A 53,333-nucleotide genomic window follows, 5' to 3' on the forward strand; every position below is an offset into this window, starting at 1 on the left:
CCGCCTCCACAATAACCACATTGAACCAAAATCAGGATATTTTATCGGGGCAAAGTGAGAGATTCCGATGGCGTTGCAGCGTCCTCCATGAATTCACTGTTACCATCACCTTGCGGATCGTTCCCCACTGAAGCCTCCTCTCACCTCCACCCAAGCCTGAGCCGATTCCCTTTCAAGCTTGTGTCGGCTGTGGCTGAAGCTTCGACCTTTTCCTGCTCAAGCTTGTATCGTTAACGGTGCTAGCTTGTTCCGTTTACAGTGGAAGCTTCAACCGGATCCGACTGAAGCTTCAACCAGAACTCATTGAAGCTTCAACGGGAGCTCATTGAAGCTTCGACAAGAGTCCGTTGAAGCTTCAACTGAAAGCGCTCACTTTTTTCTAAGGGAAAGAGGGTGATTTATCACGTATTTAGGAAGTTGATTGTAATAAAATGCCTGTTTTCGTTATCATGAAATTATGCAAATATTGAAGGACAGCTTATGGTGACTTTAGAGCAGCTTTCGATGCATGACTTAAGATGGATGCAAAAATTCGGGTATGCAAATACAATCGATTGAAATGTAAAAAATGTGCTTTATTGAGATGTGTTTTAAACGACGAAACTCCAAAATGGTTTACCTTTATAAGGCGTTTCTTTATCAATTAGGATAAAAAAACTAAATGAGAAAAATAATAGAATTTTTTCCTAATAATTGGAGTGAGTAGGGGTATTTTGGCACTAATATTGAAAAGAGAATTACTGTACGAAATGAACTGAATATTCCCTCTCACAAAGCTTCGTTCAAGGCGCCAGACAGGTTTTCCAAAGTTGGTTTTTCGTCATAAGTACACCTTAAATCATTTATTCACATTTTAACAATTTTCAATCATGTCTATTTTGTATAAAACCATCCGCAAAGCCGAGCCGGGAGTGGCAGGCGGCGGTCAGTACAAGTTCTACGCAGGTATCGTAAGAGAGCGGGAAGCCACTCTCCGGGAAATGGTGAAGGAGATTTCTTCCAGAAGCACCGTTACCACCGCTGATGCCTTTGCTGTTATCGAAAACTTTTTGGAGCTGGTGCCCAAGTTTCTGCGCAACGGTCGCAATGTGAACCTTGGGCAGCTGGGTCGTTTCAAAGTGAATTTGAAAAGCAAAGGGCACGAGCTACCTGGTGAAGTAAGTAACTATAGCATTCTTGGTAGCAAGGTGTCTTTTACCCCTAGCCTGGAAATGAAGGAGGAGCTTATGACCATCAGGTACACCAAGGCGGCCGGCCATGAGCAGGACTTTGAAGAGGAGGCTGAATGATACGTGTCCTTGAGGCTAAGGTCCTAACCTAGAATCCCGCAGCGATCTGCGGGATTTTTTTATGTGGGTTGGTAGTGAAGGCTGCAGCTTCTGAAGCTGCCGTTAATTCTGAAAATAATTTACAAAGGAAATTTGCTAGGTTTTAATCGAATTGTTCTCTAAATTTTCACTGGCCAGCCATATTTTTTTAATTATTCCCTGTGAACCTTTCTAAGTGAAGTATTTTTTCTGCCGACAAATGGCAGAAACTTCTTATTGTATTTGAGAAATTTTAGGAATTGAGGTGAAAAAATGCCCAGCATTGTAAGGTGAGGCGGCTTAGATATTTTGTCCACAAGTTGTTGATTTCAAAAGGTGTTCATGAAACATCCAAAAAAAAGCGAGGTACTCCGAAGAGCCCCCGCTTTGAATGTTTTCACAACGGAATAATCCTTATTGTGATTTGCTTTCAGATAGTAAAACTAGAAATAATACCGAATAAGTAAAGACATATGAAAAAGATTTTAGGGCTAGATTTGGGGACAAACTCGATTGGATGGGCACTGATTGAAATTAACCATGAAAATGGCATAGTGAAAATCATAGGCCTAGGGTCTCGCATATTGCCGATGGATGCCGGAGAAATCGGCGATTTTGAAACAAGTGGAAAGATAAAAAGTGCAGCAGCAGCCCGAACCGAAAAAAGAGGTCCGAGGCGTTTGAATGAACGCTACTTACTCAGAAGAGATCGATTACATCTCGTACTTAATTTACTTGATACACTCCCCCGGCATTACAAACTAGAAATTGATTTCACAAACGGAAAGGGTGAAAAGTGTGGCCAGTTTAAAACAAACAGGGAGCCAAAAATCGCATACTCACCAAAAAAATACGGAAAAAAGGCCGAATTCCTTTTCATGGACGCTTACGAAGAAATGCTTGCAGATATTAATGATACGGGTGTTAGAAATGAAAAGAGGAAACGCATTCCTTATGATTGGACGCTTTATTATTTGCGCCAGAAAGCTTTATCCAAAGAAATTACTTTAGAAGAGTTGGCTTGGGTATTACTCAGCTACAACCAAAAACGGGGGTACGAAAAGTTGGATATTGAGGACAATTCAGAAAAAGACAATGAAATAATAGAAGAACTGGATCTAGCGGTAAAAGAGGTAAACCCAAAGATTGACAAGGAAGGCCATGACGTTTTCGAAATACAACTTGAAGGAAATGACTCATTCATTTACAGTGAAGATTCACATAAGAAAATGTCCTTCAAGGGCGATATAAAAGAGGTTCTGAAAATTTCCCAAGTTAATGAAACAGGGGAAACCGATGTAAAGAAAACAAAGTTTACCATCACTGACATATATGAACTGGAAATAGAAAACGTCCAGTACGAAAAGACCAATTATAAGAATCCACACAAATATTCTTTTCACTTTACTAATGGGTGGATCCACTCCACGGAAAAGAAGAATTATACCAGCCAATTTAACAAGGTAAAAGGAAGGGTATTTGACTACATCGTTACATCCGTCTTTGACTACCAGGGAAATTTCAAAGAGCGCTCATTCAAAACACCTGATTATAGTTCTGAAACGAGCAAAGACTGGACACTACTCAAAAAGAAAACCGAAAAAGAGGCTTTAAAATTCAATAGTGACCAGGGGTACAAGGACGAAGAAGGGAACACAAAAAACTACATTTCCCCCAAGATATACAGCATCTTGAAGAATGATGCCCGAATAGGATACCGTACCAAGATCATCGGAGGTATGTTCCAGGTGGTCGAGCGGAAGTTTTATCGTGAGGAACTGAAGCAAATTATAGCAACACAAAGAGAATTTCACAACAGCCTGAAAGATGCCGCACTCTTTGAAAAATGTGTAAGAACACTTTATCCAAAAAACGAATCCCACGCCAAAAACCTCCTAGGCAACAAGGATACGATTGAGCACCTATTGGTAGAAGACATCCTGCTGTATCAACGCCCTCTCAAAACCAAGAAATCAGAAATAGCAGACTGCAAGTATGAAATCAGGCATTGGAAGGAATTGCGTGACAAAAAAACAGGCAATCCGATTGAAGTAGTTGATAAGGAAACCGGGGAGATTACTATTAGCAAGGAAGCTGTTTATCACAAAGCTGTTTCAGCATCCCACCCCTACTTTCAAGAATTCAGGATTTGGGACAAACTCCACAATTTGAGATTAATTCAACTAGAGTGTGAAACTGATGGCAAACTTTCAACTAACGTGGATATGACTGGAAAGTATTTTGATATGGAAGCATATCAAGCACTTTTCTTCAAGATGAACAATCAGAAATCACTTGACCGAAAGCAGTTCCTTTCCTTCTGTAAGTCCAGATTTAAGATAAAAGACATTGAAAATTACGTCTGGAACTTCCCAGAGGGCGAAGAACTAAAGGGCAATGAAACAAGGGTGAGTTTCGCTACCAGATTTAAGAGATGTGGCTTTACCGAATATGTCGAGTTCCTGACCCGGGAAAAAGAAATTGAGCTATGGCATTACCTCTACTCGGTGAACTACAAAGAGCGTAAGGAAAATGACAATAAAAGTATCCAAACATTCTTCAACCGCTTTTTAAACGACAGTGGTATTTCTGACGAAATCAAGGGGCAGATTATCGATGACTTTACTAACTATCCAAAGTTCGCTTCGAGGTACTGTGCCTATTCTGAGAAGGCTTTGAAAAAGCTGCTTCCCTTCTTGAGAATGGGAGAAAATCGGTTTACAGGGAAGTTTGACCTTTCAACATACAAGGCCGATTTGGAAAGCATCAGCCATGATAAATCCAGGATTTCGTCCTTCATAGCCAGTTCAAAGAAAGTAGGAAAAGAAGCAGAAGATAAGAAACAAGGCCTTTATGATGCTCTGTGGAAACATTCTATCAACGAACGGATAGACGAGATACTCAACAGGCTAAGCAAGATTGATTTTGAAGCGGATGAAATTGATTACACCATAGCAATAACCAACCAAGGAGATTCCAAAAGGGGTACGCTACCTTATCCAAAAGGCTTGTTCAAGGCTTTCAGAGAGTTTAAGGAAGCTACAGACTTCACCTCTCTCGACCTGACAAAAACGTCTTACTTGGTTTATGGGCGTCATTCGGAATTGGCCCAGGCCATACAGTGGAAATCTCCCGAAGATATTAGAACGCAATTGCATCAGGAGCTAAAGCAACACTCCTTGAATAACCCGGTTGCAGAAAAAGTAATTCTGGAAATGATGCAGGTAGTGGCTGATATCTGGGAGCATAAAGAATTAGGAGATAGTCAGCCTAATTACTTTAGTGAAATCCATGTTGAGGTCGGACGAGAGCTAAAGAAATCTGTAAAAGAAAAAGAAGCTGAAACAAACAGACAAAAAGGGAACAAGACTCAAAATAGAAGAATCCGGCAAGTCTTGGAGGAGTTTTTAGCTAGCAGTCAGTACCGAGCAAATCCCAAGAACTCTGATCATTTTGAAAGGTTGAAGATTGTAGAAGATGCCGTCTTGAATCAACATCAGTACAAGAAAAAAGCCGAACGTGATGATATTGACAGCCTTCTAAAAGCACCGATCACAAAAGAAACTTTTGATAAGTACAAATTGTGGATAGAGCAAGGTTATAGATCACCCTACACTAATCTACCAATTAGGCTCACGGACTTATTTGATGGCGACAAATACAATATTGATCATGTATTCCCCCAAGCATCCATCACCAATGATTCACTCAGCAACAAGGTGGTCTGTGAAAGAGAAGTAAACAAATTGAAAAGCGACCAAACAGGACGTGAATTCGTCAATCACCCTAAAGAACGTGAACAATACTGTGTTGCACATGGCAAGAAGGTTAAAATAGTCGATGACCATACCTATGTGAGCATCGTAACGTCACAGTTTTCCGGCAGTAAGAGATACATCTTACTATCAAAAGAAATACCCAAAGGATTTACGAATAGCCAGCTAAACAACGCCCGCCATATTGCCCGGAAAGCAATGGAACTTTTAAGCCATATTGTTCGGGAGGAAGGAGAGGTTGAGTTCCTTTCTAAGAATGTATTACCCGTAACAGGCGCAGTAACAGGAAAACTGAAAGAAGCATGGAGATTGGACCAGGTCTGGAAAGAGGTTGTTGCGCCACGATTCATCAGGATGAATGATTTAACAAAATCAAGTCTATTCGGGCAGGAAAGAGTATCAAAATCCGGACATAAATATTTTGACTGCAATTTGGACAAAAGCATTCGTGAAAAAGACGAATCGTATGACATCAAGCGCATTGACCATCGACACCATGCACTGGATGCGCTGATAGTCGCTCTATGTACAAGAGATCACGTCAACTACATCAACAACATCAATGCAGGGGTCAAGTCTGTCGACTTTGGCAAACAACGACAAATAGAAAAATACAGACAGACACTGAAAAGAAAACTCATGTCTTCAAAAAAGGAAGACGGAAAGGATGACAAGGATTGGCACTATATGCTTCCTGGAGAAATCAGACAACAGGACGCTGAGAAGTTTACAAGAGATACAGTGATGGCCAAATCTTATTTCCACAAAGACTCGGATTCAAAAGGTGACTATAAAGCAATGGTATTAGATGCCCTACAGCATACGGTTGTAACCTTTAAACAAAGCCAACGGGTCATCAATAAAACTGTGAATCGATATAACAATACCCCCAACAAAAAGGAATTTGTTAAGCAAGAAGGGAAATATAACTGGGCAATCCGAAGGAGTTTGGGAAAAGACACCTTCTACGGAAAAATGTTAATAGATGGAGAAGAAAAAATAGTAATTCGAAAAAGTTTAGACACTTCTTTTAATAGTGATAAGATCAAGACTATTTCTGATGCAGTAGGGCAAACAAAAGCGATCTTGACGAACCATCTAAAGCAATTCGATACCGTCGAACTCCCATTCGAGGAAGCTATTTCTCATTACGATGCACTTTTAGAAAAAGAGGAATTCGAAGCAATCACAAAAAGTGAAGACAATTATATCAAAGATATGAATGAACTCATTGAGTACTTAAGGACCAATAAATACAGGTTTGACAAAACGGATTACTCCAAACTCAATGTCTTTGTTAATAAAGTGCCAGAAATAGATTTTACGAAAGAGATAACAGCAGAAGGAAAAAACAAGTACAAAGTTGAGGAGCATCCGGAAATAGCCTTTGCTCCTGAAATGATTGAAGAGATGAACAAGCCGGAAACTCTTAAAAAGCTAAATGGAGGCAAAAATCATACTCCGATCAGAAAGGTGCGAATTTCTAGAGGATTTGGAAATCAAAGAGCTTTAAATGAAGAAGACAAAGAGTCCGTCAAGTCAAAACAATATGTAGTAAATGATGCTGGTTCCAATCTCTACCTTGGTTTTTATGAAAGAGTTTACAGAGATGACGATGGAAATGAAGTGAAAGAAAGAAGGTTCAAAGACATTGGTTTAATGGATTTGATTAGGGTACTTAAAGAAGATAAAAATAATCGCCATAACCCTAATGATGAACGTTTATTTGACGATGGTAAGAACGTATTCGACAGAATTTTCACTCTTTCGCCACTGGATTTGGTTTATGTGCCTACTGAAGAGGAAATTAAAAATCCTTCAACAGTACGACTCAATAACCTTTCAACAGAACAATTGCAACGTGTTTACAAATATGTAGATGGAGGTGGTGGAATCGCAAACTTTATCCCTTATTCAGTTGCCAAACCAATATGGAGGTTCCATGACGATAAAAAGAAAAACGCCATTTATAAAGAACTTAGTGAGAAAGGAGTGCTTAATATCCCTGAAAAAGATATGATAAAAGATGAGTTCGGATTTGGAAGTCAACAAACGAAAAATCAGAATATGATTGATGGTGCAACTCAAATCAAAAAAATCTGCTGGAAAATTCGTGCGGATAGGTTGGGAAATGTTTCAAAGGCATAACCATGATCAAACGCACCCTCTACTTCGGTAACCCGGCCTACCTGAAAAAGCAGCAGGATCAGCTGGTGGTGGACTTCAAGGACGAAGTGAGGCCCTCTGCTTCGGTGCCTATTGAAGACATTGGCCTGGTGGTGCTCGACCATCAGCAGGTGAGCCTTACCCATGGCCTGGCCAATGCGCTGATCAGCAACAATGCCGCCCTGCTGTTTTGCGACGAACGCCACCTGCCCAACGGCCTCGTGCTGCCCATGAGCGCTAACAGCCTGTTTACAGAAAAGCTCAGGGCCCAGCTCGATGCCAGCGCTCCCCTGAAAAAACAGCTGTGGAAGCAAACAGCGCAGGCCAAAATCCGCAACCAGGCCGCCGTGCTCACTGAGCTGGGCTTGCCCACCGACAATATGCAGCGCTGGGCCGAGCAGGTGGGCAGTGGCGACCCTGTGAACCTCGAAGGCCGGGCAGCGGCATGGTACTGGAAAAATTTGTTTGAGCACGTAGACCATTTTACCCGCCATCGCTACGGAGAGCCGCCCAACAACATGCTCAACTATGGCTATGCCATTTTGAGGGCCGTAGTAGCCCGCAGCCTGGTAGGCAGTGGGTGCCTGCCGGCCATGGGCATCCACCACCGCAACAAGTACAATGCCTTTTGCCTGGCCGACGATATTATGGAGCCCTACCGCCCCTATGTGGACAGGCTGGTGCTAGACATGGTGCATACCATGGAAGACTTGCCCGAGGAGCTGGGCAAGGAAGAAAAGGCCAGGTTGCTGGCGGTGCCAACGCTCGACGTGCACCTCGACGGCATGAAAAGCCCCCTCATGGTGGCCATGCAACGCACCACGGCCAGCCTGATGGCTTGTTACGAAGGAGAAAGCCGAACACTTGCCTATCCGCAAATGTGAGTCGCTCGGCAGCCACCGAGCGACTCAACCAATACCGCATCATGTGGGTTTTTGTATTTTTCGACTTGCCGACCGACACCAAAAAGGACAGGTACCACTACACCCAGTTCAGAAAGAATTTACAAAAAGACGGCTTCAGCATGATGCAGTACTCCATTTATGTGCGCCACTGCAACAGCCGGGAAAACGCCGATGTGCACATCAAGCGGGTGAAGCGTTTTTTGCCACCCAAAGGGGAGGTGATTGTGTTTACCCTTACCGACAAGCAATTTGGTATGATGGAGTTTTTTATTGGACCGGAAATGAAAGACCGGCCCGACACCCCCCAGCAGCTTGAGCTGTTTTGAACGGTTTTTTAGTGACTGCCATTCATGATGGCGATTCTATTGATGCCATATTCGCCGGTTGTGAGCATACCTGTGAAGCACCTCCCCGCCATCCTCTACTGCTAACCTACTAGACGCCGTCATGCCTGCGCATGCCCCTGGCTCGAACAGGGGCAGGCAGGCATCTCTCAACAGCAAACTGGAGCCTGAAAACAAAAAATCCCAGCCCCATTCAGGAGCCAGGATTTGGAAAGTATCGGTAAACTGCCAGTCTACAGCACAAGTTGATCAGTTTTTTGATCCTGCATATCGGTGTAACACACTGAATACCAATCATTAACGGTAGGGTATACTGTTTCCGATACGTCAAAGATCATTGATTGAAAGCAAATCACAACCGATCTTCCCATGAAGCATGAGTGATGCGAACTGTTTCCGATACGTCAAAGATCATTGATTGAAAGCAAATCACAACTAGCATCTATATCAATCTTAATGAAGAAAGACTGTTTCCGATACGTCAAAGATCATTGATTGAAAGCAAATCACAACTACATCGCTCAATCAACCAACCATGGAAAGACTGTTTCCGATACGTCAAAGATCATTGATTGAAAGCAAATCACAACTGAGCGAGTCGCTCACAGGCACATGGGTGGACTGTTTCCGATACGTCAAAGATCATTGATTGAAAGCAAATCACAACCGAGATTGGAGAATACATTTCCATCAAAAGACTGTTTCCGATACGTCAAAGATCATTGATTGAAAGCAAATCACAACTGTTTTTTAAACGATTCCAATGAGGCACCTACTGTTTCCGATACGTCAAAGATCATTGATTGAAAGCAAATCACAACCAGAAGATGATTCCGAACAATCAGAGGAAGACTGTTTCCGATACGTCAAAGATCATTGATTGAAAGCAAATCACAACCCGCACAGATGCGGGTTTGCATTTTATCGCACTGTTTCCGATACGTCAAAGATCATTGATTGAAAGCAAATCACAACTTGGCCAGAGAGAGGTTCCCCTCTGGCCTCACTGTTTCCGATACGTCAAAGATCATTGATTGAAAGCAAATCACAACGTGGACAGCAACAACAAGCTGTACTTCGACACTGTTTCCGATACGTCAAAGATCATTGATTGAAAGCAAATCACAACCCAGGCTATTATTAACCGGTCGGTTTGTAAACTGTTTCCGATACGTCAAAGATCATTGATTGAAAGCAAATCACAACCAATGCTGCCGCTAAAGGCGGCCGCCGGTGACTGTTTCCGATACGTCAAAGATCATTGATTGAAAGCAAATCACAACGAAGTCTCACCCACAGTCTTACAACCTATTACTGTTTCCGATACGTCAAAGATCAAAGGCTGCCCGCCCGGGATTGAAAGCAAATCACAACTGTCTTTGTTTTCGAAGAAAAACGGGTAGGACTGTTTCCGATACGTCAAAGATCAAAGGCTGCCCGCCCGGGATGAAAGCAAATCACAACACTGTAGGTGATGAGTGGGAATTCTACACTACTGTTTCCGATACGTCAAAGATCAATAGGCTGCCCACCAGGGATGAAAGCAAATCACAACTGGTTGTAGGGAAGGCTAAAGTCATGTTTAATTACAAATACGGGTAGTTTTGCTTTGAAACCGGGATTAAATTTAGGTCTTTGTCTATTGATTAAACTACGCTCACCATGAAGAATTTTCTTGTCCCCTTTTTTTTGATGCTAAGCACCAGCCTAGTGTTCAGTCAGCCAGTGCAAAAACATCGGGTAGTTATCCTGTCCGATATTGAGGCAGAACCCGACGATATCGAATCTTTCGCTCGCCTGGTGTTGTACTCGAATGTGATAGACATCAAGGGAATGGTAGCCACCACCTCCATTTGGAAGAAAACGAGCGTAGCCCCGGAGTCAATTCGGAAAGTGATCAGGGCCTACGGCAAGGTTCAGCCTAACCTTTTGAAGCACGAAGCTGGGTTTCCGGAAGCCGAAGATTTGCTGGCGACAGTAAAGCAAGGGCCGCCGGTATATGGCATGTTGGGAGTGGGCGATGGAAAGGACTCAGAAGGGTCGGATTGGATTATCAAAGTGCTTGAAGAAAAGGACGACCGCCCTTTGTGGGTAACAGCCTGGGGAGGCGTGAACACGCTGGCCCAGGCCCTGCACAAGATTCAGAAAACCAAGTCGCCCGCAGAAGCAAAGCGACTCATCGCCAAGCTGCGGGTTTACACCATATCGGACCAGGATGACAGTGGCATTTGGATCAGGAATAACTTCCCCAGCCTGTTTTACATTGTTAGTCCCGGCGACCACTACGGCAGCGCCACATGGAGTGCCATCAACAACGTTATTAAAGGCATAGACAATGAAAAAATAAGCAACCCATGGATAGCTGAAAACATTCAGCAAGGCCATGGCCCCGTGGGCGTGGAATATCCGGACGTGGCCTGGGGCATGGAAGGCGACACACCGTCGTTCCTGGGTTTGATACCTAACGGGCTCAATGAGCCGGAGCATCCGGAATGGGGTGGCTGGGGTGGCCGCTACGAACTCTACAAGCCAGATATTGCTACGCTAAAAAAGGGGAGCTCAGGTGTTCCGTTTGAGCCTGAAACCAGGCCTATATGGACGGATACAAAGGATAGTTATACTCCGTACGTGCCCAGTCTGTACGGACGCACAGTTCGCAGAGATACGGTTTCTTTCAATAACAACAAGGCCACGTTGTTTCGCTGGAGAGACGACTTTCAGAATGACTTTGCTGCCCGAATGGACTGGTGCACTATGTCGTATGAAGAAGCTAACCACCCGCCAACGCCAGTGCTGGAGCATGCCGACCGGTTGACTGTGAAGTCAGGAGAAGGTTTTGGCCTGGATGCCTTCAGCTCTACCGACCCCGATGGAGACAATCTGAGCTTTCTGTGGTTTCACTACCCGGAGGCAGGCAGCTATAAGAAGCAAATAGATATCTCTGCTGAAAACGTGCATGGTGTGTATGTGAAGGCGCCGGTCGTCGACAAGGAAGAAACACTACATTTCATCCTAAAACTGTCAGACAAGGGGAGTCCGGTATTAACAAGATACAAAAGAGTGATTGTGACTGTTGTGCCAAAGTAGCGGAGGCTCCGGGGTCATCAGTTCCTTTGTGCTGCCGGCATGTTTGCGAGCCGGGCAAGATGCCTGAGATGGACATTTGAAGGATTCCTTTCGCTGTGAAGAAAAAACAAGTAGCTTAGCGAGCCCCCGAGGGATAGCAAGGGAAGGCGTGTTATATCCAACCAGTAGGCATATAAAGTGATCATCTCATGTTCAGGCATCAAGGTAAAAGCAGGACACTGAAGCATAACCTGCAAATTGCCACCGTACTTTCCTTTGTAGCTGGCATTGTGAACGTAACTGGTTTTTTGGCCCTCAAACAATTAACTACAAATGTAACCGGCCATTTCGCACTGTTTATCTATGATGTTTCAAATCTGGAGTTTTGGAGAGGGACGGTGTATTTCCTTTACATTTTCTCTTTCTTCTTTGGCTCCTTCTTGTCAAGCTTTCTTATTGAGCTCTTCCGGGAAAATAAAAGATGGAATGTTTATGTTTTGCCCACAACAATTGAGTCTCTGGTTTTGCTCTCGATAGGTCTGCTGAGCAATGTAGTAGACATCACTTATCCTGATGTCATCGCCTGTTTACTGCTTTTTGCCATGGGGCTCCAGAATTCTTATGTGACAAAAATTTCCAACACAATCGTGAGAACCACCCACCTTACAGGGCTTTTCACTGACCTGGGTATTGAAATTTCCCAGCTACTCTTCCCTAAATCGCATCCGAACAGGGAAAAACTCAAATCGACCATCAAACTGCGCATATACATTATTTCATTCTTTTTTGCCGGAGGACTTGCCGGCGGTTTTTTCTATTCTAAAATCGACCTGAAATTAAATACGCTGGTATTTGCTGCCGTAGTTTTATTGCTAAGCTTGCTATTCGACGATTTTCGATACAGTTTGATCAGGGCTAAGAGAAAATATCGCCAAAAATGAAAACGGCTACCGACTACATGGATGCAAGTTTGTATGCACTTGCCGGCCGACATAGCTTTTTAGGTGAAGAGACACAGTCATTATTGCTGTTATTTCCCCTCCAGGTACTCTCTCAAACTCCTTCCCACAATATCCGTCCATCCGGCGGCGAAGTTTTCTGGTGCCAAATCCGGATTACCGCTGTTGAAGCTTTCAATGTTCGCATGAGTGAGTCGCACCAAGGTGGAGTTCCCATGGTCAAACAGCTCCCAGGTCACGTAAGAGATACCTGGCTCTCCGTCGTAGCGCCAGCTGTGGGCTAGTTTTTTCTCCTTAATCACTTCCGTCACCTCGCAAATGTGCAGGTACTGTTTTTCCGGTGGGCCGCCTTTAAAACGGAACTCAAAACCCACCTCAGCTTTGAACTCAGCCAGATCAAAGTACCAAACCTTCATTTTGTCTTTGTCGGTGATGGCTTCCCATACTTTTTTAGTGGGTGCCTTGTATGTTTTTTCGATGGTAAATGGAGTCTCTTCCATATTATTGTTTGGTTATAGATGCTTATACAGTTCGGCGTACTGCGCCTTCAAGGCCTCTTGCCTGTCTGGTATGCTTGGTGTTGCTTCGTCGCCTGCCAGCGTTTTCTTTAGTGTATCGAGCATAAAATGCCAGCCTGCAGGAACTGACTTTGCCCATTGCCCATCCACTTTACTATGCGTAAGTGTAAGAAGGCACCGTTCGGAACTCAGCTCCTGAAGCTCCCAGGTAACAAGCTCCTCTTCCCAGTAGTACTCAAACAGCTTCCTCTGGATGATCCTGGTTATTTTTCCAAATGATTCAGAATTGTCGGGTTCAGGAAAGCGGATGACCATTTTGCCACCTGGTTTGAATTCCATTTCTGTTGCCATGAACCATGTCGCCAGCTTGTCGGGATTTGTAATTGCCTCCCAAACAGCTTCGGAACTAAATGGAAACTCTCGTTCGAATACCACTTTGTACCCGTCGGGTTCATTGGTGAGTTTTCCGGGGTTTAGCAGGTCACTCATAACTTTTGTCTTGTTTTGTATTTTGGTCATTCTCCAGAAACACCTCTAGCGCATCCAACTTCTGAGTCCAGAAGGCCCTCATCTTTGCTGTCCAGTCTGTTACCTCCTTCAATCCATCGAGCCTGGCGCTACAAAAGCTCTCCCTGCCTCTTTTTTCAATATCGATCAGCCCACACTCTTTCAGTAGCTTTAAATGCTTGGCCACCGCTGGCCTGCTGATGTCGAACTTGTCGGCCACGGTGTTAAGGTTCAGAGGCTGGCTGGCCAGCATCGTAATGATCTCTCGCCTTGTGGGGTCGGCAATGGCTGCGAATACGTCTCTTTGCATTAGGGAACCTTTTGGTTTCAAATATATAAAGGAAACCTTTTAGTTTCCTAATATGATCACCCATTTTTTTCAATAGATGCCTGAGGCTGGTTTTGGACGCTTCTGGCGGCAAATTATTGGGTTTCAGTGGTGTTAAAAATGCGAGGCCGCTGAATAATTGTAAATTCATTCATTGACTACCTTAATTTTTGACTATGAGACGTTACCTGATTATGATCCTCTTCTGCACCTCTGTACTTAGTGTTGCTGCTCAGGGTGTGCAAAAAGATGCCGATGGCTTTGAGTACTTTGAAATGCAGGAAGGAGATACAACGTATATCATGAAAAAGTATTTTTTTGTGATGCTCAATAGCGGGCCAACAAGGAGCCAGACGAAAGAAGAAGCGGCGGCCATTCAGGAAAAGCACCTGGCACATATCAACTGGATGGCGAGCAATGGCCATGTAAACCTGGCTGGGCCTGTTGAGTCCGAAGATGAATTCAGGGGGATTTTGGTCTTCAACGTAACCTCTTTGGAGGAGGTGGAAAAGCTGGTGGCGATGGATCCGGCGGTAAAAGCAGGCAGACTGGTCATGAAGATATATCCCTGGTGGTGCGTTAAAGGAGGTGTGTTGCGCTAACTGAAAATCAACGCTTTAGTAGTAATAATTGCGTCGGCGGCTTATCTTCGGGAGGACATTGCTTATAACCTTGAGATTTACTAGGCCAACCGCTGTTTTTTCAATCATTATCTTTTTTTTTCTCCCTGATTTTGTTTTTGCGCAAGCAAGTACCATTGATCAGCTGGAGGCTGAAAATGATGCCTATACCGCCTCGGATAGTGTGAAAGTTGACATGCTCAACAGGCTGGCTCTCGAAAATCAATTTGTTTCTATTCTTGAGGCTTTTGCTTACGGACGTGAGGCACTGGAACTAAGTGTGGAAATTGGCTACGTGAATGGCGAGGCTTATGCTTACCGAAACCTTGGCAGCAGCTATGCGATACGGCAGGATTTTGTCACTGCTGTGCAACTGTTGGAGAAAGCGCAGGCACTTTTCGAGGCAATTGGTTCTCAAAGGGGAGTGGCTGATTGCTATATTTCCATGGGGCATGTGTACAGATGGCAGCTTGACTACTTTAAGGCCATTGAATACCAAAGAAAGGCCGCCGATATCTATGCAAAGCTTGATATACCAGAGCGTTATGGCATCACTCTTCATAACCTTGGTGAGAACTACCTTTTTATCGGCGACCTGAAAACAGCGCAACAAGTTACCCAGCAGGCCACAAAGATTCTCAAAGCTGTTGGCAACAAACAAGTGCTGACTTCTTGCTACAAAGTGTTTGGGCAAATTGCTTTTGAAAGGAAGGATTTTGCAGGTGCCGAAAGTTACTTCAGGGAAGCGCTGACCATCTCCGAAGAGCTTGAGAAAAATTCTCAAAAAGCGGCGACGTTTGATGTTTACTTGATGCTGGCTAAAATTTATCACCAATGGGGGCGGAGGTCTGACGAGGAGTTAATGCTAAATAAGGCGCTTTTGCTGGCTGGCGACAATGTGCTGCTGTCGCAGGAACGGCACGCTTACACCCAACTTGTTAACCACTATTTTTTCTACAAGGAATATGAGTTGGCAGACAAAACTTTTGATGCTTTCAGCCTTATCAATGAAAAAATATACGACCAGCAAAAAATAGAAATGGCCAATATGATGGAGCAGGTGCTTCAAACCATAAAGGTGGCTAATGAGAATGAACTTCTAAGGCAGGAGAGCCAATTGCAGGAAGAAAGGATAACGCTGCAGCAATACCAGATTTACTTTTTTGTGTTTTCCATTGCCTTGCTCGGTATGTTAGCACTGCTTTTGGTACGCTCAGATAGGCTAAGAAGGAAACATGCTGAGGAACTGGCCACCAGAAACGAATTGATAGAAGAGAAATCGAAAAAGCTTGAAGAGTTGGTGCGGGTAAAGGATAAGTTCTTTTCTATTATTTCTCACGATCTTCGCAGCCCCATAAGCACCCTGGCCCAGTTTGTGTTGATGCTGAAAACTAGCTACAAAAATTTTTCGGATCAGGAAATGGAGGATGTGCTCGGAAAGTTTGACGCACAACTGACCTCGACACTTTCACTGGCTGATGACATCATTCTTTGGGCGAAGGCAGAGATTAATCAGGCTCCCGGAATAAATGATGCTTTTGAAGTTAATAAAGCTATAGAAGCTGTGGTCAAGTTGGCAGCTGAACAGCTGCGAATGAAAGGTATTGTTTTGCAGGCGGCAATTGGCAACCACCTGATGGTGTCTGCTAACAGGGATCAGGTGGAGTTTTGCATCAGGAATATTCTAAGCAACTCGATAAAGTTCACACCTACAGGGGGACACATTGGTATCGGAACCTTTTCCGAAGGAAACATGGTGGCTGTGAAAATAGAGGATAACGGAACCGGTATTTCGATTGAAAAGCAAAGTATTCTGTTCCAAAGCCCTTTGAAACAGAGTGAAGGAGAATTGGGCACTGACGGTGAAAAGGGTAAGGGGCTTGGGCTGTATCTGGTGAATGATTTTATGAAGAAAAACGGAGGCAGAGTGGAGGTGTCGAGTGAAGCAGGAAAGGGCTCCGTGTTCACCCTCTATATCCCCGTTGCCACGGCGTCATAGGATATCGTCAACCACCTCAATGGCGCTAAAGTTGGAAGAACAACAAGCCCTTAGCCCGAGATTAGCGCCTCATCATGTTGCCCAGCGCCGCTTTTGCTCCTCCCATTTTGTTCATGGTTTTCATCATCTTGCGCATTTGCTCAAACTGCTTCATCAGGTTGTTCACTTCCTGAATGCTGGTGCCACTTCCCCTGGCAATGCGCTGACGGCGGCTGCCGTTGATCAAATCTGGGTTTTCTCTCTCTTTAGGTGTCATTGACTTAATGATCGCCTCAATAGGTTTGAATGAATCATCATCGACATCCACATCCTTAAGGGCTTTTCCCATGCCGGGAATCATACCCATCAGGTCTTTGATGTTGCCCATCTTTTTGATCTGATCGATTTGAGAAAGGAAATCGTCAAAGCCAAATTGGTTCTTGCGGATCTTCTTGTTAATCCTGTCGGCTTCCTGCTGGTCAAAGGCCTCCTGTGCTTTTTCTACCAAAGACACCACGTCACCCATACCGAGGATTCGCTGGGCCATCCTGTCGGGGTGGAACAGGTCGATGGCGTCCATTTTCTCGCCTGTGGAAATAAACTTGATAGGCTTGTCAACCACGGCCCTGATAGAAAGTGCCGCACCACCACGGGTGTCACCATCCAGCTTGGTCAACACTACGCCGTCGAAGTTAAGCCTTTCATTGAAGGTTTTGGCCGTGTTCACAGCATCCTGACCTGTCATTGAGTCGACTACGAAAAGCGTTTCGGTAGGCTTCAGTGATTTTTTCAGACCTTCAATCTCTGCCATCATTTGGTCATCGACAGCCAAGCGACCGGCCGTATCGACAATCACTATTTTCTTGCCTGTCTTTTTCGCCTGGGCGATACCATTCTGGGCAATTTGAAGAGCGTTTTTGTTTTCAGGCTCAGCATATACATCTACTCCTACCTGCTCGCCCAATACTTTCAACTGGTCAATCGCCGCAGGACGGTAAATATCGCAAGCCACCAACAGCACCTGACGGCCTTGTTTTTTCAATCTATTGGCAAGCTTGCCAGTGAAAGTAGTTTTACCAGAACCCTGCAAACCCGAAATAAGCAGAACGGCCGGGTCGCCACTGATATTGATATCAGCCTGTGAGCCACCCATGAGGCTCGTCAACTCCTCATGCACAATTTTGGTAAGCAGCTGGCCCGGAGAAACGGCAATTAGTACATCACGGCCAAGTGCCTTTTCTTTGATGCCGTCTGTTACTTCCTTAGCAACTTTATAGTTGACGTCAGCCTCTACCAGCGCACGGCGGATTTCTTTGATCGTGCTGGCAACGTTAATCTCTGATATTTTCCCCTGACCTTTGAGGGTCTTAATGGCTCTGTCGAGCTTTACACTTAAACTATCGAACATGCTTCAATACTATTTTGAGGTGCAAAGATAGGACAAAGTGCGCAAGTGTGCATGCATTCAATCGGATAAGTGTTTACGTAAACAGGCTGGCGGACAATCGAAATCCGGCTACAATGACATCGCATGGTCGGCGGGCACATCTACGCCATTCCATATCTTTTTGGAAGTCCAGTCTGCTGCTGGTGTGGACCAAAAGCTGTTATTGGGTGGTAGTCCAAGTGGTAGAAAAGCCATGGAGCAAAGATAAAGGCTGCCGGTAGAGATGTATCCTTCAGCAATTGCTGGCTGGTGCCCACAGAACCCAATAGTAAGCCAGCCATTTTTGTCAAAAGTGCCTTCTGCTCCCATTATTTTTTTCATGGAAGTGGTAAGCGCCGACCGGATGCTGGCCGGTGATATACCCTCGCTGAGCTTTTCCATAAGCGTTATTTGTGCCAGCAATTGAAAAGCACCGATTCGGTAGGGTAGAGAGCGGCCAATAGGTGGAAACGAGCCATCAGCCATAATCAATCGCTCCTGAATGGCGGCATAGCGCTGCCCGATTTTCAGGAACTTGTCAAATGCCTTTTGAAAGTACTGATCGTTGCGTTTGTCGAAGGGGATCATCGTGGCAGTGATGTCCAAAAGAAAAGGCTGGATGACGTAGCTGTTGTAATAGTCCCAGTGGAAATCCTCGCCATCTCCAAAAACACCGTCGCCTTTGTACCAGCTTTCCATTTGCCTAACTGCGAGCTCTATTCTTACAGCGTCGCCTTCATTGTAGAATTTGGCCAGGGCGGCCTCCACCATGGCGCTGAAAAGAATCCAGTTGCTATGATAGGGCCTGATTACTCTGCTGGAGACAAATGCGTTTTTCAGATTGAGTTTTGTGGTGCTATCGAGCGATTCCCAAAGCTCTTTTGGGGCACGTATCAATGCGTGGGCCAGGAAGGCGGCATCCACCAGGGGCTGGGCGTGCTCCGTGAAATTCATAAAATCAGGGGAGCCGGGATCTACCGCTTTGCTGATGGCTGTTCTTGAAAGGGTCGCATATTTTTTCCGGAGCTCCTCTTCCTTGCCTGTTAGGCTCGTTGATGCCAGCCAGGGGGCCATTCCCGAGAGTAGCCTCCCGAAGGCCTCCAGGTAGGTGACTTGCCGCCTCGAGGCTTCCTGTCCTTCTTTGCACTCTACTGGCATGTTCTTTTTCAGTGTGCTCGCTGCCAGGTTAGTGAGCACAGGATCTGCTATTTTGACAAGCATGTTGACCCAATAAGTTCTGTCGTCTTCTGCGGCTACCTCTGCGCCATTCGGGAAGGCAGATAGAGAAGCTGGTGTCATTAAGCCAAGTGCGCCAACGCCAGCGGCATTTTTTATAAAGTTTCTTCTTTCCATGGTATTAGTTACTGCAATTCGGTAAAAAACACAAACACCCGACATTTTTCAATATGCCAGGTGCTGTAAGTAGTTGCGTTCGCAAACTGCTTGTTATTATGCGAGCTTTGCCTTTTCAGGATCCCAGTTCACAATTCTGTTTTCGAAATAGCTCAGGTTAGAGCACAATGCTGGCCCTGCTGCCCTCATGCCAAACAAAGCATCTTCCAGAATGGGCTTGCTCTCTCTGATGCCCGCATAGAAATTAGTGTGGTGCGAAATATCGGCGCTGTAGCCTTGCGGTGCTTTGTATTCAACCTCAGGCACCTGCATTTCAGGTGCCTCCGGTGGAAACTCCGCTTTGTACCACTTCTCAAATTCTTTTTGCTGCGCTTCTGTGAATGTGCTGAAGCTGTCCCAGCCGCCGTAACCCGGTGCTTTTTTGGTTTTGTTTCTTTCAACGGTGAGTCCACTCCAGCCGAGGGTGATGGTGCCTTCGCTGCCGACCAGGCGCACTCTGGAGCCACCACCTCCGCCATCCACAAAGTTGACCCTCATTTGTAAATTGAAGGCTGGATGCTTGGCAGTGGCAGGGTAATCGTGAATGGAGCACATCAGGTCTGGCACGTCCCGGCCGTCTTTCCAATAGCGCAGGCCACCCGACGCATAGATTCTGTTGGGTCCGGTTGAACCGGTGATCGTGTGGAAGTTGGTGAACAAGTGAACGAAAAGGTCTCCCGCTATGCCTGTGCCGTAGTCCTGATAGTTTCTCCAGCGGAAGAACCTCTTTGCATCGAAGGGTACTTTTGGCGCATCGCCAAGGTAGCGATCCCAGTCAACCGTGGCCGGGCTCGCATCGGTGGGAATTGAGTACTGCCAGGCGCCGCTGCCACCCTGGCGGTCGTTGTAGGTTTCTACCATGATCAGCTGCCCTATGGCGCCGGACTCATAAATCTCCTTGGCTTTGTGGCTCACCAGGTTGCTGGCCGACTGGCTGCCTACCTGAAACACTTTCTTAGTTTTGGCTTGAGTATCGATTACTGCCTGGCCTTCGTCGAGCTTATGCACCATGGGTTTTTCACAATACACATGCTTGCCTTTGTTCATGGCATCGATGGAAATGCGGTCGTGCCAGTGGTCAGAAGTGGCGATGATCACCGCATCCACATCTTTTCGATCCAATATCTCCTTGTAGTCTTTTGTGGTGAAAATGTCCTTTCCGTAAAGCTCTTTCGTGCGATCAAGCCTCCCCGTATAAAGGTCACATGCGGCCACAAGCTTTACACCTGGTATTTGCACCGACGTACTCAAATTATTGAAACCCATGATGCCCATGCCAATGACGGCGATGTTGACTTTGTCGTTGGCGGCGTATTTTTTTAGCTCGTTTTCAGGCTCTTTGATAAGAAAGGTTTGTTTGCTTTTTCCTGCCATGAGCAGCGAAGGGGCAGCACCAGCCAGTAGCGAGGTTCCTACTGCTTTCTTAATAAAATTCCGTCTGTTTGAAGTAGGTTTTTTCATTGTAAGGGAGTTATTAACTATCGAAACTGAAAGTAATATACTCCATAAAAGTGCAAGCTTCAAACAGCAGGCTGTCGTTGGTAATTATTGGTGAAGTATGGCTGGACAGACGCTGCGGAAGGTGATGCCAAATATCATTTATTTGTGGATGTGTCCGATAACAAATGCCCCAGGGCATCGATGAGCTTGTCCGATAAAACCGAGTCCTCCTTGTTGTCCCTAAAGAAAGGTTGTATCTCTTTTACGTAATTTTCGAAGCCCTCAAAGTCTCTTTTTTCGACGAGGGAAAGCAATATTTCAGCCTCTTTCATAAACAACTGTGTAACCTCCTTCACAAACGGGTTGAAGATCTGTATTTCTGCATACAGCCGGGGGTTTTGGAGCACATACCGTGTGTAGAAAAGCAGGAATATCCGGTAGGTGGGAGAAGAGAGACTTTTGATGAAATCCAGGTTGGCCCCCATATGCGCCAAGGTTTTCGCACTCACGAATACATTGAAGTGGTTCAGTCCCTGAATCACACCCATTAGCCTGTCGTGTTCATCATAAGAGATGTCTTGCACAAGGGCTCCCTGCGTCGAAAACAGGTTTTTCCAATAAAGCTCAGTTTCAGTCTCAACGTTTGCACTGTAGTTAAAGATCACTACCTGGCCTTCCACATTCTTCACCGAAGGGGCAAACATGGGATGAATAGAAATGTATTGGGAAGAAATATCGCTCTGTTCCTGCGAGATTTTTTGATGAGCAGCTACTATGCCCGATTTGACACTGCATACGTCTATCAAAAGCTTGTCATTCAACGATGGGTATATTTCGGCAAGCACACCCTCCATGGCCGAAATGGGTACTGCCAAAATTAACACGTCGGAGGCCGCAACAAGCTCAATGTTAGAGCTGTACTGACTTGATTCATCATTTGAAGTGAAGCTTACCTTATGACCTCTGTCTGATAGAAAATCCACCAGCCACTTGCCCATACCACGGCTTCCACCAACCACACCTATACTTTTCGAATGCTCGCTTTTCATAAAACTATTGGTCATGCTAAAGTAATTGAATAGCACGTTTTCTTATAAAAGTCTGCTAAATACATAATTTTATCTTTTCGTTCCTTCCAGCTAACTCAATTTAATCTGAACGTTCGTTCTTAAATCGGTATTGAAATTATATTATTGCCAGATAGAATTAGGGGTTGGGTATTCGGACGAAAAGCCATTTAGATAGCGATAGTTAGTCATTGTGGTCTATATACTACTACTGTTAGGGTGGTGAGGATGGGGGGTGGTTTTTGACTCCCTGGAAAATTATTAAATTGTAACACATGAAAATTACCTTTAGCAAGAAGGTCATACAACACCTTATAGCAATAGCAGTTTTTTACTTGTTGACTATATTTTTCTTCAGTCCTGTTTTTTTTGACAATAAAAATATCAATCAGCAGGACATTCTCCAGTGGCAGGGGTCGGTGCAGGAAATAAAGGAGTTTAGAGCAACGACGGGAGAGGAGCCACTCTGGACCAACTCGATGTTTGGCGGAATGCCAGCCTACATGATCGATGTGGACTGGAGCAATGATATTGTGGAGTTTCTGCAATCGGCTTACAGCCTGTGGCTGCCCCATCCTGTCAGGTTGGTGTTTGCCTGCATGGTTTCGTACTATATTTTACTTCTGGCTTTTGGCGTTACTCCCTACCTGGCTATAGTGGGGGCGGTCGGTTTTGCCTTTACTTCTTACAACATGATTTGCCTGGTGGCCGGCCACAACGCAAGACTGGGAGCCATAGCTTTTGCACCGCTTATTATTGCAGGTATTCACAAAGCCTACGATGGCAAAAAGAGAATAGGTTTTGCACTGGCTGCGCTGGGCCTGGCCATGCACTTGCGAATCAACCACCTTCAAATCACTTACTATTTACTGCTCATCATCATCATCTATGCTATCGCCAGGTTTGTAGTGGAGATGCAAAAAGGGCTGTTAAAGCCATTCCTAAAACATAGCTTTGTACTCATTTTGGCGGCTTTGCTAGGCCTGGGAACCTTCTTTGGCGAGTTTTGGGCAACTTACAACTACGCCAAATACACGCAAAGAGGAAGGCCCGAGCTGACAGCCCAAAAGGAAGCCAAGCCCAATGCCGACGGCCTCGACAAAAGCTATGCTTTCAATCACAGCAACGGCATTTTCGAACCTATGGTGATGTTCATTCCCAATTTCTATGGAGGAGCCATGTACGGCGGATTCGACACAGATGGGGCTGCTGCTGCAGAGCTTCAAAAAATGGGTGTGCCCCGTCAGCAGGTAGCCCAGCAATTGAACAGCTTGCCCGCTTACTGGGGTAACCAGCCTGGCACGTTGCCTTACTATGCAGGGGCCATTATCATTTTTCTGGCAGTGCTGGGAGGCATCGTATTGCCTGGTAAACAGAAATATTGGATGTTCGTGGTGATCGCCTTTGGCATCGCCCTCACCTGGGGCAAGAATTTTTCTTCGTTCAACTACTTTCTTTTCGACTATTTCCCGGGCTACAATAAATTCAGGTCAGTGACTTTTGCCTTGTTTATGCCACTGCTCTGTTTGCCACTATTGGGCATGCTGGGGCTTCAGCTTGGTTTGGAAAAGTCATTTGATAAGCAATGGATGAAGGGCTTCTACATCGCCCTCGGCGCAACAGGTGGATTTGCCCTGCTGGCCATTGTGTTTGCTGGCATGGGTGGCTACGCAAGCCCAAATGATGCAGGCCTTGAGCAATACCCCCGGTTGTTGCAGGCGCTTAGGATCGACAGGGCGTCATTGCTAAGAGCTGATGCATTCCGGTCGCTATTGTTCGTCGTTGCGGCAGGTGCATGCATCTATTTTTGGGCCAAAGGCAAGTTGTCAGCTGTATGGGCTCCCGTATTACTCGTTGTCGTTACCTCTGTGGATGTAATTTCAGTAAGTAGAAGATATCTGAACGACAAGAATTTCACAGCGAACCCAGCTCGTCAGTTCTTTGCCCCTTCTGAGGCAGACCAGGTGATTTTGGGTGACAAAGATTATTACCGTGTTTTCAACCTCAATGATCCTTTCAACGATGCCCAAACCTCTTACTTCCATCATTCTTTGGGGGGCTATCATGCCGCCAAACTCAGGCGCTATCAGGATTTGATCGAGTACTGCTTGTCGGGTGAGGCTAACCAGTTGTACTCCACTGTGCAGGCTGGTTCGAGAGATTTTTCAGGGCTTGGAGTAGTCAACATGCTTAATACCAGGTATTTCAAATTTGGCGGTAACAAAGGGGAAGTGCTTAGAAATAGTGACGCCAATGGTCCGGCCTGGTTCGTTTCCAACGTGTATAAAGTAAATTCGGCTGATGAGGAAATAGACGTTTTGTGTGGTACTGACACCAAATCGGTAGCCATTATTGATGCCACCAAGTTTGATGTAGCCGCTACTGAATATGACGACTCCGGCACCATCGCCTTGCAGAGTTATGCACCCAACAAACTGGTGTACAAGTCAAGCTCTTCCAGCGAGGCTTTGGCCATCTTCTCCGAAATCTACTATCCTGAGGGGTGGGTAGCCCGTATCGACGGCAATGAAGTGCCGATTCTCCGGGCCGACTATGTGCTCCGGGCGCTTCAGGTGCCTGCGGGAGACCATGAGATCGTGTTTACTTTCGAGCCTGTGATTTACTCCGTTGGCAACAAAGTGATGCTTGGTTCCTCCTTCATTCTGTTGATTGTAGTGGTGCTGGTATTTGGGTATCAGGTGAGAAAGATGTTGTTTGATCAAGTTTAATGGCCATGATAGACGGGACCGAAGAAAGTGATTTGAATAGGCAAATCAAGAAACTGGAAACCAGAAAGTCGATCTCGAAAAACCTATCCATCATCCTCAATTCGATAGTGTTGTTTGTAGTCGTTTGGAACCTGGCCAACCTTTCAATGTTTCTCGACTTGAACAGAGAAGGCGCATGGGTCATTTTGGCCGCATTGGTTAGCACAATTTTCTATCATCAGGCGGACACTAAGCTTTTGAAGCTAAAGCTGAAGGTGATCGAAAAAAGGGCTTCCAGCGGGAAAAAGTAAGACTCAGGAAGGTTTTGCTATACTTTCGAACTTTTGATGCAACCTTTGTCCTAAATAATAGTATATATAGTACCTTGTAATACAAAATACTATCAAAATGAAAAGGACACTATTACTGATCGGACTATTTGCTTTTACCTATGTTGCCGCCAATGCGCAGCGACGTGTGAATGAAAGGGATCTTAAAGGCGTTTGGAAACTTGTTATCGACGTCGACAAGGATGAAGTGAGAGAGGAGATTGAGGATGAAGACAATATTGTGGCGCAAATCTTTGCTGAGACGATCACCGACTTCGCTTTCAATATTATTGAGAAGATTGATATTCGCTTTGAATTTCTTCCTGATAATCGACTAAGGGTCGAAACCAATGCCTTTGGTGAGACCGATGTTGAATATTCAGAGTGGCACATTAATAAAGATGGAGAGCTTTGGATCAGTGATTCAGATCATTTTAACATCGGTGATGACGATGAAGACGACTTCTGGATGTTCGATGGAAAGAATTTAGTGGCTTATGAAAAAAGCCATGATGGCCGCAAGAAAAACAAGGAAGTCTATTTAACACCAGTTCAATAGGCAACTTTCTTAACAAAGTGAGCAGGGGCAGAGGCAGTTAGCTTTTGCCTTTGCTATTACAGAGGGTTGTAGGTAATCAGCGGCAAGCTTTCGCCCCTTTTGAAATTTTGGCGATTCGGTGGCAGTTCGAGAAATGCATTGGCATATAGCAAGTTCGCCAAGTCACCCGATCCACCACCTGACCGTGGTTGTGCCCAAAGAACGCCTTCCGTGTCCAAATGAGCCTTTACCTGTAGAAAGTAGGTAAGAGGCGGCTCAAAGTCAAAATCTTCACTCAGTTTGGCGTGTAGCTCCGTAGGTGCAATGCCCAGACAGGCCTTCAGCCAGGGCAGAAAATACCTGTGAAAGCACATAAATGTCGAAATAGGATTGCCTGGAAACGCAAACACAAACTTTTTCTCTTCGATGCGGCCAAACCAGAACGGCTTGCCTGGTTTTTGTGCCACTCTGTGGAATATTTTCTGCACATGAAGCGATTCAAGTACTTCCGGCAGGTAATCAGCCTTGCCTTTTGATACACCACCACTCAGCAGCAACACATCATTCTGCTTCAGAATGTTTCCAAGTTGCTCCGTCAGGCTTTCTTTGTCGTCCCTGATATGGAAAACCTCAGGCTCCACACCCCATCCTTGAAGGGCGGCTACAAGTGCCTGACTGTTGGAGGACCGTATTTGATAGGGTTCAGGATGCTCGTCTACAGCCACCAGCTCATCGCCTGTGGCAATAACTGCCACTTTTGGCAGGCAAAACACCCTGGGCACTGCTGCTCCCACCGTTGCCAGCACGGCGATTTCCGATGCACGAATGAGGGTGCCTACATCCAGTAGCTTGGTGCCTTTTTTCTGGTCTCGTCCTTCTTTGTGTACGTTTTGACCTTCCTTTACCTGTTTACCAGACAAAGTGGCTTCTCCATTGGTTATCTCAATCTCTTCGTAGGGCACCACAGTATCACAACTGCCAGGCAGTACGGCACCGGTCATCACCTCCAAAGCTGCGTCAGGATTTTGTAGACTTTTTGCCTCTTCACCTGCCAGTTGTGTGCCTTCAATAGCGAATGTTCGGAGCCCCGTTTCGTAGGCTTTGTAGGCAAATGCGATGCCGTCCATCGTTACCCGGTCGAAGGGAGGGAAATTCCTGTCTGCAAAAACCTCCATGGCCAGCACCCTGCCCGACGCCTCCTGTAGGTTGACGTGCTCCTTTTTCAACCTGAGCTGAGTGGATAAAATAAGCGAGGTGGCTTCGTTAACTGAAATCATTGCTAAAAAGTACTTAGATCAACTGTCCAACTTTATTTTTTATCTTTAGGGGGTATTCTTTAACTGAATCCCAGACCAAAGTAAATGAACATTAAAGAAAAGGAACTTAGCCATGTAAACAAAGAGGGTCAGGCTGCCATGGTGGATGTGGGCGAAAAGAAGGAGACTCGAAGAATGGCTTCGGCAAGAGCCATTGTTGTGCTTCCTCAAGAGGTGATGTCCTTGTTGAAAGATGGAGAGCTCTGGGGAAAAAAGGGGCCTGTGATTCAAACGGCCATCATTGCCGGTACCATGGGGGCCAAAAGGACAGGGGAACTCATACCCATGTGTCATCCGTTAGGTCTGGAGAGTTGTTCATTTGATACCGAATGGAAGGGCAATGAGCTCACCATTCAGTGCACTACGAAGATTGAGAGTAAGACAGGTGTTGAAATGGAGGCTTTAACCGGGGCGTCGGTGGCAGCACTAACGATTTACGATATGTGCAAGGCTCTTTCGCACGACATTGTCATTAAAGAAATCAAACTACTGGAGAAGCGTGGAGGAAAAAGCGATTTCAAAAGAGAAGCATAGCAAACATGCCAAGTTGGCCAAGCCAATGGGCGGCAGCTATCACCGCCAGGAATGGGCCATATTGGGAACCCCTTGCGGAGAAATCAGGAAGCTGGTTGGTGGCTTATGCGCTGTGTTGGGTGAGAAATGGAAGCTGGTCTATCTTGATGAAGACCATAAGGCCTCAGAAGAAGAGTATAACAGCTCAATGCTGAGCGGGCATGCATTTCTGGAGGCAACCAATAAGATCAACTATTTTCGGTTCGACCACGCAACAGCCCCCTCATCCTTTGAAGCAAAAGCTATTTTCAATCCACTTGATGCTGTTTTCATCAATGGAAACCACTTTGCGGCCTCCAGACAAATTGTGGTGATAGATCCACGAAAGGATGTTGTGAAGAAGATAGACCGGCTGACCAATATTTCCCTTGTGCTGATGACGGAAGGGCAAACACAGATCCCGGAGGAGGTGCAGTCCCGAATGAATCCAGGCACGCCGGTTATTTCAATTGCCGACACGCAAAGGATTATTAACTGGATGGCTTCGCAGCTCGAGCTTTCTGTTGCACCCGTCAAGGGACTTGTGCTGGCTGGTGGCAAAAGCCAGCGAATGGAGACTGACAAGGGGCTTATTTTCTACCATGGAAAGCCACAAAGAGAGTATATGTATGATTTGTTGAGTGCGGCAGGCATTCAGCCTCACCTCTCTATCAGAACCGATCAGACTTACTCTGTCTCTGAGGAAGCAAATACAGTTATGGATCGTTTTTTAGGCCTTGGGCCATATGGAGCCATTTTATCGGCATTGATGAGCGACCCGAATGCGGCCTGGCTTACTGTGGCTTGCGATTTGCCACTTTTGGGTAAGGAACACATCGATCTATTGCTACAGTACCGAAACCCTTCAAAGGTAGCAACGGCTTTTTATAACCCCGAGACCGACTTCCCTGAGCCTCTTATCACCATTTGGGAGCCAAAGGCTTATCAGGTGCTGCTCAACTATCTATCACAAGGCTATTCCTGTCCAAGAAAGGTATTGATCAATTCAGATATTGAGTTGGTGAATGTGGCAGACCACGCATTTATGATGAATGCCAATACCCCAGACGAGAAGGACAAAGCACTGAACCTGATTGCCGTCTCAGCCAAATTCAACTGAGCTGATTAAAATGGCTTTTCTGGCTATTTAAGGCACTTCCTCAACTAAAAGGAATTTTTTTTCTCTCAAAGTGAAACAATTTTAATCAATTGTATGTATATACATATAAGTACAAACATTTAAATTAATACATACAATGGAAACACAAACTCTGACCCAATGGAACCTTGATACTATGCACTCTGAACTTCAGTTCAAGGTGAAGCACCTGGTTATTTCAACAGTGACCGGTTCATTCAAAAACTTCAATGTGGAGGTAGCCACAGAAGGCGACGATTTTTCAACAGCACAAATAAAGCTGACTGCCGATGTGAGCACAATTGATACCGGCAATGAGCAAAGAGACGGACACCTCAAAAGCGACGACTTTTTTAATGCTGAGAAATTCCCTGCGTTGACTTTCGAAAGCACTGGCATCAAAAAAGTTGATGAGGAAAACTTTATTCTTTCAGGAAACCTTACAATCCGTGACATTACCAAGCCAGTAGACTTGAATGTGGTGCTCGGAGGTATAGCTGTTGACCCTTATGGCAACACTAAAGCTGGTTTTGAGGTGGAAGGGAAAGTGAACAGAAAGGAATTTGACCTTAAGTGGAATGGCGTTACCGAAGCTGGTAGCGTTGTGGTAGCCGATGTTGTTAAAATCCTGGGAAATATTCAGGTAGCAAAGGCTCAGTAAGCATATTTCAACCAATCGTAGGCGAAAGTCTCTCATTAGTGAGAGACTTTTTTGTTGATTTTTACAGCGAAAGGTACTCTTTTATCGAACTGGCTGGCTTTCTTTTCCCCCAGCTAATGCCTACATTCAAATTTGAGTTAGTTATTACATAAGTGAATCGCCTGGTAAAAATTGTACTTATTTTCCTGATGGGAATAGTCCTGCTATTCCAGAGTGCTTGCCGTGACCAAGAATCACCCAAGGAAATGGGCAACCTTTGGCAGGCAATAGAAGAGGCGAAAGAGCTTAGCATTTTCGAGAACGCTATTGTTGTGGCTGGTCTCCAGCCACTTTTTGAGGAGCAAGGGCCATACACTGTTTTCGCTCCCACCAATGAGGCGATGTTGACCTTCTTTGAAGAATTTGGCTTTACAGAAGGTCTCGCCAACTTAAGCCCTCAGGATTTACAGATAGTGGTACTGTATCATGTAGTCGATGACCGTTTGTTCCTGAAGAATTTCGGCGAAGAGCTTGGCTATCCGACGTTATTTAATGGCTTTGAGGCTTTTATAGCACGATTGAATAGTGATGTGTCGATCAATGGTGTTTCAAATGTCATTGCTGGCGATTTTGAAGCTTCAAACGGCGTTCTTCATATAGTTGATCACACCTTTTTTATTAAAGCTTCCGATGGTTCTATAGGCATACCTGGTGCCGATGGCGGGGGTGTGGGAGGAAATAACCCTAATCGCAGGGGCCCTTAGGTTATTTCTTGATCAGGTATTTCTGAGCCAGTTGCCTCAGGAACTTTTTGCTTGTGCTGATTTCCGGGTCTGCATAAGTAAACTGTGATAGTTCGGCAATTACACCAGGCAAATACCCAAGTTTAAGCGCTATTTTTTCACAAAACTCGATTTCGCTGGTGAAGACTTTGCCATCTACCTTCATTAACTGCACAATGTTCAGAAGGTAGTCGAGCCTGTCATCTTCATCAACGCCATCCAGTGTAGGCATTGGCTTTGGGTGATCAATCAGCGTTTCTATCTGATCCTTTGACAAGCCATTGAGCGCACCTATGTAATGAATCAGTTTTGACTCAGACGGGGCTACGTATTTATCTACCCTCGATAAATGAACCAAAACGCTTAGTTGATCAACAACATCCATAAAGCAAAGTTAAAAGTATCTGTACTCAGGCCAAAATGATAAAAAAGTAAAGCTATTTGGTTAGGTTGGATCAAATTAAAATTACAACTAATTCTTGATTTTCTACCTTTTTGCCTGCAAAAAAATGCAAACGGCAAAACCTCATTGGATGGCGAGTGATGCTCAACACTCATTTCGGCAAAAAGAGTGAAAACTCATGCAAATAGCTTTCTTCATTGCTCAGTCACAAGAAAGATTTCTTTAAAAAATTCCCTGATGTCTTGCGGCGTAATTCTTCGGCTGCTACATTAGCGTCCGTTATGACAAAAGCAAGCACTCATATGATCTGGTGGTGGCACAATTCGACATTCGAATCGTGAACCGGTAGATTTTATGATCTTGAAAAAAGGGCCTGTTCACGCAGGCCCTTTTTTGTTGCACCATGAACCAAATTTTTATGTATCACATCAGGCAAACATCCAAAAAATTGCTGGCAGATACCCACACTCCAGTGAGTATTTACCTCAGACTGAGAGACAAGTATCCGAATAGTTTTCTGCTTGAAAGTTCTGATTATCATGGACAGGAAAACAGTATGTCATTTATCTGCTGTCAACCAATGGCCTCCATGACGCTAAGAGGCAGGGAATTTTCATCCGAATTTCCCGACAACAGCGTGGAGAACCATTCGTTAGGCGACGCTGGCAAGCTTACCGAATTGATGAGTGCCTTCATGGGCAAGTTTGACATTAAAGAGGAGGCTGGTGTCAAGTTCTCTGTGGCAGGTCTGTTTGGCTACCTGGCCTACGATGCTGTACAACGGTTCGAGGATATTAAGTTCGACACATCCAAAAAAGATCAATTCCATATTCCTGATATGCATTATTCGCTTTTCAGGTATGTGATTGCGATCGACCATTTCAAGAATGACTTGTTTATCGTCGAAAATCAAATCGACGGTCAGACATCCAGCATCGATGAAATGGTGAGCCTGATCACTAGTCGCAATGTGCCTACTTTTCATTTTAGCATAAAGAACGGCGAGGAGTCAAACTTTACAGATGCGGAATTTTTGGAGATTGTAAAGAAAGGAATTCAGCATTGCCAGGTAGGCGATGTGTTTCAGATAGTGCTTTCCCGCAGGTTTCAGTCTTCCTTCGAAGGCGATGAATTTCAGGTGTACAGAGCGTTGCGCTCCATTAACCCATCTCCCTATCTCTTCTATTTTGACTACGGTAATTTCAAAATTTTCGGCTCCTCGCCTGAGGCGCAGATAGTGATAAAAAACGGTGAAGCCACTATTTACCCTATAGCGGGCACTTTCCGAAGAACAGGCAATGACCAGTCGGATGCGGAGCTGGCCAAGAAGCTTTATGAAGACCCTAAAGAGGACTCAGAGCATGTGATGTTGGTGGATTTGGCAAGGAACGATCTGAGCAAAAGCAGTGATGCCGTGAAGGTGGAAACCTACAAGGAGATTCAGTACTATTCGCATGTGATTCACCTGGTTTCGAAGGTGTCGGGTAAGTTGAAAAAAGGTACTTCTCCACTGGAAATGGTGGGCAGCACTTTTCCTGCAGGCACCTTGTCGGGCGCACCAAAACACATGGCCATGCAGTTGATTGATAAGTACGAGGCGGTTAAAAGAGGCTACTATGGTGGGGCCATCGGCTACCTTGGCCTGAATGGTGATTTCAATCACGCCATTATGATAAGGTCGTTTCTTGCGCAGAACAATACGCTGTTCTACCAGGCCGGAGCAGGCATTGTGGCTAAATCGAACCCCGAAAGTGAAGTGCAGGAGGTGTATAATAAATTGGCGGCTTTAAAATCGGCGCTTGAGCTGGCGCAGGAAATATGAAGATTCTTGTATTAGATAATTACGATTCATTCACCTATAACCTGGTTCACATACTAGTGGAACTTGGGTATAGCGACGCTACCGATGTGTTCAGAAATGACAAAATTAGCCTGGAAGAGGCAGGGAAATACGATAAGATACTGCTATCGCCTGGCCCTGGCCTGCCAAAGGATGCTGGAATTATGCCGGAGCTTTTGAAGAAATACTCGCCAACGAAAAGCATTCTGGGCGTTTGTTTGGGGCACCAAGCTATTGGTGAAGCCTTCGGAGGGGAGCTGTTCAACATGCCGGTTGTGCTGCACGGGGTAGCCAACGACACCATCAGAACCGACGTAAAGGACGCACTTTTCGAGGGGTTGCCTGATAGTTTTAGGGTGTGCAGGTATCATTCGTGGTCAGTGGTGGCTAATAACCTCCCGGCGGACTTGCTGGTGACGTCAAAAGATGCAGAAGGAAATATTATGTCGATGCGGCACAAACAGTATAGCGTAAGAGGTGTGCAGTTTCACCCTGAGTCTATTCTGACCGAGCATGGCAAACAAATGATTAATAACTGGGTAACAAAATGTTAGTGCAATGAAGGAAGTACTGAACGAACTATTCGAGTATAAATCGCTGACAAAGGAGCGGGCCAGGGAAATACTAGTGAACCTTGCTAAGGGGGAATACAACCCATCGCAAATGGCTGCTTTTCTCACAGTCTTTATGATGCGGTCGATTACCGTAGAAGAACTTGAGGGGTTCCGTGATGCCATGCTGGATTTATGCGTTGCGCTCGACCTTAAAAAATACGACGCCATTGACCTGTGCGGAACAGGCGGCGATGGCAAAGACACTTTTAATATTTCTACCCTGGCATCTTTTGTGGTGGCTGGGGCCGGACAAAATGTGGCCAAGCATGGTAACAATGGTGTTTCGTCCATTTGCGGCTCGTCGAACCTGCTGGCCTATTTTGGCTACGAATTCACTAACGACAAGGACAAGATTGAGAAGAGTATTGCCGAAAGTGGCATCTGTTTTTTGCATGCTCCCCTCTTTCATCCGGCCATGAAGAACATAGCGCCTATCAGGAAGGAGCTGGGCGTGAAAACCTTCTTCAACATGCTCGGCCCCATGGTAAATCCGGCTTTTCCCGACAAGCAGCTTGTCGGTGTTTTTAGCCTGGAATTAGCCCGGCTTTACGGCTACCTCTACCAGCGGTCGGGTAAGGAGTTTGTCATCCTTCATTCTCTGGATGGATACGACGAAGTGTCGCTCACCGGAGGGTTTAAAATGATTACCAATCAGGGCGAGAAAGTGCTGTACCCGGGAGACCTGGGTTTGTCGACCGTGAAGGCAATTGAACTAAAGGGTGGCGAGACAATTGAAGAGTCGGCGGCTATCTTTTTGAAAGTGATCAAAGGGGAGGGAACCAGGGCCCAGACAGAGGCCGTTTTGGCCAATGCCGGGCTGGCACTTTACGTAGGTAAGCAGCTAAGTTCTGTGAAGGAGGGAGTGCAAATGGCCAAAGAATCTCTTGAATCTGGCAGGGCTTTCCAAACATTCAGAAACTTAGTTGGCGATTCAAAGATATCTGTAAGTATTTCATAATTTTGTAAGCAATGGAGAATATCCTGGATAAGATTCTTGCCGTAAAAAAGCAGGAAGTAGAGCGACGGAAAGAGCTGTTTCCAGCTAAATTACTGGAAGAGAGCATCTACTTTCCTTCGCCCACTGTGTCGATGAAAAAGTACCTGCTCCGATCCGATAAGTCTGGCATCATTGCCGAAATCAAAAGAAAGTCCCCTTCGAAAGGAGTCATCAATCCCAACGTCTCGGTGGAGCGCATTTCCATAGGGTATATGCAAGCTGGCGCAAGTGGGCTTTCCATCCTTACTGACAGTGAGTTCTTCGGAGGTAAAAATGAGGACCTGACCACCGCCAGAAACTTCAACTTTTGCCCCATTCTCCGCAAGGACTTTATTATCGACGAATATCAAATCATTGAAGCTAAATCAATTGGCGCTGATGTGATACTGCTGATAGCTGCTGCCTTGCCACCAAAACGACTGAAAGGCCTGGCGCAGTTTGCCAAGTCGCTAGGCCTCGAAGTGCTGATGGAGGTGCACAACGAAGAAGAGTTATTGAACAATATCCATCCCGAACTAGATATAGTAGGGGTGAACAATCGTGATCTGAAGCGCTTCGTGACGGATATCAATATCAGCAAGGAGCTAGTGGCAAAAATTCCTGAGGATTATGTGAAGATTTCGGAGAGCGGCATAAGTGATCCAGCCGTTATGCTCGAATTAAAAGAATGCGGCTTTGAAGGATTCCTGATCGGTGAGCAATTTATGAAAGAAAGCAGGCCTGAGGTGGGTGCGAAGCATTTTATTGAGCGCTTTCATTTTCTGGAGAAAACCAAAACCCAAACGGTTTAATACATATGGCTAACCAACGTCTGCATTTGAAAGTGTGCGGGATGAAATTTCCTGACAACATCAAGAGGTTGAAAGAAGTGGAACCTGACTTCATGGGGATGATTTTTTTCTCAAAATCTCCCCGGTTCGTTGGTAGCGAATTGTTGTTTACCGGCACAAGCATATTTCCTCCGGGTGCAAAAAAGGTAGGCGTGTTTGTGAATGCTCCTCTTTGGGATATTGTGAAAGTGGTGGAGGAATACAAGCTGGAGTATGTGCAGCTTCACGGCGAAGAATTTCCGCAGTATTGTGTCGAGCTGAGGAAAAAAGGAATGAAGGTGATCAAGGCCTTTCAGGTAAGCAATTCCTTCGATTTTAAGAAAGTGGAGGCGTTTGAGGGGTGTATCGACTATGCTCTGTTTGACACCAAAACGCCGAACTACGGAGGGTCGGGCGAGAAATTTGACTGGACTCTGCTCAATTCCTACAAGCTAAGCATTCCCTTTTTTCTGAGCGGAGGTATTAGCCTGGAGGATATAGATGAGATAGAGCAGCTGGACTTGCCCAAGCTGTTCGGTATTGACGTAAACAGCAGGTTTGAAGTTTCACCCGGATTGAAAGACATCGATAAGCTGCTGGCATTGAAGAAGAGAATGGGAAAAATGAAAAAGGAGACAATCTGATGGAACAAACAATATCCAAATATGCAGTGGATGAGCAGGGATACTATGGAAAGTTTGGAGGTGCCTTCATTCCTGAGATGCTCTATCCAAATGTAGAGGAGCTTAAGGAAAAATACCTGGACATTATTTATGCCCCGGAATTTCAGGAAGCCTTTCACGGGCTTTTGAAAGACTATGTAGGAAGACCAACACCGCTTTACTTTGCCAGCCGCTTGTCTGAAAAGCATGGTGCAAAAATATACCTGAAAAGAGAAGACCTGTGTCATACTGGTGCCCATAAAGTGAATAATACTGTTGGGCAGATCTTGCTCGCTCAGCGGTTGGGTAAGAAAAAGATCATTGCGGAAACTGGTGCCGGTCAGCATGGAGTGGCCACTGCTACCGTCTGTGCGCTCATGGGCATGGAGTGCATTGTGTACATGGGTGAAGTGGACATGGCCAGGCAACGGCCGAATGTAGAGCGAATGCGAATTTTGGGAGCGGAAGTGCGTCCGGCAAAATCGGGCAGCCGTACGTTGAAAGATGCCACCAACGAGGCGATGCGCCACTGGATCAATAATCCGAACGAAACGCACTACATCATTGGAAGCGTGGTTGGCCCGCATCCTTATCCCGACATGGTAGCTCGTTTTCAGTCGGTGATCAGTGAGGAAATGCGGGAGCAGCTTTTGCTCAAAGAAGGAACCGAAACCCCCGACTACGTCGTTGCTTGTGTAGGTGGCGGAAGCAATGCGGCTGGTGCGTTCTATCACTTTTTGGATGAGCCGGAAGTACAACTGGTGGCAGTGGAAGCGGCAGGACATGGAGTTGACTCTGGTAAATCAGCTGCCACTACGGCGCTGGGAAGAGACGGCGTCTTACATGGCAGTCGCACAATACTGATGCAAACTGAAGACGGGCAGGTGGTGGAGCCCCATTCTATTTCCGCCGGACTGGACTACCCGGGCATTGGCCCCTTGCATGCGCATTTGTTCGACAGCAAGCGGGGGATTTTCCTGAATGCTACGGACGAGGAGGCCATGGTAGCTGGTGTTGAGCTGAGCCGCCTCGAAGGTATTATTCCCGCTATCGAATCGGCCCATGCCATTGCCGCTTTGGGGAAATTGACATTCAAGCCATATGATGTTGTGGTGCTTAATCTTTCCGGCCGTGGCGACAAAGACCTGGAGACTTATATTAAGTGGGGAGGGTATTAAGGAGACGGAAGCTGGAAGACCGGAGGTTGAAGACAAAAGACCGGAGGCGAAAGGTAGGAAGCTTGCCCGACTACTGGCGGGACGAAAGTAGGCGTCGGTACGGCTGCGCTAGGAAATAGGGAAGGCAGCCGCCTGAAGACCAAAGTAGAGAGCTTTGCGCCTCTGCGCCTTTGCTAGCAACCTGAAAGTGATAATTAATGAAACGAAAATGACATGAGTGAAATAATAGAAGCAAATAGAATAGATACCCTTTTTACCGAAAGGGCAGATCACATATTGTCGATGTATTTTACTGCGGGTTATCCGAACCTTGGCGACACAAGAAAAATTATGAAGGCCCTGCAGGACGGTGGTGCCGATGTGATTGAGGTAGGCATTCCCTTTTCAGATCCCGTGGCCGATGGGCCCACCATCCAAAAAAGCAACCAGCAGGCTCTTGAGAATGGCATGAACATGAAGCTGCTGTTCGATCAGTTGGAGGGCATGCGTTCTGAAATCGATATCCCTGTTTTATTGATGGGCTACTTCAATCCTGTGATGCAATACGGGCTGGAAAAGTTCTGCGCCAAATGCCAGGAGATTGGCATCGATGGGCTGATTTTACCTGACCTGCCCGTGTATGAATACAGAAAGTTCTACAAGGAGATCTTCACCAAATATGGTCTCCACAATATTTACCTCATCACGCCTCAGACGTCTGAGGAAAGAATCAAAGAAATAGACGACCATACCGAAGGCTTTATTTACATGGTTTCTTCTGCCAGCACCACTGGTGCCAAAGGGGCCGTGAGTGAGGTGCAGGAGGCGTATTTTGCCCGGATTCAGATGCTCAGGTTGAAGAATCCACGGTTGATTGGATTTGGTATCTCGAACAACGAAACGTTTGAAAGAGCCTGCCGGTATGCCAGTGGTGCCATTATTGGTAGCGCCTTCATTGACCTGCTGGAGAAGTCGGACAATATGGAGGCCGACATCAAACAGTTTGTGAAAGGCATAAAAGGAAATTGACGGCTTGGCTGGTTAAGACATTTTGAAAACGGCTAAAAATCCTTTGTTTCACCCCAACCCTGAAGGGAGCCAAAGGATTTTTAGCACTAAACTCGGCCACTTGGTGGCTATTGATAGACGCCCTCAACTTCTGGCTACTCTATGCACTTTTTATGTCGATAACAAATAAGAACTATTAAAAACACCCGTTATGATTATCCAACTCGATCCGGCTATTTCGGAAGAAGCGAAGTCGAAGATTACCGATACCCTCGGTCAATTGAAATTCAAAGGCACAGAGGTAAAAACCCAGATGGGCGACTATTTGGTGTGTATAGGCAAAACCAATGTGGATATCAGGCAGCTCGGCTTTCTGCCAGGCATAATCGACATCCACAAGGTGTCGGACGACTACAAGCTGGTGTCGAAAAAGTGGAAGGTGAAGTCAACCACTATCGATTTGGGTGACGGCGTGGTCATTGGAGAAGGAAGCTTTTCTATCATGGCTGGCCCTTGCAGCATAGAAGGAGAGGAGAACGTCAGGGAGACTATCAAACACCTGAAAGAGAACGGCGTGAACATCATGAGGGGTGGCGTTTTCAAGCCGAGGAGCTCGCCATATTCATTCCGTGGCATGGGGATCGATGGACTTAAGATGTGGTATACCATCGCCAGAGAGGAAGGCATCAAGATCGTAACTGAGGTCATGCAGGTGTCGCAGATTGAAGAGATGTATCCTTACGTGGACGTGTTTCAGGTAGGCGCCAGAAACACCCAGAACTTCAACTTGCTTGACGAATTGGGTAAAGTGGATAAGGCCGTAATGATCAAAAGGGGAATTTCAGGAACAATAGAAGAACTTTTATATTCTGCTGAATATGTTTTTTCAGGGGGAAACGAGAAGTTGATCCTTTGTGAAAGAGGCATTCGAACTTACGAAAAAGCCAGCCGTAACACGCTTGACTTGAATGCAGTGCCCATTTTGAAGGATAAGACACATTTGCCTGTAGTGGTGGATCCTTCGCATGGCATTGGTATCCGTGACTATGTCGACAGCATGTCGCTGGCAGCGGTAATGGCCGGTGCCGACGGTGTGATCTTCGAAATACATCCTTTGCCCGAAAAAGCAGCCAGCGATGGGCAGCAAACGTTGGACTTCCAGCAATCGGCAGCGCTGATCAGGAAGATGAAAAAGACCTATGCGCTAAGGGAAGAGTTTGATATGGCGGGGTAAAAATAAGGGTCTTTGAGTTGCTTTACTGCCTCCAAATGCTCGTCATTTCGAGGGAGGAAAGATCGAGAAATCCCCAAGGCCTGGCTGTAGGTCTGGGGGATTTCTCCGTTACACTACGAAATGACGATGCCCTGCCAGGCGATAGCTGTAGCTGATTGCCGTCGTGAGCTTTAGTTTTTTTTAAACCCTTCCCATATAAGGATCCGATATGCTGTCCGCTCCGGTTTCGAGCCTCCCGGCAAAGCGTACTTTCAGGCTGGGGTCGTTCGGGTTTGTCACAGAAAAGTCGTACCAGCCCTTGCTCGATGCAGTATTAAGCGTCAGGCTTTCCAAACCATCAGTTTTTAGCTTTAGCTCTTTTTCCATGTGCTGGTATTTGTCATCTCTCAGCTCCAGTTTCAAAGCACCTTTGCTTCTGTTGATGATGGAAACTTTCAGCCTGCCATTGACTTTTCCTCCAGTCATTTCCGGGATACAAGTTACGTCTACGCCATTCCCTTCATTGCCAACAAACTCCCTGAAAAAACCGTTTGGGCCGTACACTCTCAGGTGGTATTGTCCATTCTCGAAGTCATCCAGTGGCCACTGGTACTCGATTTCGTCGCCAGCTTTAACAGCAAAGGCCCATGTTTTAACCGGTTCAAAAGCATTTGCTGCCGGGTTGCGATACTTGCCGGGAGCATACACATTGAATGGTGCACCCAGAGAGCTTTCACCAAAAAGGCCCTTTCCAGCCTTGAAGCGAATGCGGAAATGCCTGCTGTCGTGGGTCAAATTGCCTGTTACATGCAATTCGTAATTCAGGGCACTGGAAGGCTTGGTGCCAGGCTCCTGTTTTGGGAGCTGTGTCGTCAACATCCTGGTATCTGCTTTGAGGGGTTTGAAGTTGTTGGGCAAGCCCTTGAAGCTGGCATTGTAGATTTCCTGAATATGCCTATCCCTGTCAAGCGAGGCTGGCATGTCAACCTGCTCGCCATTGTAAGGTCTGAACACCGAGGTAAGGTCACCGCTGATGGCCCTTCGCCACGAGCTGATATTCGGCTCTTCGATTTTCTTGCCGGTCTTTTTGGAAAGGAATTTTTCCATGAACATGATGGTAGACGTGATATCACACACTTCTGAATTCACCCATCCACCCCGAGACCATGGTGAGGCCACAATAAGTGGCACACGGTAACCCAAACCTACCGGACTGGTCCTTGCCTCCTTCTCGTCAAAGCCAGCTTTTATTTCTTCATCTACGGTCACATACTCGCCATCGGCTTTTAAGTCATCTGAGATTTTGCCATCATTTGGATCGGCTGGATTGGGGGCCACAAAGGGAGGGATGTGATCGAAATAACCGTCGTTTTCGTCGTAGTTGAGGATGAAAATTGTCTTTTTCCACACCTCCGGATTTTCAGTCAGGATGTCCATTACCTCAGACACATACCAGGCTCCATACCATGGAGCACTAGGGTGGTCGGAGAATTTCTGAGGCGCTGCCAGCCAGGAAACGGTAGGCAGCTTGCCTTCTTTTACATCTTTTCGGAACTGATACAGAATGTCTCCTTTGGGCACTTGTGTCGAGCGTTCCACGCCATTGTCGGAGTAGGTCATGTCTTCTACCTTGTGGTACTCGGGGTCACCAATATTGGTCGTGAAGGCCTTGTTGTGCAGGTTTTTCTGTCGCTCGGAAAGCATTTCGAAAGCTTCAGGACTCCATTGCTGCAGGAGGTCATTTACCTGACCAATCCCTTTTTTTGTCGCCTCAATTTGCTCCTGTAGTTTGGCTATATCTGCGCCAGGGGTGTTCAGTTGTTTTTCCAATGATGCAAGCTCACCGGGCAGTTCTTTTTCTTTGGTCTTCAGGAATTCTTGAAAGCCTTTGCTATAACGCACGCCATACTGCGTAAACCACTCCAGGTTATTGTCGGTGAAGTTGGCCAGCAGCGAGTCGTCTTCTACATTAGTGGGGAGACTGATTTCATTTTGGTATACTTTCCATGAAATGCCGTTGTCCTCCAGTCGCTCAGGGAAAGTTGTCCAGCTCGCCTCTCTATCATAAGTCACTTCCCCATTCCTCACTTTAGCCTTGTCGCCTGGCTCGCCGTGTGTTTTACCTGTCCAGTGGTAGCTGCGGTTGGTGGTGGTGCCGGTAAGGGCGGCGCAGAAGTGTTGGTCGCAGACGGTAAAGGCATCGGCCAGAGAATAATAGAAAGGAATGTCCTCCCGGGTATAGTAACCCATGGTAAGGGGGATGTGCTTGTAGTCTTTGTTGCCGGGTCGTTTGGCTTCTATCCAGCCATCGTACTTGCCATCGTTGCGGGCGTCGACCTGGTCTTCCCAGGAGTGAGGCACGCCACCTATCCAGGTAGCTTTGGTGTCTTTCATGTCCAGCCGGAATGGAGCGAATCTGTTGCCTGCCGCATCAGGCTGAAACCAAACGGGGTTTTTATCAGGCAGCGAAATAGCGAGTGGGTCGTTGAAGCCACGTACCCCTTTAAGCATGCCAAAGCAATGGTCGAACGAGCGGTTTTCCTGCATGAGCAGCACCACATGCTCGGCATCGTAAAAAGTAGTGCCGGGATCAGGTGAAATAGCCAAAGCCTTTTCAATCGAAATGGGCAGTGTGCTCCAAACGCTGGTGCCACCAGCCAGCAGGGCCGCTTTTTTAAGGAATTCTCTTCTCGAATCGCTCATAAATATTGTTTTCAAACAGGTTAGACCAGCGTAAACAGGCTCCGGGTGCAATAATATCGACCGGGCTTGCCAAATGGATTGGCTCAGCCATTATGTGTTCTTTAATAACATACGAATATGTTAACATAAAGGAAATACCCCAAATGGTTTTGTGGGCAGATGTCGGAAGTATGGCCGAAGGTTGGTTGTTTTCTCCATCCATCCTTTTGCCGGTTGAGTTATCGGTGTTTGGTTAATACCTTTCCTTCGTTAAACATACAGGTATGATTTCTGAAAAGCACATCAAATACGTTCTCATTTTTGCCATGAGTATTGCTACCCTGTCCGGCAGTCTCGCACAAAAATTCCCCTCCGACAAGTTTCAAAATCTCAAAATAAGGAATGTCGGTCCTGCCAACATGAGTGGTCGGATCACCGCCATTGCTGCTGTGACCGATACGCCGACAAAGATCATTTACGTAGGCGCTGCTTCAGGGGGCGTGTGGAAATCAGAGAATGGCGGCAGCGCCTGGGAAAGTATTTTTGACGACGCTCCAACAGTGAACATCGGCGCTATTGCAGTGCAGCAGAGCAACCCCAGTGTGGTATGGGTGGGTACTGGTGAGGGCAACCCCCGCAACTCCATGAACCTGGGTTTGGGCCTGTTCAAGTCGTTGGATGCCGGTAAAACATGGAAAAGGGTAGGGCTGGAAAGCTCCAAAACGATTCATAGGATTATCATTGATCCGAGTGACGGCAACACGGTATACGTAGGTGTGATGGGCGATCCGTTTACGCCACATACCGAACGGGGCTTGTACAAGACAACAGACGGTGGCCTTACCTGGAAGAAAATCCTTTATACCAACGACAAGTCTGGTGTAGCCGATCTGGTGATGGGTCCAGCTAACCCAAACAAGCTGCTTGCTGCCATGTATGAGCATCGGCGCACGCCCTACAGCTTCACGTCAGGTGGTCCAGGGTCTGGACTGTATATGACCTACGATGGAGGAGAAACCTGGAAAAAGCTCGGAGAAAAAGAAGGACTACCAGCCGGAGAGCTGGGCAGAATAGGATTGGCCATTGCCCCGAGTAACCCGGATCGGATTTATGCTAAGGTGGAGGCTACCAAAAATGCACTTTACCGTAGCGACGACGGCGGCTTGTCATGGAAGATGATCAACGATAATCCCCGGTTTACCAACAACAGGCCGTTCTACTTTCAGGAGCTGGCTGTGGACACCAAAGACCCCAACAGACTTTACAACATCTACCAGCCTCTGCATGTGAGCTACGACGGCGGTGTGTCTTTCGATCCGGTGCCGATGATCCCCGCTGACGAGACCAAGGGCATCCACGCCGACTTCCATGCCTTTTGGGTAGACCCCAACGATCCCACTTTCTTTATCATTGGTGGCGATGGAGGCATTGGCATCACCCACGACCATGGCAAAGCCTGGTATTTCCCTGAAACAATCCCCGTGGCACAGTTTTACCACATCAATGTGGATGAAGATATGCCCTACAATGTGTACGGCGGCATGCAGGACAACGGCAACTGGTCAGGCCCTGGTTATGTGTGGAAGCGGGGTGGCATCCGCACGCTCTACTGGCAGTACCTGGTGGGGGGTGACGGCTTTATTATCCAACCCGATTCGGTGGACTCACGGTTTGGTTATGGTACTTCCCAAAATGGGGAGCTTTATCGCTATGACAAGCTGACGGGCTATTACCAGCACATTCAACCCAAGGCACCGAACATGAACACCCGCCTGCGTTACAACTGGAACGCTGGTTTTGCGCAGGATCCAAACAACAACGAGGTGGCCTACCACGGCAGCCAGTTTGTGCACAAAACCACCGACAAGGGAAAAACCTGGACGATCATTTCGCCTGACCTCACCACCAATAACCCCGATCACCAAAAGCAGGACTACGGCGGGCTGACCATCGATGCTTCCGGGGCGGAGATTTACAATTCGATCATAAGTCTGGCCGTGAGCTACCTTGACAAAAACGTTATTTGGGCGGGGTCCGACGACGGACTGGTACACCTGACCAGGGACGGAGGCAAAACCTGGACGAATGTCACTACCAATATCAAAGGCCTTCCAAAACAGGCTTGGCTTGCTCAGATGCAAACATCGCCCCACAAAGCAGGTGAAGTGTGGCTGGTGGCCAACAATTATCGCCAGGGTGATTATGCACCCTACTTGTTTCGCACGCAGGACTACGGGAAAACCTGGGTACGTATGGCTGACGCCAGTCAGGTAAAAGGGTATGCGTTGTCGGTGATGCCCGACAGCAAAGAGCCAAAGCTTGTGTTCCTGGGGACTGAAAATGGCCTTTGGATCAGTATAGATGAGGGCAAAAACTGGGAGCAATTCAGAAACGGCTTCCCTTCTGTATCTACAATGGATATGACGATACAGCAACGGGAATCGGCGCTGATTGTTGGAACCTTTGGCCGTGCCATTTGGGTGCTGGATGACCTGCTGTCGCTGCGTGAATTAGCCAAAGGCAAGCTGGATCAGCAGCCGCTGACTGCTTTGCCAGTCAACAACGCCGTGCAGGTAAAAGGCTTGTTCATCAATCCTCCCGGCAATATCTGGACAGGCTTTTATACTACGTTCGAGGGAGCCAATAAGCCGTTTCAGAAAGTGGAAATTCCGTTTTTTGTCAAAGACAACAACGCAGGTGACAAAGCCCTGGCTGAGGTGTACAATGCCGGCAACCAGCTGATCCAAACATTGAGCACTGACAGCGTGGTGGCTGGGCTCAACTACATTACCTGGAAGCTTGACGAGCAAATGGCCCGCCTGCCGGGTGCGTGGGTAGGTGAGGACTCACGGGATATTCCTGTGCTGCCCGGCGACTACAGCATCAAGATCAAATATGGCGACAACAGTGCTGAAACAACTGTGAAGGTGATTCCCGACCCACGGTTCGAGTACGACGAGGAGGTGGACAGGGCCGTTTACACACTGAGCAAGCGACTCAATATGTCTACAGAAAAGCTTTCCAGTGCCATGGCCAGGTTGCAAGCAAGCGACAAAACCATCGAGCATGTGCTAACCCAGGCGAAAGCGGTCGCAGCCAAAGAAGTTGTGACGGCTTCCGAAGCCATGCAGCAAAAAATCAAAGCGCTTAACGACATGGCCCGTGCCCCTCGCCCCGACAAGCAGGTGGGTGCCTGGCAGTCGTTTGCCGTAACGGCGACGTCTAAGATGAGTGATGCTGCTCAGGCGCTGAGAGGGCGTTTGTTCGTGCCCACCGCTCAGGATGTGAAGGTAATTGAGCAGACAGAGCAGCTTGTTGCAGAGTTTGTGAAGACATTGGACAGCTTTTACATGACCGAATGGCCTGCCTTCAAAAAGCAGGTGGAGGAAGCGGAGCTGAGCTGGTTTAGGGAGTGATGCCAGGGGATATACAGTTGTAAGCTGTAGGGGGACAAAAGTTCTTGTGTATCGAGTTTTCAAGATGCCTGACTGCGATACCCAATGTCATCTCCTTGGCTGCGAAGCCGTTGTGTAGTTTTAGTATTTACGGACGAAACAACCTTTCATCAAAAGGGAATTTTTCCTGAGCGGTTATTTTAATTTTTGAGAATTCAGCGTGGGATGGATTTATAAGGATGTTGTGATCACCCCTTGTTACGACAGAAGGAATTTTCAGTAGGCAGTGCTTATTCGCATTCACGAAATCATCGCCATATTTCTGGGTATTTTTATTATGAGGAAATTGATTCCACCTTGAAGGAAGGTCTTTGACTTGTAAAGTTATTATTGAGGTGTTATCTGGAATAAATATGGTGAGCATATAGTAATCGTCCGGAATTGTTGCCAATGAAAAGTGGACGGCCACTTCGGCCATTGCCAAAGATCTATTACTGGCAGTATAAATTATTTCGGTACCAATACTATTCCATCTGGCTCCTTTGATTGCTGCTCCTTTTCCTGACAGGTCTGAAATGTATTTTAGCCTGGATAGTCTGAATACTTCCATTAGACAAGAATGCCGTGATCAATCCTTGTTAATTCCGCCAAAACCAAATCTTTGCCATAAGAATCTCGCAAAAGCTCAATTGGCTTCAAATTACCCAAAGAATAATTTTCCGTAGTCAACCAGCGTTTTAGTTTTTCCAAGTCACCAAATACTTCAACGCCAGTATCGAGCACCTCTGCCATCCCAAATATTTTCTCGGTATACAAGGGTTTGAACCTGGTTTTTTCGGCTTTGTAACGTTGTAAAGACTTATAAGAGATGTTCAAAAACCCAGACCAATCATGTAGGGAAAATGGGCTTTGACTCTGAATTAAATTGAAAATAGAATAGGGTAGGCCACTTCTTATAGCGAAAACCAGAAAAATTTTGCTTTTCAGAAAATCGCTATAATCTATTTCGTTTGGGATACTAATGTGTTCATATGCCGCAGTATCTTTAAGAAAAGACGTGAGTTCTTTGGATAGCTGCTTTTCAATGTTTGCTACTTCCATGGCTAGGACATTTGTCTGTAAAAATATCTTATTTGTCCTAATAACGAAAAAATTGTTTGATTAGTTTGTAAGGAAGTGCCACCTTCTCGTTTCTTAACCTTCCCGGGCGGGCAGCCGTTTCTCCCGACAGCTCCCGAGACTCAAACAAAGACGATAGAACTGCCCATTCCTTTCAACCGTTTCGGCATTGATCATTCTAAATACTATTTTAGTCGGCTACTCACGATTTTTAAATTTTAGCACGATGCCCTTACGATTTTCGACCTCTCTTTTGCGTTTCAAACTCGTCCTGATTTTGACGGTATTCGTCTATCATGTTGCCTTCGCTCAAAGTTCCGGGCAAGCCCTGACAAGCCACGTTAATCCTTTTTTGGGAACGGACTTTTTCGGGCACACTTTTCCCGGCCCGGCCCTTCCCTATGGAATGGTTCATTTGAGTCCGGATGTGGGAACCGACGGATGGACGTATTGTGCCGGCTATATCTATCAATCCACTTCGATTATTGGATTCAGCCATACCCATTGGAGTGGTGTGGGCATGGTGAATGGCGGTGAAGTGATGCTTATGCCCACAGTGGGCAATATGCTACAGGTAGTGCCAGGCACAGCGGAAAACCCGGACAGCGGCTACCGATCCCGCTATTCACACCAAGAGGAGGAGGCATCGCCAGGTTATTATTCCGTCATGCTCAAAGACTACGATGTGAAGGTGGAACTGACCACCACCCAGCGTGTCGGGCTGCATCGCTATACATTCCCTAAAGCAGCAAACTCCAGTGTGATACTGGATCTGGGCCATCAAATAGGAAGTGCGTATGGCGAGCAGAATTCGGAGTTGAGCATAGTGAACAACAACCGGATTGAAGGTGTGAAGGCGACTGAGCAGGGCAAGTTGTATTTTGTTGCTGAATTCAGTAAGCCATTTCTATACTACGGCACCTTCGATGCCAACTATGTGACGCCTGAGTCGGGCGCCAGTATTTTTCCTTATAAAAGTGGGGAAGCCGGTAAGAAAATAGGAGCCTTTGTGCAGTTTGAAACCGAACAGAAGGAACAAATCCTTGTTAAAGTGGGCATTTCCTATGTCGATGTAGCAGGAGCACGGAAGAACCTGGAAGCTGAAATCCCCGATTGGGATTTTGAAAAGGTAAGAAAGGCGGCCAGCCAGGTTTGGGAAAAGGAGCTTTCCGCCATTCAAATTGACGGAGCGTCCGACAATCAAAAGCAGATTTTCTATTCCGCTCTCTATCGCTCGTTCTTGTCGCAATACATCTCCCAGGACGCAGATGGCAGGTACCGTGGATCGGACGGGAAGATCCACGTTGCCAAAGGCTTCGATTTTTATGGTTCCTTTTCATGTTGGGACACCTATCGTTCACAGCATCCATTGTTAACCCTAACTGCACCGGAGCACGTCAATGATTTTATCCGGTCGATTGAAGCCAAAGTAGACAACTTTGGGTGGCTGCCCGCCCAGCATTTTCAGGGTGTTTTCAAGGAGTCGATGGTGGGCGACCACCTGATTCCGGTGATTGTGGATGCGTATATGAAAGGCTACCGTGACTACGACATCAAAAAGCTGTACGCTGCCATGCGCACCAAGGCGTTGCAAAACCCTCAGCCTCCCGTTCCTGAATATATGGGAAGAGCAGGCTTGGGCTACTATCTGGAGCTGGGCTACACACCCGTCGACCGGGTGACCGAATCGGTGCCCAATACTATGGAGCTTGCCTACGACGATTGGTGCATTGCACAGCTGGCGCAAGCGCTGGGAAAACAGTATGACTACAAGCTGTTTATGAAACGAGCCGGTAACTATGCCGGGCTATGGGACAAGGAAACGCAGTTTATGCGCCCCAGAAAAGCGGACGGCACATGGCTGGAGGCGCTTGGCAACCGTGAACAGGAAATTGAGCAATATGAGGATCACCATTACTACAAGTATTTTGACCCATTGCTGGTGGGGCGTCGCCCTAACCGCCATTATACAGAATCGAATGCATGGCAATATATTTGGTCGGTGCAGCATGATCCTCAGGGATTGATCGACCTCTTTGGCGGCAATAAAGCGTTTACCAAAAAGCTGGATACGTTTTTCGAGATGAGCCCGCTGATTACGCCTCCCAAATACGTGGGAGTGGTGGGCACCATAGGCCAGTATGTGCATGGCAACCAACCCTCGCACCATGTGGCCTATTTGTACAATTATGCAGGCCAACCCTGGAAAGCCCAGGAGCGGGTGCGGCAGATATGCGAAGAGTTGTATCGCCCTGGCCCGGGTGGCTTGTGCGGCAACGAAGACATGGGCTCATTGTCATCCTGGTATGTGCTTAGCTCCCTGGGCATTTATGCTGTCACGCCCGGCTCGCCCAATTATGTGATTGGCAGTCCGTTGTTTGGGGAGGCCACCCTTCAGGTGGCGGGAAGTAAAACCTTTACCATCAAAGCGCTCAACAATTCTACAGACAATAAGTACATTCAGTCGGCCTCGTTAAATGGTGCTGCCTTCAACCGCACCTGGATTACCCAGGATGAAATCACAGCGGGCGGTGAGCTTACCTTCCAGATGGGGCCAACACCCAATGAGAAATGGGGTACGGGACGAGGCGCAGCGCCTCCTTCGATGTCGGTAGGGAATTGAAGTCAGAAGGGTAAATTTCAAAGGGCCGACTATAGTAGTAGGCATGTGGCGATACAATCGCCTGACTCATCATGTCCTCCCGGGCGGGCCGCCGTTTCCGCTAGCACTCAAACGAGGACGATAGGGGCTTTGTCCTCATCTTTTTACGTATCATTTACAATCATTTTACAAATGAAATGGCTGCACACGGCAGTCTTGCCTGTAGTTTTGAGTTATCATTTTCATTAAAACCAAATTCGCTATGCCTTTCATGCATCTACCCCTTTTGTATTTTCTGCTTCATTTCTTTGCAGGCAATCAGGCTTCAGAACCATCACCTGAAACAAAGATGGTTGAACCAACTAAAGAGGCCGAAGCCACCAATATCATTCTCCAATCAAAAGATGGCGGGCAGACCTGGCAAGATATTAGCCACGGCTTGCCTGAACTGGAAGAGCGTATGGGTTTTTTTGCCGGTGAGTCAGAGATGTATTTAATTGCCAACGGTGCATTGTATAGCAGCAAGAGTCATCTTAAAACGCCTGTTTGGGAAAAGGAGAATGTTCCTGAGCTAAAAAGTACTTCCATTACTTTCAATCAATCTGGAGTGATGGCCTTCAGTAATGATGGTCACATTTATCGAAAAAAGCCCATATCAGACACATGGTTGCCGATATATACAAGTCTTATAACGCATTCGGTAGCAGCTATCTTTGAAACGTCTGATGGGACGGTATTTATGGGTACAGGCAAGAGTCTTTCCAAATCTACCGACAAAGCACAAAGCTGGAAGCCAGTCCAAAAAGGCTGGGTTGATAATATTGTGGAGTCAGAAGGTGTTCTATTGGCTACTGGTCAACAGGGGATCATGCGCTCGACCGACAATGGTGACACCTGGGAATGGGTCATCAGCGAGGGGGGCGTAGGCATAGCTGTTGAACGTATCGATGGTGGATTTGCTGCGATAGCCTACAACACTCGAACTCAATCCAGAAGGATACATACTTCATTTGATGGCGGGAAAACCTGGCAAGCCATTGATGAAGGACTTCAGCCGTCGAAGAACATTTCATCTGTTAAGCAAATGGGTAACTATTTATTCGTCGGTCATCCGGATGGTATATTCCGTTCACGGGACATGGGTAAAACATGGCAGCGTGTTCATGCTGGTTTTGGCAACCCACTTTATGCTTCCCTGAAATTCGCCTTGTGGACGCCGGCCGCTCCTGTTGACAAAGTGTTTAAGCTCTATGTTTCTGGTGACGTACTGTACGCTGTGGCAGTATCTCCCGGCTGTTGAGTAACCTGCTCGTCAATTGAAATCCCGCAGTTGCTTGTGGGATTTTTGTGTTATCATGGCTGAACAAGTTTCTGGATGCGACTTAATGACTAGCTAGGTAGCGTGGGGTTGTAAGATATTCTGCTGCGTCCGTCCTCAGTCATGCAGATGATAAAAATCCACAAAGTGGCGGAGACTGCAATCCCCACTACGATTTCCTTTCAGTTGAGACCCATGGTGTCTTTAGGGGGTGTTGTAGCACTTTTATATCGTTCCAGTAGTCTTTTAGCTGCCTCGATGGCTTCGGGAACTAGTTCGTTTTGAGAAACCATCTTTTGTAATTCTGCCTGGGATTTGCCTTCAAACTTGTTTTCGAAACGTAGTACTGATGACTCAAATTTTGACTGTTTTGATTCCTCCGATTCCGGTTTAGGTGTTATGGATGCGTTGAAGGATTGAAATACTTCAGGGTTAAGAGCTAAATGGAAAATTAGAAGACTTAGAGCAGTTACTTCAAATGAAATCACTCCGATTCCAAATGAAAAAGTCTGATTGTAAAAACTAATCCATGGCGTAAAGGCCAAAAGTGTTAACACGGTGAAAATATGCTTCCAAACAGGTTTGTTCAGCAGAATTAGAGTTAATACAATTAACAGACCGAAACCGCAGAACATTACTGAGTCAGAAACGGCATAAGTTACTTCGTTACCGTCTGCGTTCACATAACCGAGTTTCAAAAGCGTTTGAACTACATGAGTTAATACCAGAATTGATGCAATTCCGAAAGGGATTAGTTTTGGTAGTTCTTTTTTCGTCATGAAGATAATTTACAAAAAACGCCTAACATGAGTGTGGGAGTTTTATGCAGCTCCGCTTCCACTTGCACTTAGCCACGGCGATGTTAAAATTAACCCTTGTGGCGGACATTCCAAGCCAGCTGACCTTTGATAACCAGTGAAGCCCACATTCATTTTTACCGCTGTGTTGTAGCTCCTTTCCTATTCTTTGATAGTTATTCAAAAGGTACAGTGTGGTGCAGAGGTCGAGCTACACATACCAAAAAAGAGAAGCTTGCCACGCTTCCTTTTTGTAGGGTAATAAGATCAATTTTAAGCTTGGAATATTTACCCCTTTAAATCCGAATAAACTAAACTAACGTCGTTTATAAGATTTTTGACGGAGACTTTCTCAATTCCTCCAGCTTTACTATATGACGGCACTATTATGTCCATTTTGTCGAATGGCGCATATTGAAAAGCTTTATACATCCTAATAATTGCGTTTCCGTAGTCCCAAAAGGCATTATTTATTTCTTGCTTTATTACTGCTTTTCTCCATCCTTCTCCAAGTTTTGTAAATATTGAGTGAAGTAACTCTTGATCATAGCTTTGACAAACATTTTGCATTTCGTCGATCAGGCTTTCCGGCAGGCTAACGAAATCGTCTGTCTTAAAGGGCTTTGATGAAAAGCTAGGGTCGATAAAACTGAATTGATTTTCTTGTTCGGTTCTTAAATCTCGATCCTGTTTTTCATTCGACTCAATTACTACATTTTTGGATGGAATTGTCCCTTTATTATAGCTTGGGATAAAATAAACTTCGAAAGGCATATCGTCTGACTTCATTAGACAAATCATTGTGACATCGCCAAAGTCAATTTGATAGTATGAATTGCTAAAGGAATCTGGATGATAGCTTACTAGTACTTTTGTTGAATCACTAACAAGCTGCATTGCAACTCTAGTTATTAGTGACCAGAGTGAGAATGTCAATTGTAAATAAATTGCTGGTCGACCCGGGATAAGGTTTTGTCCTAGAATAACCCCAAATGCTATTGTTTTGTACTGGTTTCCGGTATATCTATTTAAAGTATGTCGTATAGCTGCTACTCCCTTGTGCTTCTGTCCATTGTCAAATTCATAAATTTCCTCATCAGAATATGAAGAGACATCTTCGAGGGGGATCAGATCATCCAGGGCGTCCATTAAGCCGTCTGTAACACCAGTATCAATCGTTGCTAGGTTGTCAATCTTGTGAGAAAATCCAATCGCCCCTACAATCGATCGGTCAATTATTGCGAAGTCACTGTCACCTATTCCATTAGAATCCCATACCGGCCTACAAAAATTAATATGTGCCCTTGTAGAATTATTTCTATAGTAGCCTTTGAAGTCGTTAAATGACAAAATCATAATCTCTTTTTCTGCTAAACCGTGAGGTTTTAATTTCTTCGTCCCGTAGTTCCAGTGTCTAGGCCAGATTTTAACTCTGAAGGCTTGCAAGCTATGAGCTACAACGCCTCGGTAAAATGAGTGTGGGAGTTTTATGCAACTCCGCTTCCACTACATCTTAGCCACGCCGATGATAAAATTATAAATTGTGGCGGGCAATCCAAGCCATCTGAACTATGTTAACCGCTGAAGCCCACATTCATTTTTACCGTTGTGTTATGAGCTTTCCATTCGCAACAGTCAGAATTTTCGTAGCCCTTTTCTATTACCTTTTAAAACTGCTTGATTGGCACCTGAATGTTGCCTTTTGCGATAGTTGTTAACTTACGATTGATCGAAAAAGCCATCCTTGCCGATTGGTGACCATAAAGAAAACTGAATGGATTTATTTCTACGTTTATCCTCAGGAACGACATTCACTCTAAAATTCAGCGGTCCAGGCTTTATGTGTTTGTCAGTTAAATAGGCCATCATGTTTTCATATATCATCACAAAATCTTGAAATATATTCGGTAGAAACAATGAAAGTGATTGTCTTTGAAGCTTTACATCTTTATGATTTAACTGAATCGACGGGGAAGTTATGGAGCTATCTGGCTGTATTTGGAAATCGTGAACTGTAACAGTCTCAAGTCTATGGTCTAAACCGTTCCTCAATTGCCTATTTATTAGCATAAAATGCAGTGTTCCTTTCACAAAAAGAACTAAAGGATCGTTAGGACCATACAACTTGTTTGCTATTTCGTGAAAACGAGGAAAATGTGCTTGCTTGGTTATTTTCTGGTTTGGGTAGAAAACGGTTATCGTCTCTATCATAAATTGTTCAATATGATCTGCCTTTTGAAAAATGGTTTTACACCGAGTAGTCACATCACCTATTGATGGGATTTTAAAGGATCCTTGTTGATTGTAGTAGTCTTCGCTGACTTCTTTCTCTTTTTTTTGATAATTGTCTATTTCGGTTTGCAGTGCAATTAGTTCATGCAAAAGCTCTAGCGACAGTTCCAATATTTTTGAGACGTCTACATCGTCATTTATACATCCTTCTTTTAAGAGTCTTTTTGCAGTCAAGAATGTACGACATACCAGTTCAGATTCAGTTCCCTGTTCGATGTATAGCTTCTGAATCATCCTAGGTAGGTTGATATTGGTTCTGTCAGGGTCAATATCATCTGCCATTTGAAGCTGATAAATTGCTCGTTCCTTTATTATTATCAGTTTTTTATCATTTAGACTCAAGGTTTCAACTACGGCGCCGTCCGCTTCAGTACCAATGTTTGCTTCCCCTCCCGAGTCACGTATTTTATCTATTTCGGCTTTCTTATCCATGAGGAACTGGAAGTTTGCTGGTTATTTCGTGCATGTGATTCACGCTAGAAGATCTATAGCTCATAACGTCTGGCTAAAGTGAGTGTGGGAATTTTATGCAGTACTGCTTCCATCACCACTTAGCCACGCAGAAGATAAAATTAACTCTTGTGGCGGACATTCCAAGCCAGCAAATGATAAGTAACTACTGC

The 53,333-nt window shown here is 45.9% G+C and carries 42 protein-coding genes and 1 CRISPR repeat array; of the genes, 27 read left to right on the plus strand and 15 right to left on the minus strand.

From position 1 onward, the window contains the following. Nucleotides 1-869: 869 nt before the first annotated feature. The 7 genes from GC130_RS14985 to GC130_RS15010 all read left to right on the plus strand — a co-directional run bounded on the left by GC130_RS14985 (nucleotide 870) and on the right by GC130_RS15010 (nucleotide 12,505). On the plus strand, nucleotides 870-1,289 hold the full coding sequence (locus GC130_RS14985) for an HU family DNA-binding protein (RefSeq protein ID WP_151999146.1): 420 nt from the start codon (nucleotides 870-872) through the stop codon (nucleotides 1,287-1,289). A gap of 491 nt (nucleotides 1,290-1,780) precedes the next feature. Continuing rightward, on the plus strand, nucleotides 1,781-7,231 hold the full coding sequence (gene cas9 / locus GC130_RS14990; RefSeq protein ID WP_151999147.1) for a type II CRISPR RNA-guided endonuclease Cas9: 5,451 nt from the start codon (nucleotides 1,781-1,783) through the stop codon (nucleotides 7,229-7,231). Nucleotides 7,232-7,233: 2 nt separating this feature from the next. Beyond that, nucleotides 7,234-8,133, plus strand: coding sequence for a type II CRISPR-associated endonuclease Cas1 (gene cas1 / locus GC130_RS14995; RefSeq protein ID WP_151999148.1), 900 nt, complete (start codon nucleotides 7,234-7,236; stop codon nucleotides 8,131-8,133). Beyond that, nucleotides 8,130-8,480 (plus strand): CRISPR-associated endonuclease Cas2, encoded by a 351-nt coding sequence (gene cas2, locus GC130_RS15000; RefSeq protein ID WP_226940499.1) that lies wholly within the window; start codon nucleotides 8,130-8,132, stop codon nucleotides 8,478-8,480. Before cas1 ends, cas2 begins: the two co-directional genes overlap by 4 nt. A gap of 330 nt (nucleotides 8,481-8,810) precedes the next feature. Continuing rightward, a CRISPR array of direct repeats spans nucleotides 8,811-9,627; the repeat unit is 47 nt; unit sequence ACTGTTTCCGATACGTCAAAGATCATTGATTGAAAGCAAATCACAAC. 317 nt (nucleotides 9,628-9,944) lie between these two features. Beyond that, nucleotides 9,945-10,100 carry a hypothetical protein gene (locus tag GC130_RS28615; RefSeq protein WP_193217870.1) on the plus strand — a complete coding sequence of 52 codons (156 nt, stop codon included), beginning with the start codon at nucleotides 9,945-9,947 and terminating at the stop codon, nucleotides 10,098-10,100. Between the two features lie 60 nt (nucleotides 10,101-10,160). Beyond that, nucleotides 10,161-11,585 carry a DUF1593 domain-containing protein gene (locus tag GC130_RS15005; protein WP_151999149.1) on the plus strand — a complete coding sequence of 475 codons (1,425 nt, stop codon included), beginning with the start codon at nucleotides 10,161-10,163 and terminating at the stop codon, nucleotides 11,583-11,585. Nucleotides 11,586-11,773: 188 nt separating this feature from the next. Further along, a complete protein-coding gene (locus GC130_RS15010; RefSeq protein ID WP_151999150.1) occupies nucleotides 11,774-12,505 on the plus strand; it encodes a YoaK family protein in 732 nt (243 codons plus the stop codon). Nucleotides 12,506-12,594: 89 nt separating this feature from the next. On the opposite strand, the gene GC130_RS15015 is transcribed toward GC130_RS15010, so the two are convergent. From GC130_RS15015 to GC130_RS15025, 3 genes are read right to left on the minus strand one after another with little or no spacing between them, the layout of a single operon-like run. Then, a complete protein-coding gene (locus GC130_RS15015; protein WP_151999151.1) occupies nucleotides 12,595-13,023 on the minus strand; it encodes an SRPBCC domain-containing protein in 429 nt (142 codons plus the stop codon). Between the two features lie 12 nt (nucleotides 13,024-13,035). Next, nucleotides 13,036-13,530, minus strand: coding sequence for an SRPBCC family protein (locus tag GC130_RS15020; RefSeq protein ID WP_193217871.1), 495 nt, complete (start codon nucleotides 13,528-13,530; stop codon nucleotides 13,036-13,038). Next, nucleotides 13,523-13,858, minus strand: coding sequence for a helix-turn-helix transcriptional regulator (locus tag GC130_RS15025; protein ID WP_151999153.1), 336 nt, complete (start codon nucleotides 13,856-13,858; stop codon nucleotides 13,523-13,525). The genes GC130_RS15020 and GC130_RS15025 overlap by 8 nt, the downstream gene beginning before the upstream one ends. A gap of 194 nt (nucleotides 13,859-14,052) precedes the next feature. Here GC130_RS15025 and GC130_RS15030 point away from each other — a divergent pair, with 194 nt between their 5' ends. Further along, entirely contained in the window at nucleotides 14,053-14,478 is a 426-nt protein-coding gene (locus GC130_RS15030; protein ID WP_151999154.1) for a YciI family protein, read from the plus strand. A 70-nt stretch (nucleotides 14,479-14,548) separates the two neighbouring features. Continuing rightward, nucleotides 14,549-16,495, plus strand: coding sequence for a tetratricopeptide repeat-containing sensor histidine kinase (locus GC130_RS15035; protein WP_151999155.1), 1,947 nt, complete (start codon nucleotides 14,549-14,551; stop codon nucleotides 16,493-16,495). Between the two features lie 61 nt (nucleotides 16,496-16,556). Here GC130_RS15035 and ffh read toward each other — a convergent pair whose 3' ends face one another. The 4 genes from ffh to GC130_RS15055 form a co-directional block, all read right to left on the minus strand. Beyond that, on the minus strand, nucleotides 16,557-17,882 hold the full coding sequence (gene ffh, locus GC130_RS15040; RefSeq protein WP_151999156.1) for a signal recognition particle protein: 1,326 nt from the start codon (nucleotides 17,880-17,882) through the stop codon (nucleotides 16,557-16,559). Nucleotides 17,883-17,990: 108 nt separating this feature from the next. After that, nucleotides 17,991-19,253, minus strand: coding sequence for a DUF2264 domain-containing protein (locus tag GC130_RS15045; protein WP_151999157.1), 1,263 nt, complete (start codon nucleotides 19,251-19,253; stop codon nucleotides 17,991-17,993). A 96-nt stretch (nucleotides 19,254-19,349) separates the two neighbouring features. Next, on the minus strand, nucleotides 19,350-20,753 hold the full coding sequence (locus GC130_RS15050) for a Gfo/Idh/MocA family protein (protein ID WP_151999158.1): 1,404 nt from the start codon (nucleotides 20,751-20,753) through the stop codon (nucleotides 19,350-19,352). Between the two features lie 134 nt (nucleotides 20,754-20,887). Then, entirely contained in the window at nucleotides 20,888-21,796 is a 909-nt protein-coding gene (locus tag GC130_RS15055) for a prephenate dehydrogenase/arogenate dehydrogenase family protein (RefSeq protein WP_151999159.1), read from the minus strand. 278 nt (nucleotides 21,797-22,074) lie between these two features. Here GC130_RS15055 and GC130_RS15060 point away from each other — a divergent pair, with 278 nt between their 5' ends. The 3 genes from GC130_RS15060 to GC130_RS15070 all read left to right on the plus strand — a co-directional run bounded on the left by GC130_RS15060 (nucleotide 22,075) and on the right by GC130_RS15070 (nucleotide 25,395). Then, complete coding sequence (locus GC130_RS15060; RefSeq protein WP_151999160.1) at nucleotides 22,075-24,528, plus strand: YfhO family protein; 2,454 nt, start codon at nucleotides 22,075-22,077, stop codon at nucleotides 24,526-24,528. A 5-nt stretch (nucleotides 24,529-24,533) separates the two neighbouring features. Then, nucleotides 24,534-24,818: a hypothetical protein gene (locus tag GC130_RS15065; protein WP_151999161.1), complete on the plus strand. Its 285-nt coding sequence runs from the start codon at nucleotides 24,534-24,536 to the stop codon at nucleotides 24,816-24,818. A 97-nt stretch (nucleotides 24,819-24,915) separates the two neighbouring features. Further along, nucleotides 24,916-25,395, plus strand: coding sequence for a hypothetical protein (locus GC130_RS15070; RefSeq protein WP_151999162.1), 480 nt, complete (start codon nucleotides 24,916-24,918; stop codon nucleotides 25,393-25,395). Nucleotides 25,396-25,451: 56 nt separating this feature from the next. Here GC130_RS15070 and GC130_RS15075 read toward each other — a convergent pair whose 3' ends face one another. Then, complete coding sequence (locus GC130_RS15075) at nucleotides 25,452-26,651, minus strand: molybdopterin molybdotransferase MoeA (protein WP_151999163.1); 1,200 nt, start codon at nucleotides 26,649-26,651, stop codon at nucleotides 25,452-25,454. Between the two features lie 84 nt (nucleotides 26,652-26,735). On the opposite strand from GC130_RS15075, the gene moaC reads away from it, so the two are divergent. The 4 genes from moaC (at nucleotide 26,736) to GC130_RS15095 (ending at nucleotide 29,784) form a co-directional block, all read left to right on the plus strand. Next, entirely contained in the window at nucleotides 26,736-27,224 is a 489-nt protein-coding gene (moaC, locus tag GC130_RS15080) for a cyclic pyranopterin monophosphate synthase MoaC (RefSeq protein ID WP_151999164.1), read from the plus strand. Beyond that, the gene (locus tag GC130_RS15085; protein ID WP_151999165.1) at nucleotides 27,190-28,362 is read left to right on the plus strand and encodes an NTP transferase domain-containing protein; all 1,173 of its coding nucleotides are present in this window, start codon (nucleotides 27,190-27,192) and stop codon (nucleotides 28,360-28,362) included. Before moaC ends, GC130_RS15085 begins: the two co-directional genes overlap by 35 nt. Nucleotides 28,363-28,498: 136 nt before the next feature. Further along, on the plus strand, nucleotides 28,499-29,041 hold the full coding sequence (locus tag GC130_RS15090) for a YceI family protein (protein ID WP_151999166.1): 543 nt from the start codon (nucleotides 28,499-28,501) through the stop codon (nucleotides 29,039-29,041). A 188-nt stretch (nucleotides 29,042-29,229) separates the two neighbouring features. After that, nucleotides 29,230-29,784: a fasciclin domain-containing protein gene (locus GC130_RS15095; RefSeq protein WP_201568632.1), complete on the plus strand. Its 555-nt coding sequence runs from the start codon at nucleotides 29,230-29,232 to the stop codon at nucleotides 29,782-29,784. Between the two features lies 1 nt (nucleotide 29,785). Here GC130_RS15095 and GC130_RS15100 read toward each other — a convergent pair whose 3' ends face one another. After that, complete coding sequence (locus tag GC130_RS15100; protein WP_151999168.1) at nucleotides 29,786-30,187, minus strand: TerB family tellurite resistance protein; 402 nt, start codon at nucleotides 30,185-30,187, stop codon at nucleotides 29,786-29,788. Between the two features lie 436 nt (nucleotides 30,188-30,623). Here GC130_RS15100 and GC130_RS15105 point away from each other — a divergent pair, with 436 nt between their 5' ends. The 8 genes from GC130_RS15105 to aroF all read left to right on the plus strand — a co-directional run bounded on the left by GC130_RS15105 (nucleotide 30,624) and on the right by aroF (nucleotide 38,526). Further along, a complete protein-coding gene (locus GC130_RS15105) occupies nucleotides 30,624-32,027 on the plus strand; it encodes an anthranilate synthase component I family protein (RefSeq protein WP_226940500.1) in 1,404 nt (467 codons plus the stop codon). Next, nucleotides 32,024-32,599 (plus strand): aminodeoxychorismate/anthranilate synthase component II, encoded by a 576-nt coding sequence (locus tag GC130_RS15110; RefSeq protein WP_151999170.1) that lies wholly within the window; start codon nucleotides 32,024-32,026, stop codon nucleotides 32,597-32,599. The genes GC130_RS15105 and GC130_RS15110 overlap by 4 nt, the downstream gene beginning before the upstream one ends. Before the next feature lie 4 nt (nucleotides 32,600-32,603). Further along, on the plus strand, nucleotides 32,604-33,617 hold the full coding sequence (gene trpD, locus GC130_RS15115) for an anthranilate phosphoribosyltransferase (RefSeq protein ID WP_151999171.1): 1,014 nt from the start codon (nucleotides 32,604-32,606) through the stop codon (nucleotides 33,615-33,617). An 11-nt stretch (nucleotides 33,618-33,628) separates the two neighbouring features. Continuing rightward, nucleotides 33,629-34,447: an indole-3-glycerol phosphate synthase TrpC gene (gene trpC, locus GC130_RS15120; RefSeq protein ID WP_151999172.1), complete on the plus strand. Its 819-nt coding sequence runs from the start codon at nucleotides 33,629-33,631 to the stop codon at nucleotides 34,445-34,447. Nucleotides 34,448-34,452: 5 nt separating this feature from the next. After that, nucleotides 34,453-35,109 carry a phosphoribosylanthranilate isomerase gene (locus GC130_RS15125; RefSeq protein ID WP_226940502.1) on the plus strand — a complete coding sequence of 219 codons (657 nt, stop codon included), beginning with the start codon at nucleotides 34,453-34,455 and terminating at the stop codon, nucleotides 35,107-35,109. Next, complete coding sequence (gene trpB, locus GC130_RS15130) at nucleotides 35,109-36,305, plus strand: tryptophan synthase subunit beta (RefSeq protein ID WP_151999173.1); 1,197 nt, start codon at nucleotides 35,109-35,111, stop codon at nucleotides 36,303-36,305. Before GC130_RS15125 ends, trpB begins: the two co-directional genes overlap by 1 nt. Nucleotides 36,306-36,518: 213 nt before the next feature. Beyond that, on the plus strand, nucleotides 36,519-37,313 hold the full coding sequence (gene trpA / locus GC130_RS15135) for a tryptophan synthase subunit alpha (RefSeq protein WP_151999174.1): 795 nt from the start codon (nucleotides 36,519-36,521) through the stop codon (nucleotides 37,311-37,313). 190 nt (nucleotides 37,314-37,503) lie between these two features. Beyond that, a complete protein-coding gene (aroF, locus tag GC130_RS15140) occupies nucleotides 37,504-38,526 on the plus strand; it encodes a 3-deoxy-7-phosphoheptulonate synthase (protein WP_151999175.1) in 1,023 nt (340 codons plus the stop codon). Between the two features lie 180 nt (nucleotides 38,527-38,706). On the opposite strand, the gene GC130_RS15145 is transcribed toward aroF, so the two are convergent. Next, a complete protein-coding gene (locus tag GC130_RS15145) occupies nucleotides 38,707-41,208 on the minus strand; it encodes a phosphocholine-specific phospholipase C (RefSeq protein WP_151999176.1) in 2,502 nt (833 codons plus the stop codon). Nucleotides 41,209-41,471: 263 nt separating this feature from the next. Between GC130_RS15145 and GC130_RS15150 the strand changes: the two genes are divergently transcribed. Then, entirely contained in the window at nucleotides 41,472-44,603 is a 3,132-nt protein-coding gene (locus GC130_RS15150; protein WP_226940503.1) for a hypothetical protein, read from the plus strand. 127 nt (nucleotides 44,604-44,730) lie between these two features. On the opposite strand, the gene GC130_RS15155 is transcribed toward GC130_RS15150, so the two are convergent. Together GC130_RS15155 and GC130_RS15160 are read right to left on the minus strand one after the other, a co-directional pair. Beyond that, nucleotides 44,731-45,192: an RES family NAD+ phosphorylase gene (locus tag GC130_RS15155; RefSeq protein WP_151999177.1), complete on the minus strand. Its 462-nt coding sequence runs from the start codon at nucleotides 45,190-45,192 to the stop codon at nucleotides 44,731-44,733. Continuing rightward, nucleotides 45,192-45,683 (minus strand): antitoxin Xre/MbcA/ParS toxin-binding domain-containing protein, encoded by a 492-nt coding sequence (locus GC130_RS15160; RefSeq protein WP_151999178.1) that lies wholly within the window; start codon nucleotides 45,681-45,683, stop codon nucleotides 45,192-45,194. The genes GC130_RS15155 and GC130_RS15160 overlap by 1 nt, the downstream gene beginning before the upstream one ends. 244 nt (nucleotides 45,684-45,927) lie before the next feature. Between GC130_RS15160 and GC130_RS15165 the strand changes: the two genes are divergently transcribed. Beyond that, a complete protein-coding gene (locus GC130_RS15165; protein ID WP_151999179.1) occupies nucleotides 45,928-48,324 on the plus strand; it encodes a GH92 family glycosyl hydrolase in 2,397 nt (798 codons plus the stop codon). 250 nt (nucleotides 48,325-48,574) lie between these two features. Continuing rightward, on the plus strand, nucleotides 48,575-49,603 hold the full coding sequence (locus GC130_RS15170) for a sialidase family protein (protein WP_151999180.1): 1,029 nt from the start codon (nucleotides 48,575-48,577) through the stop codon (nucleotides 49,601-49,603). Nucleotides 49,604-49,803: 200 nt separating this feature from the next. Here the strand turns inward: GC130_RS15170 and GC130_RS15175 are convergent, their stop codons facing one another. The 3 genes from GC130_RS15175 to GC130_RS15185 all read right to left on the minus strand — a co-directional run bounded on the left by GC130_RS15175 (nucleotide 49,804) and on the right by GC130_RS15185 (nucleotide 53,142). Further along, the gene (locus GC130_RS15175) at nucleotides 49,804-50,400 is read right to left on the minus strand and encodes a hypothetical protein (RefSeq protein ID WP_151999181.1); all 597 of its coding nucleotides are present in this window, start codon (nucleotides 50,398-50,400) and stop codon (nucleotides 49,804-49,806) included. A 306-nt stretch (nucleotides 50,401-50,706) separates the two neighbouring features. Beyond that, nucleotides 50,707-51,864 (minus strand): hypothetical protein, encoded by a 1,158-nt coding sequence (locus tag GC130_RS15180; RefSeq protein WP_151999182.1) that lies wholly within the window; start codon nucleotides 51,862-51,864, stop codon nucleotides 50,707-50,709. Between the two features lie 273 nt (nucleotides 51,865-52,137). Then, nucleotides 52,138-53,142, minus strand: a complete 1,005-nt coding sequence (locus GC130_RS15185) for a hypothetical protein (RefSeq protein ID WP_151999183.1) — start codon at nucleotides 53,140-53,142, stop codon at nucleotides 52,138-52,140. Nucleotides 53,143-53,333: the final 191 nt, after the last annotated feature.

The sequence above is a fragment of the Imperialibacter sp. EC-SDR9 genome (genome assembly GCF_902498805.1).
Lineage (GTDB): Bacteria > Bacteroidota > Bacteroidia > Cytophagales > Cyclobacteriaceae > Imperialibacter.

Bases quoted from the DNA above. Each gene is read 5' to 3' on its own strand.
- GC130_RS14985 (WP_151999146.1), top strand. From the start codon at position 870: ATGTCTATTTTGTATAAAACCATCCGCAAAGCCGAGCCGGGAGTGGCA.
- cas9 (WP_151999147.1), top strand. From the start codon at position 1,781: ATGAAAAAGATTTTAGGGCTAGATTTGGGGACAAACTCGATTGGATGG.
- cas1 (WP_151999148.1), top strand. From the start codon at position 7,234: ATGATCAAACGCACCCTCTACTTCGGTAACCCGGCCTACCTGAAAAAG.
- GC130_RS28615 (WP_193217870.1), top strand. From the start codon at position 9,945: ATGAAAGCAAATCACAACACTGTAGGTGATGAGTGGGAATTCTACACT.
- GC130_RS15005 (WP_151999149.1), top strand. From the start codon at position 10,161: ATGAAGAATTTTCTTGTCCCCTTTTTTTTGATGCTAAGCACCAGCCTA.
- GC130_RS15010 (WP_151999150.1), top strand. From the start codon at position 11,774: ATGTTCAGGCATCAAGGTAAAAGCAGGACACTGAAGCATAACCTGCAA.
- GC130_RS15015 (WP_151999151.1), bottom strand. From the start codon at position 13,023: ATGGAAGAGACTCCATTTACCATCGAAAAAACATACAAGGCACCCACT.
- GC130_RS15020 (WP_193217871.1), bottom strand. From the start codon at position 13,530: ATGAGTGACCTGCTAAACCCCGGAAAACTCACCAATGAACCCGACGGG.
- GC130_RS15025 (WP_151999153.1), bottom strand. From the start codon at position 13,858: ATGCAAAGAGACGTATTCGCAGCCATTGCCGACCCCACAAGGCGAGAG.
- GC130_RS15030 (WP_151999154.1), top strand. From the start codon at position 14,053: ATGAGACGTTACCTGATTATGATCCTCTTCTGCACCTCTGTACTTAGT.
- ffh (WP_151999156.1), bottom strand. From the start codon at position 17,882: ATGTTCGATAGTTTAAGTGTAAAGCTCGACAGAGCCATTAAGACCCTC.
- GC130_RS15045 (WP_151999157.1), bottom strand. From the start codon at position 19,253: ATGGAAAGAAGAAACTTTATAAAAAATGCCGCTGGCGTTGGCGCACTT.
- GC130_RS15050 (WP_151999158.1), bottom strand. From the start codon at position 20,753: ATGAAAAAACCTACTTCAAACAGACGGAATTTTATTAAGAAAGCAGTA.
- GC130_RS15055 (WP_151999159.1), bottom strand. From the start codon at position 21,796: ATGACCAATAGTTTTATGAAAAGCGAGCATTCGAAAAGTATAGGTGTG.
- GC130_RS15060 (WP_151999160.1), top strand. From the start codon at position 22,075: ATGAAAATTACCTTTAGCAAGAAGGTCATACAACACCTTATAGCAATA.
- GC130_RS15065 (WP_151999161.1), top strand. From the start codon at position 24,534: ATGATAGACGGGACCGAAGAAAGTGATTTGAATAGGCAAATCAAGAAA.
- GC130_RS15070 (WP_151999162.1), top strand. From the start codon at position 24,916: ATGAAAAGGACACTATTACTGATCGGACTATTTGCTTTTACCTATGTT.
- GC130_RS15075 (WP_151999163.1), bottom strand. From the start codon at position 26,651: ATGATTTCAGTTAACGAAGCCACCTCGCTTATTTTATCCACTCAGCTC.
- moaC (WP_151999164.1), top strand. From the start codon at position 26,736: ATGAACATTAAAGAAAAGGAACTTAGCCATGTAAACAAAGAGGGTCAG.
- GC130_RS15090 (WP_151999166.1), top strand. From the start codon at position 28,499: ATGGAAACACAAACTCTGACCCAATGGAACCTTGATACTATGCACTCT.
- GC130_RS15095 (WP_201568632.1), top strand. From the start codon at position 29,230: ATGGGAATAGTCCTGCTATTCCAGAGTGCTTGCCGTGACCAAGAATCA.
- GC130_RS15100 (WP_151999168.1), bottom strand. From the start codon at position 30,187: ATGGATGTTGTTGATCAACTAAGCGTTTTGGTTCATTTATCGAGGGTA.
- GC130_RS15105 (WP_226940500.1), top strand. From the start codon at position 30,624: ATGTATCACATCAGGCAAACATCCAAAAAATTGCTGGCAGATACCCAC.
- GC130_RS15110 (WP_151999170.1), top strand. From the start codon at position 32,024: ATGAAGATTCTTGTATTAGATAATTACGATTCATTCACCTATAACCTG.
- trpD (WP_151999171.1), top strand. From the start codon at position 32,604: ATGAAGGAAGTACTGAACGAACTATTCGAGTATAAATCGCTGACAAAG.
- trpC (WP_151999172.1), top strand. From the start codon at position 33,629: ATGGAGAATATCCTGGATAAGATTCTTGCCGTAAAAAAGCAGGAAGTA.
- GC130_RS15125 (WP_226940502.1), top strand. From the start codon at position 34,453: ATGGCTAACCAACGTCTGCATTTGAAAGTGTGCGGGATGAAATTTCCT.
- trpB (WP_151999173.1), top strand. From the start codon at position 35,109: ATGGAACAAACAATATCCAAATATGCAGTGGATGAGCAGGGATACTAT.
- trpA (WP_151999174.1), top strand. From the start codon at position 36,519: ATGAGTGAAATAATAGAAGCAAATAGAATAGATACCCTTTTTACCGAA.
- aroF (WP_151999175.1), top strand. From the start codon at position 37,504: ATGATTATCCAACTCGATCCGGCTATTTCGGAAGAAGCGAAGTCGAAG.
- GC130_RS15145 (WP_151999176.1), bottom strand. From the start codon at position 41,208: ATGAGCGATTCGAGAAGAGAATTCCTTAAAAAAGCGGCCCTGCTGGCT.
- GC130_RS15150 (WP_226940503.1), top strand. From the start codon at position 41,472: ATGATTTCTGAAAAGCACATCAAATACGTTCTCATTTTTGCCATGAGT.
- GC130_RS15155 (WP_151999177.1), bottom strand. From the start codon at position 45,192: ATGGAAGTATTCAGACTATCCAGGCTAAAATACATTTCAGACCTGTCA.
- GC130_RS15160 (WP_151999178.1), bottom strand. From the start codon at position 45,683: ATGGAAGTAGCAAACATTGAAAAGCAGCTATCCAAAGAACTCACGTCT.
- GC130_RS15165 (WP_151999179.1), top strand. From the start codon at position 45,928: ATGCCCTTACGATTTTCGACCTCTCTTTTGCGTTTCAAACTCGTCCTG.
- GC130_RS15170 (WP_151999180.1), top strand. From the start codon at position 48,575: ATGCATCTACCCCTTTTGTATTTTCTGCTTCATTTCTTTGCAGGCAAT.
- GC130_RS15175 (WP_151999181.1), bottom strand. From the start codon at position 50,400: ATGACGAAAAAAGAACTACCAAAACTAATCCCTTTCGGAATTGCATCA.
- GC130_RS15185 (WP_151999183.1), bottom strand. From the start codon at position 53,142: ATGGATAAGAAAGCCGAAATAGATAAAATACGTGACTCGGGAGGGGAA.